We start from the raw sequence: 55543 nt of genomic DNA, 5'->3' as shown, positions 1-55543 counted from the left end.
GGTGTAGTCGTCGCGGGACTGCGCATAGGGCTCTGCGAGTTTCGGCATGGCCATCAGCACCGGATCGTTGCGCGAGCCCGAGTAGTCGTCGCGCTCGAAAGCGGTGGTCGACGGGACGACGATGTCGGCGTGTTTGGCCATCGCGGTCCAGTACGGGTCGTGCACGACGATCGTGTCGACGCGGCCGAGCGCGCGCCGCAACCGCGCAATGTTCTGGTGGTGGTGAAACGGGTTGCCGCCTGCCCAGTACACCAATTTGATATCGGGGTAGGTCAGCCGCCTGCCGTTGTAGTCGAACGGTTCGCCGGGGTGCAGCAGCATGTCGCTGATGGCCGCAACGGGGATGAACGTCTGCACCGGGTTGGGACCCTGCGGCAGTTTGGGCAGCCCAAAGCGCAGCGGCGGCAGACCCGGTTCGTTCATGGAGCCGTAGCCGTGCCCGAAACCGCCTCCGGGAAGGCCGATTTGGCCAAGCATCGCGGCGAGCGTGAGTCCCATCCACGGCGCCTGCTCACCGTGCCGGATCCGCTGTAGCGACCAGCTGACGGTGACGATGGTGCGCGCCGCAGCCATCCGTCGCGCAAGCGCTGTCAGCTCCTCGGCGGGCAATCCGCAGATCTGTGCGGCCCAGTGCGGGGATTTCGGCACGCCGTCGTCGAGACCGAGCAGATAGCGCTCGAAGCGGTCATAGCCGGTGCAGTAGGTGCTCAGGAAGTCCCGATCGGCCAGCGATTCGGTTGCCAACACGTAGGCCAGCGCCAGCATGATCGCGACATCGGTGCCGGGCACCGGCGCGTGCCATTCGCAGTCGCCGTCGACGTCGTCGCGCAACGGCGAGAACGAGACGATGCGTCCGCCACGGTCGCGGAACCGGCGTAGCGCGTCGCGGGCCGGGTGCCTGGTGGTGCCGCCGTGGTTGGTTCCGGTGTTCTTCATGGCAAGTCCGCCGAAGCAGACCAGCAGATCCGTGTGCTCGACGATGACGTCCCACGCGGTGGATCGCTTGAACAGGTCGTTGTGCGTGCCCACCACCCGCGGCATGATGACGCCGGTGGCGCCGAGGCTGTAGGAATGTCGCGAAAAGGTATATCCGCCAAGGAGTTTGAGGAACCGATGGACTTGGCTCTGGGCGTGGTGAAACCGGCCGGCGCTGGCCCAGCCGTACGAGCCGCCGAAAATGGCCTCGTTTCCGTGTGCGTCGATGACCCGCTTCAGCTCACCGGACAGCAGTTCGGTGAGCTCGTCCCATGAGACGGAGACGAACTCGTCGGCGCCGCGACGTGAGCTCGGCCCGGGCCCGTCGCGCAACCAGCCGCGCCGGACCGCCGGGGTTGCGATGCGGGCACGATGCCGGATCGCGCCGGGCAGGTTTCCCAGCAGTGGAGACGGGTCGGCGTCGCAGGCCAGTGCTGTCACCGAAGCGATGTCGCCGGACTCGATCTCCGCCGAGAATCCGCCCCAATGCGTCAGGCTCGTCGGGGCATGCGGCACGCCAGCGAGTCTAAGTCCTGCTCACGACAGTCTCTGGTCGACGACACCGCCCACCGCCCAACCATCCGGTTGGATGGGGTACGTTTGGCGGTAACAGCCCGTACCAACTCATGGAGGTCCGCCATGGGCAGCGTCGTCAAATACGACCGCACCCTGTTCGAGCCCGAGCACGATCTGTTCCGCGAGTCCTATCGCGCCTTCCTCGAGCGGCACGTGGCGCCGTACCACGAGCAGTGGGAGCGAGAGAAGATCGTCGACCGCGGCGTCTGGCTGGAAGCCGGTAAGCAGGGCTTTCTCGGCATGGCGGTGCCCGAGGAGTACGGCGGCGGTGGCAATCCGGACTTCCGCTACAACGTGGTCATCAACGAGGAGACCGTCGCTGGGCGGTACAGCGGCATCGGCTTCGGCCTTCACAACGATGTCGTCATGCCCTACCTGCTGCGATTGGCGAACGAAGAGCAGAAGCAGCGGTGGCTGCCGCAGTTCTGCACCGGGGAGACCATCACCGCGATCGCGATGACCGAACCGGGCACCGGCAGCGACCTGCAGGGCATCAAGACGCGCGCCGTCAAAGAGGGCGACCATTACATCCTCAACGGTGCGAAGACATTCATCACCAACGGGATCAACGCCGACCTGGTGATCGTGGTGGCCCAGACCGATCCGGACAAGGGCGCGATGGGTTTCTCGCTGCTCGTCGTCGAGCGTGAAATGGAGGGTTTCGAGCGCGGCCGCAAACTCGACAAGATCGGCCTCGACGCTCAGGACACCGCAGAACTGTCCTTCACCGACGTGAAGGTGCCCGCGGAGAACCTGCTCGGCGAGGAGGGCCACGGCTTCATTTACCTGATGCAGAATCTGCCCCAGGAGCGGATCGGCATCGCAGTGATGGCGGCCGCGGCGATGGAGGCCGTTCTCGAGGAGACCCTGCAATACACCAAGGAGCGCAAGGCATTTGGCCGCCCGATCGGTAGCCAGCAGAACAGCCGGTTCCTGTTGGCCGAGCTCGCCACCGAGGCCACCGTGGTGCGCATGATGGTCGACGAGTTCCTCAAGCTACATCTCGAGGAGAAGCTGACCGCCGAGCAGGCGGCGATGGCGAAGTGGTACTCCACCGAAAAGCAGGTGCATCTGATCGACCGATGCCTGCAACTACACGGCGGCTATGGCTACATGCGCGAATATCCGGTCGCCAGGGCGTATCTCGACGCCCGCGTGCAGACCATCTACGGCGGCACCACAGAGATCATGAAGGAGATCATCGGCCGCAGCATGGGCGTCTAGCCAACGCGCAACGGCACGCCGAACACCGGGTTGCGCCGTATCGCACGTCGAGCTTGGTTATCGTCGTCTGGCATGGTCACGAACGCCATCATCAACGTGACCTGTCTGATGACGAAACGGGGCATGGTGGGCAGGGGCCTGATCGCGCGAACGACCATCGGCCTGCTGAGTGCTGCGGCGCTGCTCTGGTTCGCACCCGTCGCGGTGGCCACCCCCCAGGACGATGCCGATGCCGCGATCACGGCGGCGTGGCAGGCCACCGGCGGCGATACCGGCCCGCTCGGCCCGAAGGACGGCGGCGTCTATCCGGCCGGTGACGGCTTCGGCCAGAACTTTCCCGGCGGCAAGATCTTCTTCACACCGGCCACCGGCGCCCACGCCATGATGGGCGCGATCCTCGACAAATACATGTCGCTGGGCGGGCCCGCGGACGGCGACCTCGGCTTCCCGACGATCGACGAAGGCGCGGGGAAGGCTCCTGACAGCCGCAACACCACGTTCAGCGCGCCGGACAACCCGGTCATCTTCTGGACGTCGGACACCGGCGCGCGGGTCGTTCGCGGGCCGATCAACGCTGCCTGGGACAAGCTGGGCGGGTCGGCGGGACAGCTGGGCGTGCCAACCGACGACGAGACGTATCGCGGCAACGTCGTCACCCAGAAGTTCACCAACGGTGAGGTGTCCTACGACAGAAAGTCCAAAACCTTCACGACGGTTCCGCCTGAGCTCGCCGCACAGCTAGCCGACCTGCAGATTCCGGAGGACCCGACGTCGGCGATCAACGCGGCACGGCGCGCCGCGGGGGGACCGCTTGGTCCGCTGGGCGCAGCGCAAGGCGAGCCGTACAAGATCGGCACCGACGGACTCGGCCAGAATTTCGCCGGCGGCAAGATCTTCTACAGCCCGGCTACGGGAGCCAATGTCGTCACCGGACAGGTTCTGGCGAAGTACGAAACTGTCGGAGGGCCGCAGGGCGACTTGGGCCTGCCGGCCACCAGTGAGGTCGACGGCGGTCTGCCCAACAGCCGGATGACCACCTTCTCCGGTAAGGACCAGCCGGTCATCTTCTGGACGCCCGACTACGGTGCCGTCATCGTGCGCGGCGCGATGAACGCGGCCTGGGACAAGCTGGGCGGCGCAACGGGCGCGCTTGGCGCCCCCATGGCCGACCAGACCGAGAACGGGAATGTGGTCACACAGCGGTTCAGCGGTGGCGTCGTTTCCTGGGATCGCTCCAAGAATTCCTTCAGCACCGAGCCCGCGAGCCTGGCTTCGCAGCTCGCCGGGTTGCAGGTGCCGGGACAGGAAGCACCCAAGGCGCCGCCCGCCAACCCGCAGAGCTCAAATAGCAACGGCACGAAGTGGTTTGCGTGGAGCTGGTGGTGGCTGCTTGCGATCATTCCGGTGGCGGTGTTGGTGGGACTGGTAGCGGTCGCGGCGATGCGCAACCGTCGGGGCCGCGCCGACGACGACTTCTTCGATGACGAGGACGAGGACGAATTCGGGTCGTCGTATCCAGACGATCATTCCGCGGAACTGTTCAGCAGTCGCTATGCGAACCAGGGGCTGGGTTCGCCGCCGTCGATGTCCGGCGGCGAGGAGCACCACCCCTCGCCGATGAGCGTATGGGGCGCGCCGCCCGAACCTCCCGACGACGCCGAAGAGGCTGACGAGGACGACGACGAAGCCGACACCACGCGCGAACGGTTCACCGCACCGGGAGCCGTGAAAGACGTTGCGCCACAAGACAGTGACGAAGACCCCGATAAGGTCGACACCACGCCGACCCGGCTGCCGACCGGCGGGGAACGCGACCCCTTGACCGACACCGGACGTCACGCGCGGATCGAGATCGACGAACCGTCGCCCAACGGCACCGCGCTGCATCTGCCGCTTGACGATCCCGACGAGGCGCCAGAGGGCTACCCGATCAAGGCGGACACCAAGACGGGGTTGTACTGGGCGCCGGGCACCACCCTCTACGATGACGCGCGCGCCGAAATCTGGTTCGCCAGCGAGGAACTCGCCCGCACCAACGGTTTCGTCAGGGCGAATTAGATCTTGCGGATCACCGTGACGACCTTGCCGAGCACGGCCGCGTCATTGCCGGGGATGGGATCGAACGCCGGGTTGTGCGGCATCAGCCACACCTGACCGCGGGTGCGCTTGAAAGTCTTGACCGTGGCCTCGCCGTCGATCATGGCCGCGACGATGTCGCCGTTGTCGGCCACGTTCTGCTGACGCACCACCACCCAGTCACCGTCGCAGATGGCCGCGTCGACCATCGAATCGCCGACCACCTTCAGCAGGAACAGCGACCCCTCGCCGACCAATTCGCGCGGAAGTGGGAAGACATCTTCGACCGCCTCTTCGGCCAGGATCGGTCCGCCCGCGGCAATGCGGCCGAGCACCGGGACGAATGTGGGTTCCGGGAGGGCGTCTGAGCCCGCGACGTCGGTAGCGACGATCGGCGTGACCCCTTCGTCGGAACCGCGGACATCGACCGCACGTGGGCGGTTCGGATCGCGTCGCAGGTAGCCCTTGCGCTCCAGCGTGCGCAGTTGATGGGCCACCGACGAGGTCGACGTCAGCCCGACCGCATCGCCGATCTCCCTGATGCTGGGCGGGTAGCCACGACTGGTCACCGAGGCGCGGATGACTTCGAGGATGGTGCGCTGACGCTCGGTCAGGCCTCTGTCGATGCCTCGGCGTCCGGGGCTATCGGCGCCGGCAGTGCCTTCACTCGGGTGGCTGTCATCGCTCATGGCGCCGAATGTAGTCCGCGCCGATCCAATAATCAAACATGTGTTCGAGGCGTGTCGCCTGTGGGACGGCCGGCGGATCGCATGGCCGGAATTTGTCGGTGGGCTGTCCTATCGTTTGGCAACAGTTCGATCACATGTTCTACAAATCGAACACATGAGCGATAGCATTCGAACACAAGAGCGAACAAAGCCGGAACGGAAGGCAAGCAGATGGCGATCCTCGACACGCGAGAAATCCACTCGGATTCGGTCCTCAGGCCGGTGGTCAGGCCGCGGTCCCGCCAGGCGGAGACCAGGCGGCCGCGGGCGAGCAGGCCCGACGCGGCGCCGATGCGGTACCGCGGTACCGGCGTGCTGATGTCGCGGGCATCGCATCGCCGGCGGCCGATCACCCCGGCGACCACGGTGTTGCTTGCCCTTGTCGCGGCAGGCATCACGGTGTGGCTGGGCCTGGTCGCGCAGCTCGGCGGGGTGACCGGAGGCGACGCGCCCGTGCCGGCCAAGTTGGCCGTGGTGCAGGTGCAGACCGGGGAGACGCTGCAGCAAGTGGCACACCGCGTTGCGCCCGACTCGCCGGTCAGCCAGGTCGTCGAGCGCATCCAGGAGCTCAACCAGCTCGATTCGGTGGCGCTGCAGGCCGGTCAGACACTCATCGCACCCATCGGCAGTTGATCCGACGTGAGCGGTGAAAGATATTGCCGCACAGCGCTTTCGGTAGCCACATCGACGACAGGCGCCCGAATAGGCCCGACGCTGGGCCAGGGTGGTGGCACGCAGGTACGCTCGAAGAGGTTCGAGGTAGTTGTTTGTCGTCGTGGCGAAGGAGCGGTGATGCATTGTCCGTTCTGCCGTCACCCCGATTCCCGGGTCGTGGATTCCCGCGAAACCGACGAGGGGCAGGCGATCCGGCGGCGCAGATCATGCCCGGAGTGCGGCAAGCGTTTCACCACTGTGGAGACGGCCGTGTTGGCGGTGGTCAAGCGCAGCGGGGTCACTGAACCGTTCAGTCGCGAGAAGGTAGTCCGGGGTGTGCGGCGCGCCTGCCAGGGCCGACAGGTCGACGACGACGCGTTGAACATGCTCGCCCAGCAAGTGGAGGACGCAGTGCGGGCGACGGGTTCGCCGGAGGTGCCCAGCCACGAAGTCGGGCTGGCTATCCTCGGTCCGCTGCGGGAACTCGACGAGGTCGCCTATCTGCGGTTCGCCTCGGTGTATCGATCATTCGAGTCAGCCGAGGATTTCGAGCGCGAGATCGAGGCGCTGCGCGCCGCCCGCGAGGTCCCCGCGAAGAGCTGATTCGCCCGATTCAGTCGATCTGTTTGGTTCCGTCGTTTACGACGCGACCGGCGACGCGTACCCACCCCTCAGGGCTCCACCTCGTGAGGATCACCGAGCCCTTGCCCTGCACGATGGTCAGGTCGCGGCTGAGGTAGTCAGTGATCCGCACCGCCGCGGCACCCGTCGCCTCGTCCTCGGGCACGCCGAGATTCGCGGCGAACATCCGCGATCGGATCACACCGCGCTCGCGGTCGGTCCATGCCCACAAGTAGTTCTGGATGTCGTCGGGGTAATCGTCCGGGTCGGCGTCGAAGAGTTCGTCGGTCGAATCCAGGTCGTAGATGGCGAACTCCGGCGCCCACTCCGAGCGCGCACTCACGGCGGTGACGTCGTCCTCATAGGTCACCTGCACCAGCCCCGCGGGCACCTGCAGGGTTTTCACTGGGGTGCCGCGGTCGCGCAGCCACCACGATGCGCCAACCGTCGGATGACCGGCGAACGGCAACTCGGTGGCAGGCGTATAGATGCGGGCCTGCGCGGTGGGGGTGCCGGGATTCGGCACGTCGATGAATATCGTTTCGCTGTAACCCAATTGGGCGGCTATCCGCTGACGTTCCGCCGGGGCGGCTTGACTGGCGTCGACGACGCCGAGGGGGTTGCCGAAGTTGCCGTCCTCGTCGGTGAAAACGCGCAACACTGTCACGTCGATGGCCATGTGGCCGATGCTACGTGGTCGCCGAATCAGGTGGCGCTGCGCTCGTCGGCGCCCATCGCGTCGAGCACTGCGACCCTGGTGTCGACCGATCCGGAGATCGCACCCTCACTGACGCCCGACCGCAACAAGCTGCGCAGGTACTCCTGGTCGTACACCGCAGGATCGTTCGAATCGATGAACTTCTCGACCACCTCGACGAAACGGTCGGGGTCGTCGTGGAACGGGAAATGCCCGGAACCTTCGAAGATCTCCAACTGCGAGCCCGGCATCGCCGCGTGCGCCATCCGGGCATGGCCCACCGGGATCACCGAGTCGCGGTCGCCCCAAATCAATTGCACCGGAACCGATTGCGTCAAATAACATCGGTCCAGCATGGTGACCACCTGGCCACGCCAGTCCACGACTGCACGCAGCGTACGGGCGAACGCCGACGAGGCGGTCGGCTCGGGCAGGTCGGCAAGGATGCGCAGCACGTCGGGCAGATCGCGTCCGAGACCGGTCGACCCCAACACGGCGCCTGCAACGCGGCCAACCACCTGCATCGCGGGCAGCACCATCGGCAACCGCAGCAGCGCGAGCGCCTCACTGCCCATCGGCAACGAGGCGATCCGCAGCGCGACGTTGACGTCCTTGGTCACCCCGCCTGCGCCGACAAGAATCAGCCGGTCCACCAATTGCGGGAACTGATAAGCGAATTGCATGGCGACGCCGCCACCGAGCGAATGCCCGACCACCGTGACGTTGTCGATGTCGAGGACCGACAGCAGGTCGCGCATCCCGTTGGCGTAGGCGGCCACGGAGTAGTCGGCGCGGGGTTTGTCGGACTTGCCGTGGCCCAGCAGATCGGGCGCAATGACCGTGAACCGTTGCGCCAGCTTGGACTGCACGGTGCTCCACGTGGTGGAGTTGTCGCCGATGCCGTGAATCAACAGGATCGCTGGGCCGGAGCCGGCCACCCGGAACGCGCGCCGGTATCCGTGGATGGTGCGGAACTGCAGCGAGGGTGTCAGTTCCCGCACGGGGCGCAGATTGGGCTTTCGCTCCGTCAAGTTAGCCAACTTCGTCGTCGGGCCGGCGTGGCGGCTAGTTGTCGTCCTTGGGTTTCTCGTCGGCCTGTTGTGCGAGGAACCGCTCGAACTCGGCGCCGAGTTCGTCTCCGCTGGGCAGATCTTCGTCGCGCGCCAGCAGTGACCGATTCTCCTGAGCGGCGACGAACGCATCGTACTGGCGCTCCAGGGCCTCCACCACTTGAGCAACTTCGCTGCTGGCCTCGACCTGCTCGTTTATCTTGTCGTGCACTTCGGCGGCGGCCTGCGTCAGCTCGGCCAGCGGGAATTGCAGCGAACCGCTCCTGGCGACCTCGGAAAGCAGCGCCTCGGCTGCCGACGGGTAATCGGTCTGCGCCAGGTAGTGCGGCACGTGCACGGTAAAGCCGACCACTTCGTGACCGTGCTGGGCCATCCGGAACTCCAGCAGGTTGGAAACGCTGCCGGGCACCTGCACCTCGCCCACCCACGGCGTGTGCTCGTTGATCAGTTCCTTGTCGTTGGAGTGTGCGGTCATCGTGATGGGCCGGGTATGCGGCACCGCCATCGGGATGGTGCCGAGGCCGATCACCCGACGCACACCGAGGCGCTCGGCCAGCAACCGCACGGCCGTGATGAACCGCTCCCAGCGCAGGTCGGGCTCCATGCCCGCGAGCAGCAGAAACGGCGTGCCCACGCTGTCGTGCAGCGCGTACAGGTTGAGCTCGGGCTCCTCGTAGGCGGTGAAGTGGTCGGTCTTGAAGGTCATCAACGGCCGCCGCGACCGGTAGTCCAGCAGTTCGTCGATCGCGAACGACGCGACCAGCTCGGTGTCCAGGCTGTTCTTCAGGTGCTGGGCAGCCAGCCGGATCGCGTGTCCGGCGTCTGAAAACCCCTCGAGGGCGTGGATCAGCACCGGGCCGCTGCCGTCGGCCGAGGACAGCTGCGGCGCGGGAAACTCCAGCTCATACATCCCGGTGTGCTCGGGCTGGTAGTGCTGCTCTGGTCGATCGGCGTTCTCAGTCATTCGTCGCCTCCTGGCACCTGTCTGTCTAAGTGTGGCGCATTTCGCGGTGGATGCGATTGCTGCCTACCCATTTGTTCGAACAAGACACCGCGGACATCTCATTCCAGCCCTGTGCCGCGGGTCTCGCCGAGCCTCGAAGAATATTTGCCGCAACCGCGAAACCCCGCGGTGGGGCAAGATCGGTGCTCATGCGCTTCTCTGCGACCGGGCGGGCCGCCCTGGTGGCCGGCCTGCTGGCCGCGTTGCCACTGTCCGCGCAGGCGTGTGCGAAGCACGAGCCGGTCAAGCCGGCAGCGACCGCCGCCGCGAAAGCGCCGCAGTCTGCCAACGCGTCGCCGACCGCGAAGCCGATGCCGCCCGATCCGCGGGTTGGCGCGGTGTTCCTTGGGGGAGGCGATCTGCACACCTGCACGGGCGGGGTGCTGGACTCTGCCACCGGTAATCTCATCCTCACCGCGGCACACTGCGTGGCAGAGGGCGTCGACGCGACATTCGTTGCCGGCTTGCACGACGCCGCCGCACCTGAGGACTTCTGGCACATCGACGCCGTCTATCTCGACCCCCGGTGGGTGCAGAACCAGGACCCGATGGCCGATTTCGCGATCGCGCGGGTGAGCCGGGTCGCGGGCGGATCCGTGCAAGAGTCAGCAGGCGGAGGCCTGAAACTCGGGCAGGCGCCCAAACCCGGAACGGTTATCACCGTCGCCGGCTACGCGATGGGCGTCGGGGGCGGCCCGATCGGCTGTCGCACCCCAACGGCGCCCACCACCAACGGATTTCCCTCGTTCGACTGCGCGGAGTTGGTCAACGGACTTTCCGGCGCACCGTGGATCGACGGTTCGACAGTCGCGGGCGTGATCGGTGGGCTGAACGGTGGGGGATGCGCAGACGAAAGCATCTCGTACTCACCGCCTTTCGATGATGCGGTCAAGCGGTTGCTGTCGCGTGCCGAGGCGGGCGGACCGGGTGACGCCGCGCCGACGGTGTTCGACGACGAGTGCGACTAGACGGCTAGGTGCGGAACTGGTTGAGTGCGCGCAGCTTGTTCATCACGTCGAGAGCAGCGACCTTGTAGGCCTCCGAGAACGTCGGATAGTTGAAGACCGCGTCGACAAGGTATTCGACCGTGCCACCGCAGCCCATCACGGCCTGACCGATGTGCACCATCTCGGTCGCGCTGGTGCCAAAGATGTGCACGCCCAACAACTTCAGGTCGTCGGTCGACACCAGGAGTTTGAGCATGCCGTAGGAATCACCGGCGATCTGTCCCCGCGCCAGCTCGCGGTATCGCGACACCCCGACCTCGTAGGGGATCGAGTTCTTCGTCAGTTCGACTTCGGTGGCACCGACGTAGGACACCTCAGGAATCGAGTAGATGCCGATCGGCTGCAGATCCGTCATGCCCTTCGCGGGTTCACCGAACGCGTGATAGGCGGCCAGCCGGCCCTGGTCCATGGAGGTGGCGGCCAGCGCGGGGAAGCCGATCACATCGCCGACGGCGTAGATGTGGTCGACCTTCGTCTGGAAGTTACTGTCGACGACAATCCTTCCGCGACTGTCGGTTTCGAGGCCGGCGCTGGCCAGATCCAGGTGCTCGGTCTGGCCTTGGCGGCCCGCCGAGTACATGACTGTTTCCGCGGGGATCTGCTTGCCGCTCGCCAGGGTGGTGACGGTGCCGGCCGAACCCACGTCGACGGCGGTGACCTCCTCGCCGAACCGGAACGTCACGGCCAGGTCGCGCAGGTGGAATTTGAGCGCCTCGACGATCTCGGGATCGCAGAAGTCGAGCATGTTGTCCCGCTTCTCCACCACGGTGACCTTGGTGCCCAGCGCGGCGAACATCGACGCGTACTCGATCCCGATCACGCCGGCGCCGACCACGACCATGGTGGACGGCAGCGACTTGAGGTCGAGTATCCCGTCGGAGTCGAGCACCCGCTCCTCGTCGAACTCGACACCCGTGGGGCGGGCAGGCTTGGTGCCGGTCGCAATCACGACGTACTCGCCGACCACGGTGGTCCGCTCGCCCCGCGTCGGCTCCTCGACGAGCACGGTGTGTGCATCGAGGAACCGGCCATGGCCCTGCACGAGGTCGATGCGGTTGCGCATCAACTGCGAGCGGACGACGTCCTGCTCCTTGCCGATGACGTGGCTGGTCCGCGCCAACAGGTCGCCGGGGGTGATCTTCTCCTTGACGCGGTAGCTGGCCCCGTACAGTTCGCGCTGGCTCATGCCGGTCAGGTAGACGACGGCCTCGCGCAGCGTCTTGGACGGGATGGTTCCGGTGTTCACGCAAACACCGCCGAGCATCCGACCGCGCTCAACGACCGCCACCGACTTGCCGAGCTTTGCCGCTGCGATCGCGGCTTTCTGGCCGCCCGGACCCGAACCGATGACGACGAGGTCGTACTCAACCATTGAACCCATGGCAAAAGGTCTACGCCGCTTGAGGTCGATTCGCACGCCGACGGGCGTCAACGGCGCGTGAATATTTGCCTCTAGCATCGGCGCCTTCGGTTGTCCCCAGCCGCGAACTCATCCACAGGTGCCCGCGGATGAGGCGCCGCATCACGAAATCCGGCGGTGCGCGTTGCGACCTTGTGGGCATGACGACATCGCAATCATCCGACTTTCACCTCAACCGGCCCGGCGTGCTGATCGCGGCCTTACCCGCCGTACTCGGCTTCGTGCCTGAGAAATCCCTCGTGCTCGTGACCGTCGCCGGCGGCGAGATGGGATGCGTTATGCGCGTTGACCTTTCAGAGGAATTGCCGCACTCTCTCGCGCACATCGCCGACGTCGCGGCCGCAGCCAAACCTGATTCGGCGATCGCGGTGGTGATCGATGAGGACGGCTTCGGCTGCCGGATGTGCAGCGACGAGTACCGCGAGCTGGCCGAGGATCTGACGGCAGCGCTGGCCAACCGCGGCATCGAGCTACTCGCCGCGCACGTGGTCGACCGCGTCGCCGCAGGCGGGCGGTGGCACTGCGCGGACGGGTGCGGCAACGCGGGCACCGTCGACGACCCGTCGGCCTCGCCGCTCGCTATGGCCGCGGTCCTCGACGGCCGCAGGCTGTATGCCCGGCGTGCTGAGCTGCAGGAAGTCATCGAGGTGGTCGATCCCGGCCGAGCCGCGGCGCTCGCGCAGGTCATCGGAAACGACGCAGCGGATGTTGCCGGACGCCCAGACGAGGCGGCACGGGCCGACGTCGAGGCGGCCATCGCGGCTGCCTCACGTGTCGCCACCGGCGTCGACCTCGATGACGACGAAGTATCCCGGCTGGCGTTGGCGCTGACCGATCTTCGGGTTCGCGACACGCTCTACGGGCTGGCGATCGGTGTGAACGCCGGACAAGCCGAGGGGCTGTGGGCGCTGTTGTCGCGCACTCTGCCGGAGCCGTGGCGGGTCGAGGCTCTGGTGCTGCTGGCGTTCTCGGCCTACGCGCGCGGCGACGGCCCGCTGGCGGGCGTGTCGCTGGAAGCCGCGCTGCGCGTCGACCCGACACATCGCATGGCCGGCATGCTCGACACGGCGCTGCAGTCGGGCCTTCGACCCGAGAAGATTCGCGATCTGGCGCTCACGGGTTACCGGCTGGCCGATCGGCTCGGTGTGCAGTTACCTCAGGTGCGCACGTTCGGACGGCGCGCCGGATGACGTTGTGGGTCAGACCTTTTCGACCTTCACGGCGTGTGCCATGTGGTGGGGAAGCTCGACCTGCTCGTGGCCGGGGATCACGATCATGACCCCGCCGTGGTCGTTGACCTCAACGGTCACCCTGGCATTCGGCACGACGCCGGCGTCCTTGAGCCTCGAGATCAGTTCGGTGTCGCCCTGGACGTGTTCGGTGAGCTGTCGCACTACTACGGCCACCGGCATCCCGGAGGGCAGTTCGGTGAGCCGCACCAGGTTCACGGCATCGTTGCCCAAGTCGTCGACACCGAGTTCGGAAAGACCGGGAATGGGGTTGCCGAACGGAGAGGTGGTGGGGTTGTTGAGCACCTGAACGAGCCTGCGCTCGACGTCTTCGCTCATCACGTGCTCCCAGCGGCAGGCCTCGGCGTGCACTTCCTCCCACGGCAGTCCGATCACGTCGACCAACAGCCGCTCGGCGAGCCGGTGCTTGCGCATGACGGAGATGGCCAGCGAGCGGCCCTTGTCGGTGAGCTCTAGATGACGGTCACCGGCGACATGCAGCAGCCCGTCTCGCTCCATCCGCGACACGGTCTGGCTGACGGTCGGGCCACTCTGCTCGAGGCGCTCCGCGATGCGCGCACGCAGGGGTACTACGCCCTCTTCTTCGAGGTCGTAGATGGTACGCAAGTACATCTCGGTGGTATCGACAAGATCGTTCATTAGGCAACCCTCCGTCACGCCAGAGTCTACCGGTCAAGCTGGGAAAACTGAGTCGCACACGGCAACGACCCCGCCGGCGGGGGGTCCGGCGGGGTCGTTTGGTCAGTAGCTAGCTGGCGTAGGACCGCAGCCGATCGGCGCGCTCGCCATTGCGCAGCTTGGCCATCACCTCGCGCTCGATCTGGCGCACCCGCTCCCGGGACAACCCGAACAGCTTGCCGATCTGGTCGAGGGTGCGTGGCTGGCCGTCGTCGAGGCCGAACCGCAGCCGAATGACCTGCTGCTCGCGCTCGTCCAGCGTCGCCAGCACGTGGCGGATATCCGTGTGCAGCAGCTCGGAGATCACCGCGTTCTCGGCAGACATCGCCTCGGCGTCCTCGATGAAGTCGCCAAGCGGGGCTTCCTCGTCGCTGCCGACGGGCATGTCCAGGCTCACCGGATCGCGGCTGTGCTCGAGCAGATCGGCGATCTTCTCGGCGGGAATGCCCGATTCGGCAGCCAGTTCCTCGTCGGTGGCCTCACGGCCGAGGTTCTGGTGCATCTCGCGCTTGATCCGCGCGAGCTTGTTCACCTGCTCGACGAGGTGCACGGGCAACCGGATGGTGCGGCTTTGGTCGGCCATGCCGCGGGTGATCGCCTGGCGAATCCACCACGTGGCGTACGTCGAGAACTTGAATCCCTTGGCGTAGTCGAACTTCTCCATCGCGCGAATCAGGCCGAGGTTGCCTTCCTGAATCAGGTCCAGCAACGGCATCCCGCGACCGGTGTAGCGCTTCGCCAGCGACACCACCAGTCGCAGATTCGCCTCCAGCAGATGGCGGCGAGCGGCCTCACCGTCGCGGACGACGGCAGCAAGATCACGTTTGCGGTTCTCGCCCAAGCGCTTCCGCGTCTCGAGCAGATGTGCCGCGTAAAGGCCCGCCTCAATGCGCTTTGCGAGTTCGACCTCATCGGCGGCATTGAGCAAGGCCGTTTTGCCAATGCCGTTCAAGTACACGCGCACCAGGTCAGCGGCCGGACTTTGGGCGTCCAGGTCGGAGTCGATGCGTGCGGTGGTGGCATTTGCCATGACGGCCTCCTGATCGGGTCGAACTGTCATGAGCTACAACGCCCACGTGCCGCTAAGAGTTCCCACCCGTCGCCCGGTTCACACCTTCTGATCAGCGGTTATTCGGGCCCGACCTGAAATTCTCCTGAGAATAGAGCCAGAACTTTCTCAGCTGGGAACATCGCGCGGCGAATCGCCCTCGTCCGCTTGCGGCGCGGGCCGGGTGCCGCGCTCGAGGGCGGGCCGCTCGGCCGTCGGAAACAGCGGTATCCGGCGCGCTGTGTCGTAGCGCCGCGGTTCCTCGGCCCGCCGCGGTGGGCGATCGTTGGCGATCAGCACCGCCATCCAGGGCAGCGGGACCGAGACCAGAAGGATCGCCAGTGAGATGAGACCGTTCTGCCAGATGCCGTACGCGACGGCGGCGAAGATCAGTGCGGGAACGCGCCAGAACATCAGCGTCAGGTACTTGCGTACCCGCGCGCGGTGCTGGACTTCGTAGGAAGGCGCGGCGGCGGTGATCAGAACGGGCCGACCGTCGTCGTCGAAACTCAGCTCTGGGCCTTGTTTCATAGCTCCACTGTTCCACACTCGTGATCCGCTGTACGAGTCGGATTTCTTACAGGCAAAATGGGAACATGCGAACCCAGACGATCGAGCGCACCGACACCGACGAACGCGTCGACGACGGGACTGACAGCGATACCCCGAAGTACTTCCACTATGTGAAGAAAGACAAGATCGCCGAAAGCGCCGTCATGGGTACGCACGTCGTCGCGCTCTGTGGCGAGGTGTTTCCGGTGACCCGTGCCGCCAAGCCGGGCTCGCCCGTGTGCCCGGAGTGCAAGCGGATCTACGAGAAGCTCAAGAAGTAGCTTCCGGGTCGGCCGTCGTCGCCGTCGCCGGCTGGGTGGGCATCGGGCCGGATCCGTTGAATGACTCGGCCTTCTCCTCGAGCCACCAGCGGAACCGCTTGGCGTGGGTGACCGGGGCAGGCCATTCCTCTTGGATCGCGGCGTTCAACTCGGCGCCGATCATGATCGCGAACCCGAGGAAGAACGCGAACAACAAGAACGCGATGGGCGTCGCGAGCGCGCCGTAGGTGTAGCCGGTGCTGGTGATCCACGTCAGATAGAGACGAAGTCCGAACGTGGCGATCAGGAACACGGCGGTCGCGAGCACCGAGCCGATCAAAAGCCGGTGCGACGGAAGTGGTTTGGGCAGCGACACTCGGTAGAGGACGTTCATCGCCACGGTCAGGCTCACGATCAGCACCGGGTAATAGCCGTAGGCCAGCACGTTGTCCCAGCTGTCCGGGAGGTACTCGGCGATCTTGCGCGGTCCAAGCGCGAGCAGCGGCGCCGTCACGATCGCCCCGACGAGCATCACCACATACAGGCCCAGCGCGTAGAAACGCTGACGCACCGGGTGGCGCAGCGGAGTCTGGTCGTGCGCCTCGGTGATCGAGTCGACGAAGGCCGAGATCGCCGAGGAACCGGCCCACAGCGAGATCACGAAGCCCACCGACACCACCTCGCCGCGGGCACCTCTGACGATGTCTCGGACCGTCGGCGCGATGATCTCGTTGACGACGTTGGGCGAGAAAAACCGCCCGGCCGTGCTGATGAACTGCTCCTGGATCGTCGGCAGGGTGTCTGGACCGAACAACGGCGCGATGTAGGCCAGGCTGCCCAGCATCCCCAACAGCAGGGGCGGCAGCGACAGCGCGCACCAGAATGCCGCTTGCGCGGACTCCGAAAAGATCGAATCGTCCCAGCTTTTTGCCAATGTGCGCCGCGCGATGTGCCAGACGTGGTGACGCGACGGCGGCACCGGGAGAGGCTCGGACTGGTCAGTCATGACCAGACCAGCATTGCCTATTCGGTGTTACGGCTCCAGCGGACTGACTTCGATGACCGCGGCGAGTTCGACCAACTTGGTCTCGTGCTCGTTGGCGTGATGCTGGCAAAACAGCAACTCCGCTCCCGAAGGCAGCTTCGCGCGTACACGTGCGGCCGCCCCGCAGCGATCGCAGCGGTCAGCCCTGGTTAGTTCGGGACTGGTGAGCGTTGCGTTCATGGCGACCTCCGTAATGATTCGCGTACATCCACTGTCTCAGACGTTTTCGGTTCCGGCCTTGTTCCCCGGCCGTTTACGGGTGTGTCGTGTCTCACGCTTGCGCCGATTTGCAGCGGGTGCAGGCTGGCGGTATGCGTCAACGCCCGACTGTCCTGGTCCATCTGTGCAGCAACGACGAATGGCGCTCGGCCCTGGCCGCGGGCGAACACCGGCCCGATTCGCTGCAAGCGAACGGCTTCGTTCACCTGTCGATGCCTGAGCAGGTTCATTTGCCGGCCAACCGGCTCTACGCCGGGCGAACCGATCTTGTGCTGCTGCGAATCGATCCCGCACAACTGACCGCTCCTGTCCGATGGGAACCCGGTGTTCCCTCCGATCCCGATGCCATGTTGTTCCCGCATTTGTATGGGGCATTGCCCGTAAATGCTGTGATAAACGTCACGCCCTACCTGCCCGACGAGCGGGGCCGGTTCGCCGAGCTGCCCTAGGCGATGTAGGCGTCGACCTCGATCTCGACGAGCAGCTCGGGCGCGATGAGCGCGGACACTTCCACCATGGTGGAAACCGGCCGGATTTCGCCGAACACCTCGGCGTGCACCGCGCCGACTTCCTGCCACAACGAGATGTCGGTGACGTACATGCGGGTACGCACGACATCGGCCAACGAACCGCCCGCCTCATGCAGCGCAATTTCTATGCGGCGCAACGCATCCCGTGCTTGAGCCGCGACGTCGTCGCCCGCGCCCGTTGTCCCTGCCACCGCGATCAGCGGGCCGGTCCGGACCGCGCGCGAGTAGCCGACCAGAGACTCATACTCCGAGCCTGAAGACACCATGCGGCGCTGCGTCATCAGTTCAAACTAGCGGCAGGTACCTGCCGTGCAAGAGGTTTACAGTTCGGCCGTTGACTGACAACTTAGACTGCCCTCCGTGGGCATTCTGTTGGGTTTCGCACCGTGGATCGTCTATTGGGTCCTTGTCGGCAATGTTCCGTTCGCGACGGCGGTCTTGGTCGCGCTCGCGGTGGCGGTGCTGTCCTTCGTGATCGGACGGGTCAGGGGAGCGCCCGGCCGCACGCTCGAAATCGGCGCGATTGCAACGTTTTTGATTCTGGCAGCGCTGACGTTCACGCTGAATCAGTCCTTCATGGAGCGCTGGATACAGCCGCTCAGCAACGCCGGAATCTTTCTCGTCGCGTTGATCAGCGCGCTTGTCGGCAGGCCATTCGTGCGCGAGATCGCCGAAGCGGACCAACCCAAGGAGGTGGTGGAAAGCGACCTCTTCAAGAAGATCACCTCGCTTTTGACGTGGATCTGGATCGCGGCGTTCGCAGGCATGACGGTGTCCTCGGTCATCCCGCCCATCGTTCAGGGCGACGCCACCATCCTCGACACCAAGACCCCGCTGTCGTTCGTCTGCTACTGGGTTGTCCCGTTCTCGTTGCTCGGCGCTGCGGCCCTGGCATCGCGGATCCTGCCAGAGAGGATGGCCCCGCCACCCGAGGACATCGTGCGCAAGACCACCTTTGTCGCGTTCGCCGAGGCCGAGATCGACCAGTTGATCTATCTGGCGACCGAACACGCCACCCGCGAAGTCGGCCCCGGCAAGGAGCCGTACGACATCAGGATCGGCAGCAAGGGCGTCCCGTTGGTCGGCGACGAGACCAGGGAGTCGTGGCCGTCGACGTACAAGGTGCGCGACAAGAAACGCTGAGCAGATTCCCAGACACGCCGCAACGGAATAATTTTCGCGACCGCGAGGTCGGACAGGCCATGACCAGACCGATCCGCATCTCCGTTCAGATCCCACCGGGAGGCACTCCGAACTACGCCGCGTGGCGCGACACTGTGTTGCGCGCCGAGGACGCCGGCGTCGACGTCCTGCTCGGCTATGACCACTTCGTCGTGCCGGCGATCACGGGCATCGTCGACGGTCGGCCAGTCGTCGACGAGGACCATCCGCCGCTGCCGAATTTCGAGAGTTGGACGGCACTTGCCTCGTGGGCCGAAATCACGAGCAGAGCCGAGATCGGGCTGTTGGTCGCGGGTGCCGGGTTTCGCAATCCCGATCTGGTGGCCGACATGGCCCGCACCGTCGACCACATCAGCGGTGGACGCTTGATCCTCGGACTCGGCGCAGGCTGGTATGAGCCCGACTACACCGAGTACGGCTACGAGTTCGGCACTGTCGCATCACGCCACGCGGTGTTCGTCGACGCCTTGGAGCGCATCGAGAACCGGTTGCCCAAGCTCCTGCCACCGCCGGTGCGCAAGATCCCGATCCTCATCGGCGGGGGAGGCGAGCGCAAGACGCTGCCCACCGTCGCGCGATTCGCCGACATCTGGCACGTGCACGCCGACGTGGAGACCTTTCTCCGCAAGAACGACATCGTCGTCGACCACGCCCAACGGATCGGCCGTGACGAGCGGGAAATCGAGCGAGCGGTGGCGTGGACGAACCCCGATGACGCTCAGCGCTTCGCCGACGCCGGGGTGACGATGTTTCAAGTGTCGGCACTGGCCAGCGACGGCTATGACCTCACAGAGCTGAAAGAGGCTCTGGCGTGGCGTGATTCGCGGAGCTGATCAGACCGGGACAGCCTCGATGATCGACACCGGCGTCGCGGTGCGGACGACCCTGTTCAGCCGGAAACCGGCCCGGCTCAACAGGTTCGCCCACTCGGTGTGAGTGCGTTCCTTGCCGCCGACGGCCACCAGCATCTCGAGGTCGATCAGCAGACCGATGTCCGATGAAGACCGTTCGGGCAGAACACTTTCCAGCAGCACCAGCTTGCCGCCGGGGGATATCGCCGACCGGATGTTGTTGAGGATCCTCAGCGCGTCGTCGTCGTCCCAGTCGTGCAGGATCGCCTTCATCAGGTACGCGTCACCGGCTTCGGGGACTGAGTCGAAGAAGGAGCCGCCGAGGACCTCGCAGCGGGCGGCCACACCGGCTTTCGTCAATTCCGGGCCCGCGCCGTCGACCACGGCAGGCAGGTCGTAGAGGACCCCGCGCGCGGCCTCCGCCTTCGCCAGGATCATCGAGAGCAGCCTGCCGTGCCCGCCCCCGACGTCGATGATCCTGCGGAAGCCGGTGAAGTCGTAGGCGGCCAGCACCGCGTAGATGGCGAATTCGCTGCCTGCCGTCATCGCGTTGTTGAACGCATCGGCCAGGTCGGCGTCGGTCTCGACGTACTCGAAAAACGGCATGCCGCGCAGCATGTCCACCGACGGCTTCCCGGTCTGCACCGAGTACAGCAGGTTGCCCCAGTCCTCCCAGCGCAGCGGATGACCGAGGAACAACGCGAAGTCACGCACCGACCCCGGGGTGCCGGTCCGCAACGCCTTGCCGATCGACGTGAGTTTGAATGTGTTGTTCCGGCGCTGGCGCAGCACGCCACGCGACGCCAGCGCACGCATCAACCGGTAGACCGCGCTCGGGTCCGCGCCGACGCGGCGGGCTACCTCGTTAGCCGAAAGGGGCCCCTTGGCCAGCTCGTCGGGGATGCCGAGTTTGACCGCGACGTAGAGCGACTGTGCGGTCCAGGCACCGGTCAGCAACTCGAGAATGTTGACGCCGCCGGGTGCGAGGGCACGGCTGACGCGTTGCGCGCCGGCGCGCACGGTGTTGATCACTCGGACAAGCGCAGGCGGCGGAATCAGCGGGGGCTTTTCAGGCACGGCGAGACCTTACCTGTTCAGCAACCGCACAGCTTCGACCGGTCAGCGGTGTGTTCGAGTTACTGCGCTTCGATGCGATCCATCATGTCGACGGCCGTCTTGATCCGCTCGATTCCCTTGTCCCGGTAGGACACCACGACGTTGGCTTGGTCCTGGGTCATCTGCGCATTGACCGTCACACACTCGCGGTCGAAGTCACGGAAGTGGCTGACCGCTTCCTTCAGCACGGCCGTCACGTCGTCGTCGGGTGTCGGCAATTGCCGCTCCAGACTGTCCACCCCGCCGGCGAATGCGCGACACGCGTCAAGCGCGCCGGTGTAATCGGAGCTTTTCACCGCGCCCTCGAACCACGTCATCGCGTCGTTCATTCTGTCGATCGACGGCTGCGCGTGAGTTCGCCACGCCTTCAGCGTGTCGGCGTGACTGGGCGCGTGCGCAGACGAGCAGCCGGTCAGGCCGACGATCAGAAGACCGGCGGCCGCGACGACCGTCATGCCGCCGGGCAGTGAAACGCGAATGACCTAGTCCAGGTAGTCGCGCAGCACCTGAGAACGGCTGGGGTGGCGCAACTTTGACATCGTCTTGGACTCGATCTGGCGGATGCGCTCGCGGGTGACCCCGTAGACCTGGCCGATCTCGTCGAGCGTGCGGGGCTGTCCGTCGGTGAGGCCGAACCGCAGCCGCACCACGCCTGCCTCGCGCTCGGACAGCGTCTCCAACACCGACTGCAGCTGATCCTGCAGCAGGGTGAAGCTCACCGCGTCGACCGCGACGACCGCCTCGGAGTCCTCGATGAAATCGCCGAGCTGCGAGTCGCCCTCGTCGCCGATGGTCTGGTCCAGCGAGATGGGCTCACGCGCGTACTGCTGAATCTCCAGCACCTTTTCCGGCGTGATGTCCATTTCCTTGGCCAGCTCTTCCGGCGTCGGCTCACGGCCGAGGTCCTGGAGCAGTTCACGCTGAATGCGGCCGAGCTTGTTGATCACCTCGACCATGTGCACCGGGATACGGATGGTGCGGGCCTGGTCGGCCATCGCGCGGGTGATCGCCTGCCGGATCCACCAGGTGGCGTACGTCGAGAACTTGTAACCCTTTGTGTAGTCGAACTTTTCGACAGCACGGATCAGGCCGAGGTTGCCTTCCTGGATGAGGTCGAGGAACGCCATGCCGCGGCCGGTGTAGCGCTTGGCCAGCGACACCACCAGACGCAGGTTGGCCTCGAGCAGGTGGTTCTTGGCGCGGTCGCCGTCGCGGCAGATCCACATCATGTCGCGGCGCTGTGCGGCGGGCAGCTTCTCGCCCTTTTCGGTCAGCTCGGACATCAACTGCGTGGCGTAGAGGCCGGCCTCGATCCGCTTGGCGAGCTCCACCTCTTCCTCGGCGTTGAGCAGCGCGACCTTGCCGATCTGCTTGAGGTAGGCGCGCACCGAGTCGGCCGACGCGGTGAGTTCGGCATCCTTGCGGGCCTGCCGCAGCGCCTCGGATTCCTCTTCGTCCCAAACGAAATCGCCTGAGGCCTTGTCCTTTTCGCTCGGCTCGGCGATCTCCTCCTCGTCGTCCTCGCCGACCGCCTTCTCAGCCGGTTTGACCTTGGGCTGCTTGGCTTCGCCTTCGACCGCTTCGGCCTCGCCCTCTTCGGCTACCTCGTCGGGGGTTTCGTCGTCGACCTCGAGGTCTTCCAGGTCGATATCGGCGTCGTCCTCCAGGACGTCAGGCTCGGCTTCGAGATCGTCGTCACCCTCGACTTCCTCAGTGAGGTCTTCGTCGATAGTGCCCTCCGGCGACGTCGCCTTCTTGGCGCGAGTGCGGGGAGCAGGACCGTCCGCTTTGGCCTTGGCGGGCTGCTTGGCCGCCGCGGCCTTGACGGCCTTGGCCGCGGGAGCCTTCGCCGCCTTGGCGGGGGCCTTGGTGGCCCGCTTCGCCGGGGCGGAGCCATTGGCTGACTTCACCGCCGCGGAAGCCTTCTTGGCGGGGGTCTTGGTAGCGGTGCGCTTCACCGGCTCATCGGTCGCCGGGCGTGCCTTTGTCGCTGCCACGTACACCCTTTCGGTCTTGCAAAATCCGACGGGCACGGTCGTGCACCATCGAAAAGCGTCGGCTATGTCGAATATTGGCGGTTGATCTCGCCGCTATCCGGGATGCGGCCGCCGTCGACCATTGTAACGACAGTGTGAGGTACAGCCGTGTTGAGCGGCAAATTTGGCGCGTCGGTGCGCTGGCTACTTGGCAGTAGCGGTGACGTCGACGTCGGCGGCCATCGCCGCACCGACGATGCCTGCGGTGTTCTGCAGCGCCGCGGCCACCACCGGCGTGCGGTTTTTCAACAGCGGAACCCACTTGTCGGCCTTGCGGGAAATTCCGCCGCCGGCGATGAACAGGTCGGGCCAGATTGCGTTCTCAATGGCAATGAGGACGCTGGTCACCTCTTTTGTCCAGCGCTCGTAGCTCCAGCCCTTTTTCTCCTTGATCGAGGACGCCGCGCGGTGCTCGGCTTCTTTACCGCCCACCTCGAGATGGCCGAACTCGGTATTGGGCAGCAGTACGCCGTTGTGGATCACCGCCGAGCCGATGCCGGTGCCGAATGTCAGCAGCACGATGACCCCGGAGTTGTCCCGGCCTGCGCCGAACTTCTCTTCGGCCAGGCCTGCCGCATCGGCGTCGTTGAGCACCGTCACCTGCTGGCCGTCGAGCGCGGTGGCGAACGCCTCGCGGACGTTGACGCCGAGCCAGCGCTTGTCGACGTTGGCCGCGGTGCGCACGATCCCGTCGGTGATCACGCCGGGATAGGTGACGCCGAGCTTTTCGGTCCACCCGAACTCCCTGACGACTGCGGCGACCGTCTTGGCGACCGACTCCGGGGTGGCCGGTTGCGGGGTCTCCAGCTTGAAGCGCTCGCCGATCAGCTGCCCGGTGTCCAGGTCGACGATGCCGCCCTTGACGCCGCTGCCGCCGACGTCGATGCCGAAGCCGCGGCGTTGCGCGCCGCCGTTGGTGCTGGGGTCCGCGGCGGGTGAATCGGTGGCGGTCATGAGGGCTCCTCCAGACGCGGGCAGGTGCGACGCGACCCACACACTAGTAGCTCGGGAAACCTCGCGTGTCCCGTTGCGCGCGGGGCCCAGTCGCCCAACCGATTAACGGGAATGTGTTGCGATGGAACCGTGACGCAAAACGACACCGATCCCGTCCTGTTGCGCGAGATCGCCGAGCAGCTGGCGACGGAGGCGGCCGAGTTCGTCCTCCGGCGGCGCGTCGAGGTTTTCGGCAGTCCCCGGCCGGGCGGCGGCGCCACGGTACGGGCCAAGAGCACGCCAACCGACCCCGTCACCGTCGTCGACACCGAAACCGAGCGGCTGCTGCGCGACCGGCTGGCCGAACTGCGGCCGGGGGAGGCCATCCTCGGCGAGGAGGAAGGCGGCCCGACCGGTCGCGACGGCCTGACCTGGGTGCTCGACCCCATCGACGGCACGGTCAACTTCGTCTACGGGATCGAGAACTACGCGGTGTCCGTGGCTGTGCAGCGCGGCGGTGTGTCGCTGGCCGGAGCCGTCGCCAACGTGCCTGCCGGGCTGCTGTACTCCGCGGCGTTGGGACACGGTGCACACGTGCGGCGCGACGGGGTAGCGACATCACTGCGCTCGAGCGCGGCCGTGGAGCTGTCAATGTCGTTGGTAGGCACCGGGTTTTCCTACTCCCGCGAGGAGCGTGCGCGGCAGGCGGAGATTCTCACCGGGTTACTGCCTGCCGTGCGCGATGTGCGACGGATCGGCTCGGCTGCACTCGATCTGTGCATGGTGGCCGCGGGGGCGCTCGACGCGTACTACGAGGACGGCGTGCACGTCTGGGACTGGGCCGCAGGCGCGCTGATCGCGGCGGAGGCCGGCGCGACGCTGCGATTGCCTGCGGCCGATCGCACGGCAGGACGGATCATGGCCGCTGCCCCGGGCATCGCCGAGGCACTGGCCGACACCTTGCGTCGTTCGGGCGCCTTGTAACGCGAATTCCCGCCGATTCCAGCGCAATTCGACGTCAACAGGTGGCGGTGTGGATCTTCTTCAGCAGTGTCGGATCGGCGGGCTGGGTGGCGTCGGGCCGCAGGCTCGCCAGCACTGCGTCGATGTCGTCGCTGTGGGTCAACTCCGAAAACTCGGTGCCGATCGCCAGGTCGACGGTGTCGTCACCGCGCTGGTCCTGGAACAGCTCCGTGCAGGGCGCCACGAGCCACACCGCCGCTGCGGCGGCGCGCCCGGACGGACCGAAGCGGATCTGGCCGATGCACTGCAGCCGAGTGTTGGTGTACACGGGGTCATTGCCGGCCGCTGGTTCGGCGAATCCCAGGTCACGCAGCTCGCCGGCCACCTCGGCAGCTTGGCCACCCTGGCCGCTGGCGTTGAGCACGCGAATCTTGGAGTCGGAGAGCTTGGCGGGCGTCACGTCGGTCATGTCCGCGCGGGTCACCTGTTCGCCCAGCTTCGGCGCCGGGGCGGACGGGTCAGCCGGGGGCGGAGGCGGGTTGCAGATGGTCGCCTCATGGACATCGGGCGGTCTGCTCAGCGCCATCACCCACACCAGCAGCGTCACCACCGCGAGTGCGACGAACAGCAAGATGCCAGGCAGGTAATTACGCCGGCGAAAGGGCCGACCGCGCTTGTCGAACGCGGTACCGTCTGTGATTTGCGCGACCACGCCTGCACTCTAAGGCCAAAGACAAGCGGCCCTTCGTGCGGCGGGATCTACACTGTGACGTAAATCACACTGTAACGGGTGTCAGAACGGGCACGAATCGTTTGGGGAATGCGTTCGACGCTGGTACAAAGCTCTGCTGCAAGGTTTGACGGAGGGGACGAGGAAGATGGCTACCGATTACGACGCCCCGAGGCGCACTGAAACCGACGACGTTTCCGAGGATTCGCTGGAGGAACTGAAGGCGCGGCGTAACGAGGCCCAGTCTGCGGTCGTAGATGTCGACGAGTCCGAGTCCGCTGAGTCTTTTGAGCTGCCCGGCGCCGATCTATCCGGCGAGGAACTGTCTGTGCGGGTGATCCCGAAGCAGGCCGACGAGTTCACGTGCTCGAGCTGCTTTCTGGTGCATCACCGCAGCCGACTGGCCAGCGAGAAGAACGGCGTGATGATCTGCACCGATTGCGCGGCCTGAGCGGCTCAGGCGCGCAGCGCGGCGAGCACCCGGTCGGGATGGCGGCAGCTCACCAGCCAGTACGGCGTCGGATCATCGGGATCGTCGAGGATCAGCAGAACCATGGGACCTACCCATGCCCGGTGTACGACGAAGGCGGCCGGGTCGAGCTGGCGCCCGAGCGCTGCCGACTTCGCGGTTTTCGGCACTTCGGCCGAGCGTTCGATCGCGGTGACCGGCAGATGTGCCGCGCCGACCCACAACTCGGTGCCGCCCGTCCCGCCGACAACGCTCACCTCGGTCTTGCCGAACCACAGCAGCACGACGGCGGCGACCGGCAACAGCACCGCAAACGGCACCCAGGCCGGCAGCGCGGGCACGCCCATGTGGACTTCGAACGCGATCAGGCCGGCAAGCCCAAGTCCCGGCAGCCACCACCACCAAGGCACAGCCAACCGTTCGCGGTAGCGAACGGCTTGCGACGTGGCGCGCGTGTCGGACACGCGGCCAAGAGTAATCTCTGACGTCGTGTCCACTTCTCTGGCGGTCGTGCGCCTGGATCGTGAATTGCCGATGCCCAGCCGTGCTCATGACGGCGACGCGGGCGTCGACCTGTTCAGCGCGCTCGACGTCGAGCTGGCGCCCGGTCAGCGGGCGCTGGTACCGACCGGCATCGCCGTCGCCATCCCGCGCGGCATGGTCGGGCTCGTGCATCCGCGTTCGGGTTTGGCTGCGCGCGTGGGCCTTTCGATCGTCAACAGTCCCGGCACGATCGACGCCGGTTACCGTGGTGAGATCAAGGTGTCATTGATCAACCTGGACCCGGAGACGCCGATCGTCGTGAACCGGGGAGACAGGATCGCCCAACTGCTTGTGCAACGGGTCGAGCTGCCAGAGTTGGTCGAGGTGACGTCTTTCGACGAGGCCGGCTTGGCCGACACAACCCGTGGCGACGGTGGCCACGGTTCCTCCGGCGGACATGCGAGTTTGTGAGATGGCATTCGGAAAGCACAGCGATCCCGACGACGACCTGACGGGCGACCCGGTCGACGAAGAACTCGACGGCCCGTTCGACGTCGACGACTTCGACGACCCGTCGACAGCGGCACTTGGCAGGCTGGATCTGGGTTCGGTCCTGATCCCGATGCCCGAGGCCGGTCAGGTACAGGTTGAGCTCACCGAGGTGGGTGTGCCCAGCGCCGTGTGGGTGGTGACGCCCAACGGCCGGTTCACCATCGCGGCCTACGCCGCGCCCAAGACGGCGGGGCTGTGGCGGGAAGTCGCCACCGAGCTGGCGGACTCGCTGCGCAAGGACGTGCCCGAGGTCCGCATCGAGGACGGCCCGTGGGGTCGCGAGGTGATCGGCGTATCGAAGCCCGAACCGGACCAACCGGCAGGCGTCGTGCGGTTCATCGGTGTCGACGGCTACCGCTGGATGATCCGGTGCGTGGTCAACGGCCCGCAGGACAAGATTGCGGCGCTGACCGACGAGGCGCGAAATGCCTTGGCGGACACCGTCGTTCGGCGCGGAGACACCCCGTTGCCGGTTCGCACTCCGCTGCAGGTGCAGCTGCCGGAACCGATGGCAGCGCAACTGCGCGCGGCCGCCGAACAGGCCGCGCAGCAGCAGATGCAACAGGCCCAGCAGGCTGCGCAGCAGCCCCCGCAGCCCGCGGCGCGCCGCAGCGAGCTCGGGACGGCCATGCAGCAGCTGCGCACGATCACCGGCGGCTAGCGATTTCGGCGCGGTAATCCACGCTCAGCGACGGTAAACGCGCCTGAATCGCAAGGACTCAAGCGTCGAGCAGTGCGGCCAGGCACGCGGCGCCGAGCACCGCCGGATTCGCGCCCATTTCGTCCAACGTGACGGTGCGCAGTGCCGCGCGAGGTGCGGCCGCGACCCATTCGATGCCGACCTCGACCGGATGTATCGGGTCGTCGGTGGCCGATGCCACACCCATCGGCGCGGTCAACCCCTCCAGCTCGCCGCACGTCGGCGCGACGAACCGGGCAGCCTCCTCCATCGCATCTGGCAGCGCGGGCCATTGCCCGACCCAGGACCGGGTCAGCTCGTCGGCCAGCCACGCCGGGCTGCCCGCCCGCATCTGCGCAGTGGCCGACGCCAGCCCGTCGCGCCGCAGCATCGCCGCCGAGTGTCGCGCGGCCAGCGCCGCAGGCGCGGTATCCGGGTCGCCCGTCCAGGCGGGCAGGGCCGCCAACACGGCGACCGCGTGACCCGGATGAGCAAGCGCCCACGCCGCGGCCACCGCCGCGCCGATCGATACCCCGCCGACAGCGATCGGGCCGCCCCGCGAGGCGTTGTCGAGCTCGTCGCGGTAGCCGTCGATGAGCCGTTCCGGCCGCGGCGAAGGCGCCATGACGACGGCGCCGACATCGTGCAGAGCGTCGGAAAACGCCCGGTAGACGTAGTCGTCGTCAGATCCTGTGCCGGGCAGCAGAACCGTCGTGACGCCCCGCAGATTGACCGCCATCAGATGATCGTGCCCTGTTCATCGAGTCGTCGGCGTGGCGACCCGGCCCCGCGTGGCATATCGGAACCAAGAGGTCTACCGTGGCGTTGGATTGGGTAGATCCATGGTGGATCTGCAAAAGTCAGGAGAGGCCATGGCTACGGCCGAAGGGTATCTGCGCCGGCTCACCCGCCGGCTGACGGAGGACCCGGAGCAACTCGACGTAGAAGAGCTCAGCGACGAGGCCGCCAGCACCGGCGCCCAAAAGGCGATCGACTGTCACCGCGGCCAAGAAGTCACGATGGTCGGCACACTGCGCAGCGTTGAATGCAACGGCAAGGGCTGCTCCGGCGGTGTCAAGGCCGAACTGTTCGACGGCACCGACTCGGTGATGCTCGTCTGGCTCGGTCAGCGCCGCATTCCCGGTATCGAGTCCGGCCGCACATTGCGGGTGCACGGCCGGATCGGCAAGCTCGACAACGGTGGCAAGGCGATGTACAACCCGCACTACGAGATTCAGAAGTGACCGACCCCGGACCTGAACCGGGGAAGCAGCACAAAGCGAACGCCGTCCTCGAACAGATGGGCGGCATCAGCGGCCTGATCTACTCGTCGCTGCCCGTCGTCGTATTCGTTCCCGTATCAACCGCATTCGGGCTACTGCCCGCCATCTGCGCGGCCCTGGGAGTGGCGGCGCTGATCCTGATCTGGCGGCTCATCCGACGCGAGTCCGCTCAGCCGGCGATCTCCGGCTTCATCGGCGTCGGCATCAGCGCCGCGATCGCCTACATGGTGGGCGAGTCGAAGGGCTACTTTCTGCTCGGCATCTGGATGTCGTTGTTCTGGGCGATCGTTTTCGGGGTCTCGATCCTGATTCGGCGCCCGGCCGTCGGCTACATCTGGGGCTGGGTCAACTCGCACGACCGCGACTGGCGCGGGCTGCGCAAAGCGGTGGTGGCCTTCGACCTCGCGACGGTTGTGTGGGTGCTGGTGTTCGCCTCGCGATTCGTCGTGCAGCAGCACCTGTATGACGCCAACCAGACGGGCTGGTTGGGCATCGCGCGCGTCGCGATGGGCTGGCCGCTGACCGCGGTGGCCGCGCTCGTGACGTATCTGGCCATCAGGACCGCCCAGCGGGCGCTGCACGCGCATCATGCCGAAACCGCGAAGACCGCCGAGGAACACGGGGACGTCGCCCAACCCGATGCCCACTGACACGGGTGCCGACCGGCCGCTGATCGCGGTCGCGGTGCTGGCCTCGTTCGTCGCGTTTCTCGACGGTTCGGTGGTCAACCTCGCCCTGCCCGCGATCGGCAGGGAGTTCGGTGGCGGCCTTGCGTTGCAGCAGTGGGTCCTCGACGGCTATCTGCTCACCCTCGGGGCGCTGATCCTGGTCGCAGGCGCGATATCCGACCAGTTCGGCCGACTGGCCGTATTGCGAATGGGCGTCGCGGTATTCGGCGTCGCCTCGGTGATGTGTGCAATCGCGCCAAGCGGCTGGATCCTCGTCGCCGCGCGATGCGTGCAGGGCGTCGGCGCCGCGTTTCTGGTGCCCAGTTCGCTCGCGATGATCAACGCGCGGTTCTCGGGCGCCGCGCAGGCCCGCGCCATCGGCACATGGACCGCGTGGACGGGCACCGCGTTCGTGGTCGGCCCGCTGCTCGGAGGGCTGCTGGTCGACGCGGTCGGCTGGCGGTGGATCTTCGGCGTCAACATCGTGCCGCTGGTGGCCACGCTCTACCTGGCGGCGAAACTGCCGACCGACAAGGGCGACCGGTCCGCGCGCATCGACGTGGTCGGCGCGACGCTCAACGCGGTCGGGCTGACCGGCGCGGTGTACGCGCTCATCGAAGGACAACGGCTTGGGTTCTCGAATCCGCCTGTGCTCGCTGGTCTGGTGATCGGGTTGGTATGCCTTGCCGCATTCCCGTGGTGGGAGAGCCGTACCCCGCATCCGATGATGCCGCTGCATATCTTCGCCGCCCGCAACTTCGCGGTGGGCAACCTGGCCACGGTGTTCCTCTATGCAGCGGTGTCGCTCGGGATCTTGATCGTTGCGCTGTTCCTGCAAGAGGCCGCGGGGTTGTCGGCAACCGAGGCGGGGTTGGCGACGCTGCCGGTGCCGGTGCTGTCGTTCTTGTTGGCCCGCCGGTTCGGCACGCTGGCGGGCGTGCACGGGCCGCGGCTGTTCATGGCGGTCGGCCCGCTGATCGCTGCGGGCGGATTCCTCTGGATGGCGACAGCGCACGAACCGTTCAACTTCGTCACGCAGATGCTGCCAGGCGTGGTGGTGTTCGGGCTGGGCCTGACGATCACGGTGTCGCCGCTGACCGCAGCGATCCTGGCCGCCGTCGATCCCGCGCAAAGTGGGATCGGCTCTGCGATCAACAACGCCGTGTCCCGAATCGCAGGCCTGATCGCGGTTGCGTTAACGGGCGTAATTATTGGTGGCACAGTCGATTTCGACGGTTTTCGGCAGGGCGCGCTGGTGACGGCCGCGCTGTTCGTGATTGCCGGGCTGATTTCTGCGCTCGGTATCCGCAACGCGCAATGCGACCTCAGCCGCGTCACCCCTGCCGCCGCGGCCCGCTGCCACGACCGCCCGACCCCGCCGCCGGCCTACTCGTCGCGCTGAGGCTCAGCGCGACTGCGGATGCAGCAGCAGTTCCTGCAGCGCGTCCTCGACCTCTGTGGTGGCCACGAACAACAGTTCGTCGCCCCCCTCGAGTGGTTCGTCGGCCTCGGGCACGATCACTCGTGGTCCGCGCAGGATCGTCACGAGCGCGGCGTCGCGCGGCAGCTCCAGCCGTTTGACGGGCTTGCCGCCCCACGGCGTGTCGTCGGGCAGCGTGATCTCGACGAGGTTGGCGTGGCCCTTGCGGAACTCGATCAGCCGCACCAGGTCACCGACGGCTACGGCCTCCTCGACGAGTGACGCCAGCATGCGTGGCGTGGAGACCGCGACGTCCACGCCCCAGCTGTCGTCGAACAACCACTCGTTGCGGGGGTCGTTGACGCGGGCCACCACCCGCGGCACCGCGAACTCGGTCTTGGCGAGCAGGCTGACCACCACGTTGACCTTGTCGTCGCCGGTTGCGGCGATCACGACGTCGAACTCCTCGAGCTTGACCGACTCCAGGAGGCTCAGCTCGCACGCGTCGCCAAGGCGCCAGTGCGCGGCCGGGATCGCGTCGACGTCGATGTGGTCGGGGTTGCGCTCCAACAGGGTGACCTCGTGGGTCTCGACGAGCTCACGGGCAATCGACCGGCCGACCGCGCCGGCCCCGGCAATAGCGACCTTCACGACCCCTCCACGTCCTCGCTGGGCGGCAGCGCCGCAATCGCCAAGGCTTCGGCGATGTGCCCGGCGATCGCGGCCATGTACACCTGGTCGCCCGCCTGGATGACGGTCTTGGGGTCGGGCAGCAGGCCCGCACCGAACCGGATCATGAACGCCACGCGCGCGCCGGTGGCCGTCTCGAGGGCGGTGACGCGGTGACCGACCCAGTCCTCGTGCAGCGCCAGCTCTGTCACGCCGACGTTGCCCGTCGGATCGCGCCACTTGGTGGTCTCGGTTTCCCGGGTCAGCAGGTTGAGCAGCCGGTCGGTCGTCCACGGCACGGTGGCCACGGTCGGGATCCCGAGGCGTTCGTAGACCGCGGCGCGCTTGGCGTCGTAGATGCGGGCCACGACACGCTCGACGCCGAAGTTCTCGCGCGCCACCCGCGCCGAGATGATGTTGGAGTTGTCGCCCGACGAGACCGCGGCGAAGGCACCCGCCTCTTCGATGCCCGCCCGCAGCAGGACGTCGCGGTCGAATCCCATGCCGAGCACGCGCTCGCCGGGGAACTCGGGGGAGAGGCGATGAAATGCTGTGCTGTCGCGATCGATGACCGCCACATCGTGGCCGATCCGGGCCAGGCTGTCCGACAGTGAAGCGCCCACCCGGCCGCATCCCATGACCACTACACGCACCTGACGGTCCTTTCCGGCATGTCTGTGGCGAACCCGCGCACACGGAACGCTACCGCTTTCCGACGGGCAACGGCCGTCGGGCTTACTCTTGGCACTCGTGTCCAAGCTTTCGACCGCTGCGCGCCGGTTGGTTCTCGGAAGGCCGTTTCGCAGCGACAAGCTCGCCCACACGCTTCTACCCAAGCGCGTCGCGCTGCCGGTGTTCGCGTCCGACGCGCTGTCGTCGGTGGCTTACGCGCCCGAGGAAATCTTTCTGGTGCTCTCGGTTGCCGGCCTGACCGCCTACTCGATGGCACCGTGGATCGGGCTGGCCGTTGCCGCGGTCATGCTCGTCGTGATCGCCAGTTACCGGCAGAACGTGCACGCGTACCCGTCCGGCGGCGGTGACTACGAAGTCGTCACCACCAATCTCGGCCCGACCGCGGGCTTGACGGTGGCCAGCGCGCTGCTGGTGGACTATGTGCTCACGGTTGCGGTGTCGATGGCTTCTGCGATGGCCAACATCGGCTCGGCTGTGCCGTTCATCAACCATCACAAGGTGTTGTTCGCGGTCATCGCGATCCTGGTGCTGGCATCGCTGAACCTGCGTGGCATCCGGGAGTCCGGCACCGCGTTCGCGGTGCCCACCTACGCGTTCATGATCGGCATGTACATCATGTTGGCCTGGGGGCTGTTCCAGATCTACGTGCTCGGCAACCCGCTGCGGGCCGAATCCGCCTCGTTCTCGGTGCAATCCGAACACGGCGACGTGCTCGGGTTCGCGATGGTGTTTCTGGTGGCGCGCGCATTCTCGTCCGGTTGCGCGGCGCTGACCGGCGTCGAGGCGATCAGCAACGGGGTGCCTGCATTCCAGAAACCCAAGTCCCGCAACGCCGCGACGACTCTGCTGCTGCTTGGCGTCATCGCGGTGTCCCTGTTCATGGGCATCATCCTGTTGGCCAAAGCGACTGGTGCCAAGGTTGCCGAGACCACGGAACAGCTCGTCGGCGCACCCCCCGGGTATCACCAGAAGACGCTGATCGCGCAGTTGGCCGACGCCGTGTTCCACGACTTCCCGGTCGGGCTGTACCTGATCGCCGGTGTGACCGCGCTGATCCTGATCCTCGCCGCCAACACGGCTTTCAACGGATTCCCGGTGTTGGGATCGATTCTGGCGCAGGACAGTTACCTGCCGCGGCAGCTGCACACCCGGGGCGACCGGCTGGCATTCTCGAACGGCATCCTGTTTCTCGCGTTCGCGGCGATCGCATTCGTGGTCGCGTTCCGCGCCGAGGTGACCGCGCTGATCCAGCTCTACATCGTCGGCGTGTTCGTGTCGTTCACGCTCAGCCAGATCGGCATGGTCCGGCACTGGACGCGGCTGCTGCGCACCGAAACCGACTCCGCCGTACGCGCCCACATGATGCGGTCCCGGGTGATCAACACAATCGGTTTCCTGTGCACCGGCACGGTGTTGGTCATCGTGGTGGTGACGAAGTTCGTCGCGGGCGCGTGGATTGCGATCCTGGCGATGGGCGCGCTGTTCATCATCATGAAATCCATTCACCGGCACTACAACACCGTCGCCCACGAGCTCGAGCAGCAAGCCGAGGAACAGGGCGATGACATGGTGTTGCCCAGCCGCAACCACGCCGTCGTGCTGGTGTCCAAACTGCACATGCCCACAAAGCGGGCGCTGGCCTACGCCCGCGCGACCCGGCCCGATGTCCTCGAGGCGATCACTGTCAGCGTCGACGACGGCGAGACGCGCGAGCTGGTGCATCGGTGGGAGGACAGCGATATCAGCGTGCCGCTCAAGGTGATTGCTTCGCCGTATCGGGAAATCACCCGCCCCGTGCTCGATTATGTCAAGCGGATCAGCAGGGAGTCGCCGCGCACCGTCGTCACGGTGTTCATCCCCGAGTATGTGGTGGGGCATTGGTGGGAACAGGTGTTGCACAACCAGAGTGCGCTTCGATTGAAAGGCAGGCTGCTGTTCGAGCCGAACGTCATGGTGACTTCGGTTCCGTGGCAACTGAGTTCGTCTGAGCGGATCAAGACGCTGCAGCCGCATGCGGCTCCTGGCGATGCGCGCAGGGGCTTTTTGGATTGAGCGAACAGGTCGAAGAGGCACCGTCCTGGCCGGAGGAACTGACGCTGACCGCAGGGCCGCCCGCCAATGGCGGTAGTTGCGTGGCGCGCCACGAGGGTCGGGTCGTGTTCGTGCGCTACGCGCTGCCGGGTGAAACGGTGAAGGTCCGGGTGGTCGGCGACCACGGATCCTATTGGCACGCCGACGTTGTCGAGGTGATCGAGCCGTCACCCGATCGTGTCGACTCGCTGTGCCCGATCGCGGGTGTGGACGGCGCGGGTTGCTGTGATCTGGCGTTCGCGCAACCCGAGGCGACGCGCAGGCTGAAGGGTGCGGTCGTCGCCAACCAGCTGGCCCGGCTGGGCGGCTACCAGTGGCTCGATGAGGACTCCGCCGTCGCCGAGCCGGTCGGTGACGGCGAAGCGACGGGATGGCGGACGCGGGTGCGGCTGGACACCACGGCGGAGGGAACGGCGGGCTTCCATCGCTACCACAGCTCGGAGCTGGTCACCGAGCTCGACTGCGCGCAGCTTCCGGCAGGCATGCTCGACGGCCTGAACGACTGGAGGTGGCCGCCTGGCGCGCAACTGCACGTCGTTGTCGACGATGACGGTGAGCGCCACATTGTGCAGTCGGGGCCGCGGACCGGGCGCAAGACCACGACGCTGGTGGCCGAGGGCCGGTACGAGGCCGTGCAGCGCGTGGGTGAGCGGGTCTGGCGGGTGCCGGTGACGGCGTTCTGGCAGTCGCACCGTGACGCCGCAGCCGTCTACAGCGAGCTGGTGGCGGGCTGGGCGCAGCTCGACCCCGGCATGACGGCGTGGGATTTGTATGGCGGCGCAGGGGTTTTCGCGGCTGTGTTGGCGCAGGGAGTCGGGGAGCGGGGCAAGGTCGTCACGGTGGACACCTCGCGGGGTGCATCGCGGTCGGCGCGGGCCGCGCTGGCCGACCTCGGTTGGGTGTCCGTGGTGACGGACTCTGTGCGCCGTGCGTTGTCGACGCAGACCGAGCGCGCCGACGTCGCGGTGCTCGACCCGCCGCGGTCCGGGGCCGGCCGCGAGGTGATCGACATGCTGGCTGCTGCCGAGGTGCCGCGGGTGATTCACATCGGTTGTGAGGCCGCGTCCTTTGCCCGCGATATCGGGCTCTATCTGGGCGCCGGGTACTCCGTGGAGGACCTGCGGGTGTTCGATTCGTTCCCGCTGACGCATCACGTCGAATGCGTCGCGGTTCTCACGCGCTGATGTTGGGTACCCGCCCGCCATGGTTGACAACGGGCAAAACGCAAAGCAAGACCAACTCGACGCTTCGCGCGTCAGCCGGGAGACCGGCTACCTGACCACCCAGCAGGGTGTCCGGGTCGACCACACCGACGACTCGCTGACGGTCGGCGAACGAGGACCCACGCTGCTCGAGGACTTTCACGCTCGCGAGAAGATGACCCATTTCGACCACGAGCGCATTCCTGAACGCGTCGTGCACGCCCGCGGCGCGGGCGCCTACGGGTACTTCGAGCCCTACGACGATTCGCTGGCCGAATACACGGCGGCGAAGTTCCTGACCACCCCCGGCACCCAGACGCCCGTGTTCGTGAGGTTCTCGACGGTCGCAGGATCGCGCGGGTCAGCCGACACGGTTCGCGATGTGCGTGGCTTTGCGACGAAGTTTTACACCGAGCAAGGCAATTACGACCTCGTCGGAAACAACTTCCCGGTGTTCTTCATTCAGGATGGCATCAAGTTCCCCGACTTCGTGCACGCGGTCAAACCGGAGCCGCACAACGAGATTCCGCAGGCGCAGTCGGCACACGACACACTGTGGGACTTCGTCTCGCTGCAGCCCGAGACGCTGCACACGATCATGTGGCTGATGTCAGACCGCGCGCTGCCGCGCAGCTACCGAATGATGGAGGGTTTCGGCGTACATACCTTCCGGCTCGTCAACGCCAAGGGCGAAGGCACGTTCGTGAAGTTCCATTGGAAGCCGAAACTCGGCGTGCATTCGCTGGTTTGGGACGAATGCCAGAAGGTCGCGGGTAAAGACCCCGACTTCAACCGACGGGATCTGTGGGAGGCGATCGAGGCGGGTGACTTCCCGGAGTGGGAACTCGGCGTGCAACTGATCCCGGAGAGCGACGAGTTCAACTTCGACTTCGATCTGCTGGACGCCACGAAACTCGTTCCAGAAGAACAGGTTCCGGTTCGGCCGGTGGGCAAGATGGTGCTCAACCGCAATCCAACCAACTTCTTCGCCGAGACCGAGCAGGTCGCATTCCACACTGCCAATGTGGTGCCCGGTATCGACTTCACCAATGACCCGCTGCTGCAGTTCCGCAATTTCTCCTACCTGGACACGCAGCTGATCCGGCTCGGCGGTCCGAACTTCGCGCAACTGCCGGTCAACCGGCCGCTGGCCGACGTCCGCACCAACCAGCAGGACGGCTACGGTCAGCACGCAGTGCCGCAGGGCAGAACCAGTTACTTCCCCAATACCCTGGGCGGCGGCTGCCCGGCACTGGCCGACGAGGGTGTGTTCCGGCACTACACCGAGAAAGTCGACGGCCACAAGATCCGCCAGCGTGCCAAGAGCTTTGCCGATCATTACAGCCAAGCCCGGATGTTCTGGAAGAGCATGTCGCCGGTCGAGGCCACACACATCGTCGAGGCGTACGCGTTCGAATTGGGCAAGGTCGAAACACGCGAGATCCGTGCCAGGGTCGTCGATCAGCTCAATCTCGTCGACCACGAGCTGGCGACCAGGGTCGCCGGAAAGCTCGGGCTGCCCGAACCCGCCGAGGAGCCGGTCGAGGACAAGATGCCTGCCTCACCGGCGCTGTCACAGCTGAACACCGCGACCGACAGCATCGCCACCCGCAAGATCGCGGTGCTGGCCGCCGACGGTGTCGACGTGAAAGGCGTGGAGCGATTCAAGAACGCGATGTCGGAATACGGTGCGATCGTCGAGGTGCTGGCCCCGGTTGCGGGCGGCACGTTGTCCGGCGGGTCGGGCGGCGAAATCGCCGTCGATCGGGCGATCACCACGATGGCGTCCGTGCTCTACGACGCGGTGGTGGTGCCGTGCGGGCCCGACTCAGTGGAAACGCTGTCGAAGGACGGCTACGCAATGCATTTCATCACCGAGGCGTACAAACACCTCAAGGCCGTCGGGGCCTTCGGTTCCGGCGTCGACCTGGTGCGAAAACTCGGCCTGCCCGAACAACTCGCCGACGACACCGACGTCGTCGTGTCGAACGGATTGGTGTCGACTGCCGCAGCCGCCGACGACCTCACCGATGAGTTCGCCGAGGCCTTCGCCTCGGCGCTGGCTAAACACCGAGCATGGGAACGCGAGACGGATCCAGTGCCTGCCTAACGGCGACGAACTGTGGTAGCGGTTGGGTATGGCGCGGGTAGACGTGGCCGTCGAGACAGTCATCCATCGACGGCGTCCGGAAGTGGCCGCCTACGCCGCTGACCCCGACAACGCGCCGGCGTGGTACGTCAACATCAAAGGTGTCCAGTGGAAGACACCGCGTCCGTTGGAGCTGGGTTCGCAGTTCGAATTCACCGCCGCATTCCTCGGCCGCACGCTGACGTACACCTACGAGGTGGTGGAGTTCGAGCCTGACAGGCGCTTCGTCATGCGGACCGCCGAAGGGCCGTTTCCGATGGAGACGACGTACGAGTGGTCCGACGTCACAACCGATTCCACGCGGATGACGCTACGCAATCGCGGTGAGCCGTCCGGCTTCTCGGCGATCGTGGCTCCGATGATGGCAAGCGCGATGAAGCGCGCGAACACCAAAGACCTCAAGCTGCTCAAAGAAATTCTCGAGTCGGACAGAGCATAGCGTGCAGACGTTCCTGCCCTACGCCGACTTCGGCGCAACCGCGCGCGTGCTCGACAAGCGACGGCTAGGCAAGCAGCGGGTCGAGACCATTCAGGTGTTGCGTGCGCTCACCGTCGCAGGCTATGGATGGCGCCATCACCCCGCCGCGAAGATGTGGGCGGGGTACGAAGAGGCGCTGGTCCGTTACGGGCTCGATATCTGCGCGGTGTGGTGCGACCTCGGTAACGCCGACACGTGCAGCGGCACCCTTGTCGCCGATCTGACGCAAGGCACCGGCCTTTCGTCGCCGCGGGTGCAGCAGGATCTGGCAGCCGCCGGTGAACTGCCGCCGTGGTTGGGCGATCCGGCCTTCCACCGCAGTCACCAGTCGGCCCTGGTACGCAAGGACCCCGCGCACTATCGGCCGATCTTCAATGACGTACCCGACGATCTGCCATACGTGTGGCCGGTTTCTGACCGGCCACGCCGCATGGATCCGTAGGTCAGTGTGTTGCGACCTGTTCGGCCGTGTGCGGTCCGAACTCGTTGGCGACGACGGTGACGGCGTTGGCGGGAAAGCCGCCGCGGCGGGCATGCTCGCGGATTGCGTCATCGTCTTCGGCTTCGTGAATGCAATAGATCTTGTCGCCTGCGACGTAGCTGGTGATCCACCGATACGGCACCCCAAGGGACGCGACGACGTCGTTGGACTTCGCGGCGATCTCGGCCAGCTGGGCTTCGCTCAGCTCGGACGCTCCGGGGATCTCCCGCTCGATGACATAGCGCTTCATGACTTCTCCTGACTGTTGATCGGCTCGCGGTGGGCACCGCGGTCGGGGTCTACGTTCTGCCGATCCGGTCACATCGGCATGGGGAGAAGTTCCCTATCTTTGCCAGTCCGACTATTTCGCCTGCTCAGCGACCCCGGGGTTCACTATCATCGGCAGCTGTGAAGCTCACAGAGCGTGATCATGAGCTCGCCGAACTCCAGGCCCGCGGCGACGAAGCGCGCACCGGTCGCGGCCGTATGGTGATGCTCTGCGGTGAGTCGGGGGCGGGCAAGACGTCGCTTGTGGAGACATTCGTCGAGCGGTGGGTTCGCGACGAACGTGTGCTGTGGGGCGTCTGCGATCCGCTGCCAACACCGCGGCCACTCGGTCCGATTCACGACCTCGCGCACCGCCTGGCACCCGCCACCAGGGCCGCGCTCGAGCAGGGCGACCAGCCCTATGACATCTTCGCCGCGGTGAACGACGACTTGCGAACTGCGCCATCGGTTTTCGTGCTCGACGATCTGCACTGGGCCGACCAGGGAACGATCGACCTGCTGCGGTTTGTGCTCAGACGGATCTCGCAGACGCGGTCGCTGGTGATCGGGATGCTGCGCGACGACGAGATCGGGGCGAGCCATCCCATGCGCGCGCTGCTCGGCGACGTCGCCCGCTCCGCACGAGCCGACTCGCTGGCCATGCCTGCGCTCAGTGTGCACGCCGTCCAGGGCCTCGTCGGTGAGCGGCCTGTCGATCCGGTGTGGCTGCATCAGATCACCGGCGGCAATGCGTTCTTTGTCTGCGAGATGCTGGACCATCACGGCGACGACCTGCCGACGACGGTGCGCGACGCGGTGCTGGAGCGCACGGCTGGCCTCGACTCGGCAGCGTGGGATCTGCTCAATCTGCTGACGTGCTCGCCGGGCTCGATTCCCGACTACCTGCTGGCGGATCTGGGCGTCACGCTGCCCGCTTCGCGCGCACTAGCCGACGCGGGGCTGATCCGGCGCAGTTCCCGCGGCGTGGCTTTCCGCCACGACCTGTGCCGCCTGGCGATCCGCAGCGTCATCCCGCCGGGTGCCGAACCGCGTCTGCATCGACGGCTGCTCGACGCATACGAGGCGACAGCACATGCTGATTCGGCGGTGTTGACGCATCATGCACTGGGCGCCAGGGACGTCGAGCGGATCCGACGATGTGCCAGCGATGCGGGCATCGCCGCCGCGCGTTCGGGCGCGCACACCCAGGCATGTGAGTTCTTCACCACCGCGCTCGAGCACGGTGGCCCACTGGACAAGGCGAAAGAAGCCGAGCTGCTCGAACTGCTCGCCTGGGAGTACTACCTCATCGACCGGTTGGCCGACGCAATCACCGCCTGCCAGCGGGCAATGCAGATTCGACAAGAGTTGGGGGAGTCGGCCGCGGTCAGTGCAAACCATCACTCGCTGGCCGTCTACCAGTGGTACAACGCGCACCGCGATCTCTCAGAAAGCCATGCGGCCCAAGCCATGACGGTGCTCGACGAGAAAACCGAGGATACCGACCAACTGGTGCAACTCGGCCATGCGTTCGCGATGCAGGCCTATCTGGCGGTGCAAGCGTCCGATCTCGACCGCGCGAACACGTTGATCGCCCGTGCCCGCGAGATCGCCGAGAGGACCGGCAATTCCGACTTGATGATCCGGGTTCGGTTGATCGAAAACTACGGCGTTGTGCTCAAGGGCGACGGCTCCGGTCGCGACGAGATTCTCGCGATTCTCGAATCGGGCCCCACGCACATCGACGAGTTGTATTCCGGCGGATGGAGCAACATCACCTACTTCGATGTCGAGCAGCGCAGGCTGGACGTCGCGGCCGAACTGCTCGATGTCAGCATTCCGCTGATGCACGAACACGATCTGCCGATCTGCCGGGTGTGGCAGATGGGTTCGCGTGCGCGACTGCAATTGATGGTCGGTGAATGGGATGACGCGGTCGCCGAGGCGGACCGCCTCCTGGACGGGCCGAGCGCTCCGCTGGCGCGCACCTGGCCGCATCTCATCCGCGCGCTGGTGCAATTGCGTAAAGGCGGAACGGTCAGCGCTTCACTCGACGAGGCGTGGCGGCTTGCATGCCGGTTCGGTGAACCGTTTCGGATGTTGCCCGTTGCGGCGGCGGTCGTCGAATTCACCTGGCTGACAGGCGAACCCGACGATCGGATGGCCGAATGCCGTGAGATGCTGACCGAAGGACCCGTCACCGGCCTCGAGTGGTCGCGTGGAGAGTTGGCGGTGTGGCTTCGGCGAGTGGGTGAAAACATCGACGTCGTCGGGGTGGCCGAGCCATACCGGGTGTTGCTCGACGGGGCGTACGAGGCCGCAGCCGAGGACTTCCACCGTCGTTCGATGCCGTACGACGCTGCGCTCGCGCTGGTGGATTCCGGTGATCCCGCACTGGCCGCGCGGGCATTGGACATTCTGGACCGGCTCGGCGCCGACGCGGTGGCAGGCAAGGTTCGCCGCGAGCTGCGGGCGCAGGGAATGCCTGCGGTGCCGGCCCGTCGCCGCGCGGCGACGCTGGCGAACCCTGCCGGATTGACTACCCGCCAGACCGAGGTGCTCCGGTTGCTCGACGAGGGGATGACGAACGCGGAACTGGCTGAGCGGCTGTATTTGTCGGTCAAGACCGTCGATCACCACGTCTCGGCCATACTGACCAAGCTCGACGTCGCCAAGCGTCGCGACGCCGTTCGCAGGGCCCGTGAATTGGGCCTGCTGACCTAGCGGGTGCCCCAGTTGTATTGCTGCTTGAGCGTTTTCAGATAGACCAGGGTTTCGGCAAGATAGACACCCGGTAGCGAGCGGATGCGAGTGTTGAGGATGTCGAGCAGTTGCGAATCGTCTTCACATATCACCTCGACCACGATGTCGAACCTGCCTGCGGTCAGCACGACGTAGTCGATCTCTTCGATCTGGGTGAGCTTTTCGGCGACGAGCAGGCTGTCGCCGGAACAGCTGATCCCGATCATCGCCTCGCGGCCGAAGCCGAGTTCGGTGGGGTCGGTGACGGCGACGATCTGCATGACGCCGGTGCTGACCAGCCGTTGCACGCGCTGGCGCACCGCCCCCTCGGAGATGCCGACCTCGTCGGCGATGGCCGAGTAGGGCCGCCGGCCGTCACGCTGCAGCGCGTAGATGATCGCCTTCGAGGTCTGATCCAGCGGTGGCTTCTGCGCCGTAACGCCAATGTCAGCCATTGCTCGATTGTGCACCGTAGCCACCGCTGTATGCGGTTATTCGAATTTGCCCGTGTCGCTAGGCACTGTCGAAATGCCGCTGCAGGCGCCGGTGCCGGTGGCCGAACAGGGCGCGCAGACCCGCGGCGACGATCGGCGTGGCGGGGCGCAAGGGTGCCCGAAGCTCGAAGGTGATGCGGTCGCGCACAACGGCTTTCGTGTCGCCGTCGGGTGTAACCGTGCGTTGATGCCGCCATCTGCGCATGCTCATCATTGTCGATTGCTCGTCGAAACCGTGCCCGCGCTCCAGTTCTGCGATGGTCAGCAGGTCATAGTCGAACGGCAGCACACCGAACAGCCGTAACCAGCATCGTCCGATCGGGACGCCGACCGGCACGTTGTCGACGGTCAGGGCTTCGGCGCCGCGCGGCATCGACATGGTCATCCACGGCCGCAGTTCGTCATTGATGCCTTCCGGCGTGACCATGCGGGCCCACACCTGCTCGGCGGGAGCATCGACAACGCACCGTCGTTCGATGATCATGGCGCCTGACCGTATCTCGCGAAATCGCGACGCGGGGCGCTACCTTTTGCTGCTACCTTGGCCCGAGGTGTGCCGGGAAGGCTGGTCGGCAGTCCAACGAGGCTGACTGGAGGGCACACGATGAGCAACCGCCCGGCAAAGACTCGCTTGCTGACGCGCGGGTCGTGGTCGGAGGCCAAACGGTTCGCCGAGATTCTGCGCGAGGAAACCGTCGGCGGTGTGCTGCTGTTGATCGCCGCGGGAGTGGCTGTGGGATGGGCGAATTCACCGTGGTCGCACCTTTACGACACGATGTCTGATTTCGCGGTCGGCCCGGAATCGCTGCACTTGCGCCTGTCGGTGTCGGCGTGGGCCGCCGACGGCCTGTTGGCGATCTTCTTTTTCGTCGTCGGCCTCGAGCTCAAGCGCGAGTTCGTCGCCGGTGATCTGCGCGACCCGCGCCGGGCCGCGCTGCCGATCCTGGCTGCGGTCGGCGGCATGCTGGTGCCCGCGTCGATCTTCGTCGCGATCAACGTCGCAGGCGGCCACCAGGAGAACCTGGTGGGCTGGGCCGTGCCGACGGCCACCGACATCGCGTTCGCATTGGCGGTGCTGGCGGTTCTCTCTACCCATCTGCCGAGCGCGCTGCGGACATTCCTACTCACCCTGGCGGTGGTCGACGACCTGCTCGCGATCATCGTCATCGCCTTCTTCTACACCGACCACCTGTCGGCGGCCCCGCTGGCGCTGGCCCTGATCCCGGGCGGACTGTTCGCGTTGGCCGTTCAGCGCGGGTACGGGCGCTGGTGGCTGCTGGTGCCCCTGGCCCTCGCGACGTGGGCGCTGGTACACGCCAGCGGCGTGCACGCCACCGTCGCGGGAGTGGTGCTGGGCTTCACTGTGCCGGTCATCGGCAAGCATGCATCGGCCGAGACCTTCGAGCACCTCATGCGGCCGCTGTCCGCGGGGCTCGCGGTGCCCGTGTTCGCCTTCTTCGCGGCCGGGGTGACGGTCGGCGGTCTGTCTGGTTTCACCGCTGCGGTTGTGCATCCCGTCACACTCGGTGTCATCGCCGGCTTGGTCGTCGGCAAACCTCTCGGCGTGTCAGGCACGGCGTTCTTGTTGGCCAAATTCACCGGCGCGCGCCTCGACGACGACCTCGCGTGGCGCGACGTGCTCGGCGTGTCGCTGCTGGCCGGCATCGGGTTCACCGTTTCGTTATTGATCGGTGAACTGGCGTTCGGACAGGGCACGGCGACAGGCGACGACGTCAAGATCGGTGTGCTGGTCGGGTCCGTTATCGCAGGTGTATTGGCTTCGCTTGTGTTGTTGAGCCGCAACGCCGCCTACCGGCGAATCCATGTGTTCGAAACTACGGACGCGGACCACGATGGTGTGCCCGACATCTACGAGTCTCGACAGGACTGAGGTCCAGGCGCGTGGCTACACTGGCCTAATGCTTGAACAGATCCGCGGTCCCGCCGATCTGCAGCACCTTTCTCAGTCGCAGCTCAGCGATCTGGCACAGGAAATCCGCGAATTCCTGATCCACAAGGTCGCTGCGACTGGCGGCCATCTCGGCCCCAACCTCGGTGTGGTGGAGCTCACGCTCGCCCTGCATCGGGTGTTCGACTCGCCGCACGATCCGATCATCTTCGACACCGGCCACCAGTCGTATGTGCACAAGATGATCACCGGCCGCAGCCATGACTTCGACACGCTTCGCAAGAAGGGCGGGCTCTCGGGCTATCCGTCGCGCAGCGAGAGCGAGCACGACTGGGTGGAGTCCAGCCACGCGAGCGCGGCGCTTTCGTACGCCGACGGCCTGGCCAAGGCGTTCGAGCTGTCCGGGCATCGCAACCGACACGTGGTCGCAGTCGTCGGTGACGGCGCGCTGACCGGCGGCATGTGCTGGGAGGCGCTGAACAACATCGCCGCGGCGCGCAGGCCGGTTGTGATCGTCGTCAACGACAACGGCCGCAGCTACGCACCGACCATCGGCGGGTTCGCCGAACACATGGCCGGACTGCGGCTCCAGCCCGGCTACGAGAAGGTCCTCGACGAAGGCAAGCGGGCCCTTCGTGGCGTGCCGCTGGTCGGCGAGCTCTGCTACCAGTGCCTGCACAGCGTGAAGGCGGGCATCAAGGACGCGCTGTCGCCGCAGGTGATGTTCACCGATCTCGGCCTGAAATACGTCGGCCCGATCGATGGTCACGATGAGCATGCGGTGGAGACCGCGTTGCGTCAGGCGCGCGGCTTCAATGCGCCGGTGATCGTGCATGTCGTGACCCGCAAGGGCATGGGCTACCCGCCCGCCGAGAACGACGAGGCCGACCAGATGCACTCGTGCGGTGTGATCGACCCCGAGACCGGCCTCGCGACGTCGGTGCCCGGGCCGGGTTGGACGTCGGCGTTCTCCGACGCACTGATCGGCTATGCCGCACGGCGACGCGACGTCGTGGCGATCACCGCGGCGATGCCCGGCCCGACGGGTCTGAGCAGCTTCCGGCAGCGTTTCCCCGACCGGTTCTTCGACGTCGGCATCGCCGAGCAGCACGCGATGACCTCGGCGGCCGGGCTCGCGATGGGCGGCATGCATCCGGTGGTGGCCATCTACTCGACGTTCCTGAACCGGGCGTTCGACCAGGTCATGATGGACGTCGCGCTGCACAAGCTGCCGGTGACCATGGTGCTGGACCGGTCCGGTGTCACCGGCCCCGACGGCGCAAGCCACAACGGAATGTGGGACCTGTCGATGCTGGGCATCGTGCCGGGCATGCGGGTAGCCGCACCGCGTGACGGCACCCGGCTGCGGGAGGAACTCGGCGAGGCGCTCGACGTCAACGACGGCCCGACCGCCATTCGGTTCCCCAAAGGCGATGTGGGCGAAGACATTCCGGCGCTCAAGCGGCGCGATGGCGTCGACGTGCTCGCGGCACCCGCGGACGGTTTCTCAGACGACGTGCTGCTGGTGGCCATCGGCCCGTTCGCGTCGATGGCGCTGGCGGTCGCCGAACTGCTGCGCAATCAGGGCATCGGCGTGACGGTCGTCGACCCCCGCTGGGTGCTGCCTGTGCCCGAGGCCATCGGCGACCTGGCCCGAGCACACAAGCTGGTGGTGACGGTCGAGGACAACGGCGTCGCGGGCGGCGTCGGCTCGGCAGTATCGGCGGCGCTGCGGCACGCCGAGATCGACGTGCCGTGCCGCGACGTCGGGTTGCCGCAGGAGTTCTTCGCGCAGGCCTCGCGCGGTGAGGTGCTGGCCGAGGTAGGCCTGACCGACCGCAACATCGCCCGCCAGATCACCGGCTGGGTGGCCGCGCTCGGCGCGACGGCGACAGAGCCGGCGGTCAGCGAACGCCTCGACTAGTCGTCGGCTCGCAGATCACCGACTTCGCCGATATGGATGCCGAACTGGAGCGCTGGAAATCCGGCGGCCAGTATTTCGACTACCTCGGGTTCGACGTCTTCTACCGCATGCAGGGCAGCGGACCGTATCTGCTTCTGATTCACGGCTATCCGTTCAACTCGTGGGATTGGTCGCTGATCTGGGACAGGCTGACCGAGCGGTTCACCGTCGTGGCGCCCGACATGCTCGGCATGGGATTCTCGGATAAGCCGTCGGCCTACCAGTACTCGGTTCACGACCACGCCGACATGCATGAGGCGTTGCTGGCGCATCTCGGTGTCGACTCGGCGCACATCCTGGCCCACGACATCGGCGACTCGGTGGGCCAAGAGCTGCTGGCGCGACACGAGTTCGGCCAACATGGCTACGGGGCGCTGCGGATCGAGTCGATCACCTGGCTCAACGGCGGCCTGTTCAACGAGACCTACACGCCGCGGCTGATGCAGAAGGTGTTATCGCGAACACCGTTGGGGGACTTGCTGAGTCCGCTGCAGGGTAGTCTGCTGTCAAAGCGCATCATCGAACCGACGATCAACGAGATGTTCGGACCCGACACCAAGCCATCGCGACGAATGCTCGACCTGTTTCACCAAATCCTCGAATACAACGACGGCAAGCGGGTGACGCACAAAGTCGGCCGGTTCGTCACCGACCGGTACGCACATCGCAATCGATGGGTGCGCGCGATGCGCGAGACCGCCGTCCCGATGCGGTTGATCGACGGCCCCATCGACCCGAACTCGGGCAGGCACATGGCGCAGCGCTACCTCGAAGTCATCCCCAACCCCGACGTGGTGATGCTCGACGACAACATCGGGCACTGGCCGCAGATCGAGGCGCCCGACGCGGTGCTGGAGCGCTTCCTGGCCCACATCGACCGGCTCAGCTAGTCCGCAACGCTCTTCTGCGTCTGCTCGCCGTCAGAACTGAGTGCCTCGGCCAACACGGGCACCGCGAGCTCACGCTGCCACGGCCGCGCACCTGCATCGCGCAGAAAGTCGTCGACGGCGGCGGCCGTATCGGAGACGGGCTGCCAGTCCCAGCACAACCGCCGCACCAATTCGGGCGAGACCAGGTTTTCCGACGGTACCGAAACCCGTTGCGACACTGCGGTCAACGCGGCACGCGCCGCCTCCAGCCGTACCGCCGCCTCCGGCTTGCGCCGAGACCACCGCGAGGCCGGCGGCGGCCCATTCGACGGCTCCTGCGCGTCCGGTGGGTCCACGGTTCGGGCGCGGGCGAGCGCATCGAGCCACACCTGCGCACTGCGCCGCTGCCGGTTGCCGCCGAACACCGGTAACTCGGTCAGCTTCTCGATGGTGTCCGGGTTGACGGTCGCGGCGTTGATGATCGCGGAGTCCGGCAGGATCCGCCCCGGCGCGATGTCGCGGCGGCGGGCGATGTGATCACGCGTCTGCCACAACTCGCGCACCGCCGCCAACGCCCGCGGGTTGCGCACCTTGTGAATGCCCGACGTGCGCCGCCAGCGATCCCGTCGCGTCGGGTTGGCCTCGAATGTCCGCACGAACTCGAATTCCTGTGCCGCCCAGTCGGTTTTACCCTGCTCGGCCAGCACGTCGGCGATCGCGTCGCGCAACTCGAGTAACACCTCGACGTCCAGCGCGGCGTAGTTCAGCCAGTCGTCCGGCAGTGGGCGCTTGGACCAATCGGCGGCGCCGTGGCCCTTCATCAATTGGAGGCCGAGCAACCGCTGCACCATCGCCGCCAGGTTCACCCGGTCATAGCCGGCCAGCCTGCCTGCCAACTCGGTGTCATACAGCTTCGGCGGGGTGATGCCGACCTCGGCCAGACACGGTAGATCCTGATCGGCGGCGTGCAGCACCCACTCGTCGGTGGCCAGCACCTCGGCGACCGGCGCCAGCGTCTCGATCGGGTCGTGGCCGTGGTTCACCGGGTCGATCAGCACCGTGCCGGCACCGGCGCGGCGGATCTGCAGCAGATAAGCGCGATTGGAATATCTGAAACCCGACGCCCGCTCGGCATCGACGGCGAATGGCCCGTGGCCCGAAGCCAAAAAGTCTGCAGCCCTTGCGATTTCGCTCCGGCTGACCGACAGCGGCGGAACCCCGTCGCGGGGCGCCAACAGCGGGGTGGCTTCCGGCTCGACCGTGTCGGCGGTCGCGGAGTCATCCGCCAAGGAATCCGCCATCGTCAGGCGCGCGTGCGGGAGCTCAGGTCGGTGACCCCCGCGGGAGGTAGCCCCGCCGCATGCTCGAGCACCTCGCAGAATGCCTGCACATGCGGGCCGAGTTCCAGCGTCGTCGCCGTCCACGAAGCCCGCAGCTCAAGTTGATGCGCGCGCGGCGGCCCGGAGATGTCGCCATATCGCACCGACGTGGTGGCGGTGACCGTGCCGCCCAGCGCCGTGACATGCTCGGCGCGCGACTGCAGCGCCTCGACAAGCCAGCTCCACGCGACGTCCGGAAGCAACTGATCGAGGGCCTCGCTCGGGTCGAGGTCGGCCTGGATGTAGGCGACCAGCCGCATCGTGCCGTCCCACGCTTCGGCGCCTTCGGGGTCGTGCAGCAGGATCAGCCGGCCGAAAGCGTCGCCTTCTGACCGCTCGGGAACGATGGCCGTCTCGGGGTGCCGGACCTCTGCGCCCAGCGCATAGCTGTATGGCGCCAGCCGCTGCGGCGGCCGGATCGGGCCGAGCTCGATTTCCGGCCGTACGGTGGTGGCATTCATCGCCGCCACCGCTTCGCGGAACTGAGCCGGTTCGGCGGTGGTCATGCCGTTTGACGCTAGACCATATTGGCTGGTCTGTGCGCAGGCGCGCCGATTTTGTGCGGGAGGCGACCACGCAGGCCCAGGTTGCTGTGACCGTAGTCAAGACACCTCAGCGCGCATGGCAGCATTGGGGAACGATGAGTACCCGCCGCGAGCTGCCCGAGTCGCCCTACCTGGCCGCAGCCACCGGCCGCAAACCCAGCCGCGTGCCGGTGTGGTTCATGCGGCAGGCCGGCCGGTCGCTGCCCGAATACCGGGAGCTGCGGGCCAAGAACACGATGATGCAGGCCTGCTTCGACGCAGAGCTGATCACCGAGATCACGCTGCAGCCGATCCGCAGGCACGGGGTGGACGCCGCAATCCTGTTCTCCGACATCGTGGTGCCGCTGCGGGCGTCGGGCATCGAACTCGACATCGTGCCCGACGTGGGACCGGTGATTCAGCATCCCGTGCGCAGCATCGCGGACGTGAAGGCGATCAAACCGCTTGAACCGCAACAGGTTGCCCCTGTCGCGCAAGCGATCTCGCAACTGGTGGCCGAACTCGGCGACGTCGCCCTGATCGGCTTCGCGGGCGCCCCGTTCACGCTGGCCTCGTACCTCGTCGAGGGCGGCCCCAGCAAGCATCACGAACGCACCAAAGCCATGATGCTCGGTGAATCCGAGACGTGGCACGCGTTGATGACCGCGCTGACCGACGTGACCATCGCATTCCTGCAGGTCCAGGTGGCAGCGGGGGTGGACGCAATTCAGGTGTTCGACTCCTGGGCGGGCACGCTGTCGCTGGCCGACTACCGCAGCTACGTGCTGCCGCACAGCAGCAGGGTGTTCGCCACCCTCGCCGAGGCCGGGTTGCCGATGACACATTTCGGGGTGGGTACCGCCGAGCTGCTCGGCGCGATGTCGCAGGCGGGCGCGACTGTGGTGGGCGTGGACTGGCGGACGTCGCTGACCGACGCCGCCGCGCGCGTGCAGCCAGGAACCGCCTTGCAGGGCAATCTCGATCCCGTCGTGTTGTTGGCAGGCTTCGACGTGGCACAGCGCGCGGCGCGCGCGGTCGTCGAGGACGGTAGGCGCGCGGTCGACGCGGGCGCGGCCGGCCATATCTTCAACCTCGGCCATGGCGTGCTGCCGAGCACCGATCCGTCCGTCATCACCGACATAGTGGCACTGGTGCATTCGCTGTGAATGTGTCGTATGCCGTTGTGGGCGGCGGTATTTCGGGACTGGTGGCCGCATACCGGCTGCGGGTCGCGGCTGGACCGGACGCGACCATCACGGTGTTCGACCCGGCCGATCGGCTGGGTGGAGTGCTGCGCACGGAACGGATCGGCGGCCAGACGCTGGACGTCGGCGCCGAAGCCTTCATCGCGCGACGGCCGGAGGTGCCCGCGTTGCTGGCCGAACTGGGCCTGGCAGGCCGACAGATCGGCACCACCGGCGCGCGGCCGCTGATCTACAGCCAGCGCAGGCTGCACGAGTTGCCTATCGGCACCCTGCAGGGCATCCCCGCGGATCCGGAGACGCTCACCGGGCTGGTCGATGACGCCGCGATCACCTGGATGCGCGACGAGCACACCCGTCCGTTCTCCTGGCGGCCCGGCGCCGACCCCTCAGTGGCCGCACTGGTCGGTGACCGGTTCGGCGAGCAGGTTGTCACCCGCTCGGTCGATCCGCTGCTGGCGGGCGTATACGCCGGGTCCGCGGCGACGATCGGTGTGCGATCGGCCGTCCCGACGCTGGCCGCCGTGTTGGACCGCGGAGCGCGCAACCTCACCGAGGCGGTGCGCGACGCACTCCCGCCGCCGCTGGCCGGGTCGGTGTTCGGCGCGGTCGAGGGCGGCTACGCGGTGCTAGTCGAGGAGCTCGTGCGGCGCGCCGGTATCCAATGGGCGCAGGTCGCCGTCCACCGGGTCAACGCGGCGACGCGGGGCTGGGAGGTGGTCGACGACGAGGGGCAGAGCTGGCACGCCGACGCCGCGGTGCTTGCCGTGCCTGCGCCGGCCCTGCCGAAGCTGATCGACGCCGTCGCCCCGCGGACCGCCGCGGCGGCCCGACGCATCGAGGTCGCATCGTCGGCATTGGTGGCGCTGGCGCTGCCGGGTGGCATCCCGCTGCCCGATCAGTCAGGGGTATTGGTGGCCGACGGAGAACCCCTGCGCGCCAAGGCGATTACGTTGTCGAGTCGCAAGTGGGGCCAGCGTGGCAACGTCGAGTTGGTGCGCCTGTCCTACGGCAGGTTCGGCGACGACCTGGCCCGCAACGCCGGCGACGAAGATCTGCTCGAGTGGGCTTCGAAAGATCTGGGGACGGTGTTCGGTGTCAGCGTCGAACCGGTCGACTGCCATGTGCAGAGGTGGATTGACGCGATGCCGCAATACGGCCCAGGTCACCCCGCCCTGGTCGCCGAACTGCGGGCCGGGCTGCCGCCGACGCTTGCCGTCGCGGGCGGCTATCTCGACGGCATCGGGGTGCCCGCCTGCGTGGCCGCGGCGACGAGGGCGGCCGCCTCGCTGATCACCTCCCGCGTGGCACGATAGAGACATGGCCAAGCTCGACTACGACGCCCTCAATTCGATGACCAGATACATGATGATCTCGGTCTTCGCCGTGGAACCGGAGGCGTTGGGGGACGATCGCGCGGCGGTGATCGATGAGACCGCGACCTTCCTCAAGCAGCAGGAGGACAAGGGCGTAGTCGTCCGCGGTATCTACGACGTCGCGGGCCTCCGCGCCGACGCCGACTTCATGATCTGGACCCACGCCGAACGTGTGGAGGACCTGCAGTCCACCTACTCGGCCTTCCGTCGCACCGCGCTCGGGCTGGCCAGCGATCCGGTGTGGAGTGTTGTCGCGCTGCACCGGCCCGCCGAGTTCAACAAGAGCCACGTGCCTGCGTTCATCGCCGGCGAGCCGCCGGGTGACTACCTCTGCGTATACCCCTTCGTCCGGTCCTTGGACTGGTATCTGCTGCCAGACGACGAGCGCCGCAAGATGCTCGTCGAGCACGGCATGGCCGGCCGCGAGTACCCCGATGTGCGGGCCAATACCGTGCCCGCGTTCGCGCTCGGCGACTACGAATGGATCCTGGCGTTCGAGGGGCCCGATCTGGCCCGCATCGTCGAGTTGATGTGGAAACTGCGCTACACCGACGCGCGTCGCCATGTGCGCGAGGAGACCCCGTTCTTCACCGGCCCACGCGTCGGAGTGGAAGAGTTGGTCAACAAGCTTCCGTAACTGCGCCGGCGAAAGGACCCCAGTTGTCTGAGGCAAAGACCGGACAGGATCTGCTGTTCGACGCGTTGAGGACCAAGGGCACGGCTTTCACCCACGACGAACGTCGTAAGTACGGTTTGCTCGGGCTACTGCCGACCGCCGAGAAGACCGTCGACCAGCAAGTCGACCATTGCTGGAACGAGTTCTCCACTCGCCGTGAGGGTCTGGACCGGCACATCTATCTGCGCGCGCTGCAGGATCGTAACGAGGTGCTGTTCTACCGTGTGCTGCGCGACCACATCGCCGAGACGATGCCGGTTGTGTACACCCCGACAGTCGGCGAGGCTTGCCAGCGCTTCAGCGAGATCTACCGACGGCCGCGCGGGCTGTTCGTGTCGTATCCGGACCGGGCCGAGTTGCGCGAGGTGTTGCGTAACCGTCCGCATCATGACGTCGACGTGATCGTCGTGACCGACGGGCAGCGAATACTGGGCCTCGGCGATCAAGGCATCGGTGGGATGGGCATCCCGATCGGGAAGCTCTCGCTTTACACCCTGATCGGCGGCATCGACCCGGCTCGCACCCTGCCGATCGTGCTCGACGTCGGCACCGACAACGTCGAATTGCTTGAAGACCCACAGTATTTGGGTTGGCGGCACCGGCGGATCGGCGACGACGAGTACTACGCATTCATCGACGAGTTCGTCGCTGCGGTGCACGAGGAGCTGCCCGATGTGCTGCTGCAGTGGGAGGACTTCGCCACCGCACATGCGCTGCCGATTCTCGAGCGCTATCGCGACAAATTGCTCACCTTCAACGACGACATTCAGGGCACTGCCGCCGTCGCTCTCGGCGCACTGCATGGCGCCGCGAAGGTGGCCGGGCGCCCGCTGTCACAACAGCAGGTGGTGATGCTCGGCGCGGGTTCTGCGGGCATTGGGGTGCTCGACATGGTGCGGCGCGAGATGGTGGCGCAGGGGTTGTCGGAAGCGGATGCGGCCGAACGTATCTGGGTCGTCGACGTCGTCGGTCTGCTCACCGATGACCGCACCGACCTGTCGGCAGAACAGCAGAAGTTTGCCAAGCCGGTGGACCGCGTCGCGAGCTGGGGCTTGTCGGGGCCCGCCCAGCTCGCCGATGTGGTGCACCACGTCGACGTCGGCGTCCTGCTCGGATTGTCCACTGCCGCTGGGGCGTTCACAGAGGATATTGTTCGCGAGCTGGCGGGCAAGACTGAACGGCCCATCATCTTCCCGCTGTCCAACCCGACCAGTCGCGCCGAGGCGCATCCCGCCGAATTGGACGCATGGACCGACAGTCGTGCCCTGATCGCGACGGGCTCACCGTTCGCCCCGCTGCACCGAGACGGCGTCGAGTACCCGATAGCGCAGTGCAACAACGTGTACATCTTCCCGGCCATGGGGCTGGCCGTCACGGCGGCGCAGGCCAACCGGGTCACCGATGAAATGATGCGCGTCGCGGCCGCCACTCTCGGCGACGCCTCGCCGGCACTGATCGATCCCACCCAGCCGCTGCTGCCTGCGTGGACGGACGTGCCCGACATCGCAGTGCGCATCGCGCACGCGGTAGGTCTGCAAGCGATCGCCGACGGCGTCGCCCCAAAGCGCAGCGCCGAGGAACTCGCCGATCGAATCACCCAGGTGCGCTGGACACCTGAGTATCGCATCTGAATTTACTTGGCATTTCGCGTGAGCGGGAATAACTGCGCCGCTTAGCCGATTGGCAACGCTCCGTCAGCATGATTGCAGATTGGCGGCGTTCACTAAGACTATGAGCCAGAAGCTGATTCACAACATGCGGCTCTGTGCCGCAGTAATGGGTAGTGGCGCCATGATCGCCCTTGGCGGCGTGGCGGTGTCTTACATGCAGGGCGAGCAGTTCACAGCAGCGGGAAGCTCCAGCGCGCCCGCCACGACGACTGAGCCAACGGTGCCTGCGATCGAGAAAGCGGTGCCGAGCATCACGGGGCCCGCGCCGCTGTACGCGGGGGAGGCGCCGAACTCGAATCCGCAGGCGGCGATCCCTTAGGGCTAGGACTCCGCAGGCACCAGTCGCAGCGAGATCGAGTTGATGCAGTAGCGCTGGTCGGTCGGGGTGGGGTAGCCCTCGCCCTCGAAGACGTGGCCGAGGTGGCTGTGGCAGTTGGCGCACAGCACCTCGACACGATGCATGCCCAGCGAGTCGTCAGAACGCAGGATCACCGCATCCGAATTGGCCGGGTCGAAGAAAGACGGCCAACCGCAGTGAGATTCGAATTTCTCGCTGCTGCGGAACAATTCGGCGCCGCACGCCCGGCACTCGTACACGCCCTCGGTCTTGGTGTCGGTGTACTCGCCGGTGAACGGCCGCTCGGTGCCCGCCTGGCGAAGCACGTGGAATTCCTCAGGGGTGAGCTTCTTACGCCACTCGTCGTCGGTGAGCTGCAGCTTGGGGGCCGGTGTGGTCATGGTTCCACGCTAGCTCGCTCCTCGGCGTAAGCAAACGCGGCGGCCTCGTCCGTGAGGTCGAACTCGCGCTCCGATGCCATCTGTCCGTCGCGAAACTCAGTCACACTAAGCCGTGTCCATACGTACTGCTCGCTGTCGTGACCGACGGCCTCGCGATCCGTGCGGCTGACGCAACATGTCGGCGATACCCAACAGACGGCCCGATGCCATGTCCGTGCCCGGGCGACCGTCGTGTTGAAATCCTCGATGAAGGCGCGGGCCGCCGCGGCCGACGTGTCCGCAAATGCGGAGCTCGACCGCATCTCGAAGCGCATCTCGGGGGCGGTGAGCTCGCCGAACAACCGGTCAAGGTCACGGCGGTTCAGGGCGCTGAGCCACTCAGTCTGAACGGCGCCAGCTTCGGCGAACGCCGACCCTTCTCCGGCGTAGTACCTCCGATCGAGTTCGCGGTAGGCACTATCGAAGTCGTCCTCGTCGAACCGTCCCTCGTAGGTGAACCGCCCGCTCTCGTCGACCTCATGAACGATCAGGTACGTCGTCTCGTATCCCGCGTCGTTCGACCAGCGGCTCCAGCCAAGGTGAAGACGCTCTCCCCGGACCGCGAGCGTTCGCCCTTCGAACTCGTTGTACTGAGCCAAGATGCCTTCAACGGCAGATCGCACGGTGCGGAGTGGATTGCCGCCCAACCGCCGTCGATCGTCGTAGACGAAGTGCTCGTGGTAGCACGCGGCCATACCGTCGGCGTCGTGGGCTTGCGCGGCGTCGCCCAAGGCGTCCCACGTCAGGCTGGCCCGGTTCACGACTGGCAACCGGCTGGTGGTCGCCCGCACGCGTTCCTCGGCGTAGGCGAACGCCGCCGCCTCATCCTCGAGTTCGAAACGGCACAGCGAGACCAGCCGCCCGTCGCGGATCTCCGTTACGTGAAGCCTTGCCCACGTGTACTTTTCGCCACCTTGTCCGATGGCCTCCCGCT

59 protein-coding genes (2 of these 59 only partly in view) are annotated in these 55543 nt (G+C 66.4%); 31 read left to right on the top strand and 28 right to left on the bottom strand.

From position 1 onward, the window contains the following. Nucleotides 1-1491: the 5' portion of a molybdopterin guanine dinucleotide-containing S/N-oxide reductase gene (locus GGC64_RS02765; protein WP_192720914.1), read on the bottom strand. 798 nt of this gene lie to the left of the window's left edge; 1491 of the gene's 2289 nt are visible here — the first part of the coding sequence; the start codon lies at nucleotides 1489-1491; its stop codon lies beyond the left edge, outside the window. 123 nt (nucleotides 1492-1614) lie between these two features. Between GGC64_RS02765 and GGC64_RS02760 the strand changes: the two genes are divergently transcribed. Both GGC64_RS02760 and GGC64_RS02755 read left to right on the top strand, forming a co-directional pair. Further along, a complete protein-coding gene (locus GGC64_RS02760) occupies nucleotides 1615-2775 on the top strand; it encodes an acyl-CoA dehydrogenase family protein (RefSeq protein WP_192720913.1) in 1161 nt (386 codons plus the stop codon). Between the two features lie 108 nt (nucleotides 2776-2883). After that, nucleotides 2884-4833, top strand: coding sequence for an LGFP repeat-containing protein (locus GGC64_RS02755; RefSeq protein WP_192722372.1), 1950 nt, complete (start codon nucleotides 2884-2886; stop codon nucleotides 4831-4833). Here the strand turns inward: GGC64_RS02755 and lexA are convergent. Next, a complete protein-coding gene (lexA, locus tag GGC64_RS02750; RefSeq protein ID WP_192720912.1) occupies nucleotides 4830-5540 on the bottom strand; it encodes a transcriptional repressor LexA in 711 nt (236 codons plus the stop codon). The genes GGC64_RS02755 and lexA overlap by 4 nt on opposite strands. Before the next feature lie 210 nt (nucleotides 5541-5750). On the opposite strand from lexA, the gene GGC64_RS02745 reads away from it, so the two are divergent. Continuing rightward, nucleotides 5751-6212, top strand: coding sequence for a LysM peptidoglycan-binding domain-containing protein (locus GGC64_RS02745; RefSeq protein ID WP_192720911.1), 462 nt, complete (start codon nucleotides 5751-5753; stop codon nucleotides 6210-6212). Nucleotides 6213-6371: 159 nt separating this feature from the next. Further along, entirely contained in the window at nucleotides 6372-6836 is a 465-nt protein-coding gene (nrdR, locus tag GGC64_RS02740; protein WP_192720910.1) for a transcriptional regulator NrdR, read from the top strand. 10 nt (nucleotides 6837-6846) lie between these two features. Here the strand turns inward: nrdR and GGC64_RS02735 are convergent, their stop codons facing one another. From GGC64_RS02735 to GGC64_RS02725, 3 genes are read right to left on the bottom strand one after another with little or no spacing between them, the layout of a single operon-like run. Beyond that, on the bottom strand, nucleotides 6847-7533 hold the full coding sequence (locus GGC64_RS02735; RefSeq protein ID WP_192720909.1) for a PhzF family phenazine biosynthesis protein: 687 nt from the start codon (nucleotides 7531-7533) through the stop codon (nucleotides 6847-6849). Between the two features lie 26 nt (nucleotides 7534-7559). Further along, nucleotides 7560-8582 carry an alpha/beta fold hydrolase gene (locus GGC64_RS02730; protein WP_192720908.1) on the bottom strand — a complete coding sequence of 341 codons (1023 nt, stop codon included), beginning with the start codon at nucleotides 8580-8582 and terminating at the stop codon, nucleotides 7560-7562. A 34-nt stretch (nucleotides 8583-8616) separates the two neighbouring features. Next, nucleotides 8617-9585 carry a proteasome assembly chaperone family protein gene (locus GGC64_RS02725; RefSeq protein WP_192720907.1) on the bottom strand — a complete coding sequence of 323 codons (969 nt, stop codon included), beginning with the start codon at nucleotides 9583-9585 and terminating at the stop codon, nucleotides 8617-8619. Nucleotides 9586-9773: 188 nt separating this feature from the next. Between GGC64_RS02725 and GGC64_RS02720 the strand changes: the two genes are divergently transcribed. Then, nucleotides 9774-10592, top strand: a complete 819-nt coding sequence (locus tag GGC64_RS02720) for a serine protease (protein WP_192720906.1) — start codon at nucleotides 9774-9776, stop codon at nucleotides 10590-10592. A 4-nt stretch (nucleotides 10593-10596) separates the two neighbouring features. On the opposite strand, the gene sthA is transcribed toward GGC64_RS02720, so the two are convergent. After that, a complete protein-coding gene (sthA, locus tag GGC64_RS02715) occupies nucleotides 10597-12003 on the bottom strand; it encodes a Si-specific NAD(P)(+) transhydrogenase (protein ID WP_192722371.1) in 1407 nt (468 codons plus the stop codon). A gap of 188 nt (nucleotides 12004-12191) precedes the next feature. Between sthA and GGC64_RS02710 the strand changes: the two genes are divergently transcribed. Then, nucleotides 12192-13241: a DUF4192 domain-containing protein gene (locus tag GGC64_RS02710; RefSeq protein ID WP_192720905.1), complete on the top strand. Its 1050-nt coding sequence runs from the start codon at nucleotides 12192-12194 to the stop codon at nucleotides 13239-13241. 9 nt (nucleotides 13242-13250) lie between these two features. Here the strand turns inward: GGC64_RS02710 and GGC64_RS02705 are convergent, their stop codons facing one another. From GGC64_RS02705 to GGC64_RS02695, 3 genes are all read right to left on the bottom strand, one after another. After that, entirely contained in the window at nucleotides 13251-13940 is a 690-nt protein-coding gene (locus tag GGC64_RS02705) for a metal-dependent transcriptional regulator (RefSeq protein ID WP_192720904.1), read from the bottom strand. Between the two features lie 109 nt (nucleotides 13941-14049). Continuing rightward, on the bottom strand, nucleotides 14050-15009 hold the full coding sequence (gene sigB, locus GGC64_RS02700) for a sigma-70 family RNA polymerase sigma factor SigB (protein WP_192720903.1): 960 nt from the start codon (nucleotides 15007-15009) through the stop codon (nucleotides 14050-14052). A 147-nt stretch (nucleotides 15010-15156) separates the two neighbouring features. Further along, nucleotides 15157-15576, bottom strand: a complete 420-nt coding sequence (locus tag GGC64_RS02695) for a DUF3099 domain-containing protein (protein ID WP_370581951.1) — start codon at nucleotides 15574-15576, stop codon at nucleotides 15157-15159. 47 nt (nucleotides 15577-15623) lie between these two features. Between GGC64_RS02695 and GGC64_RS02690 the strand changes: the two genes are divergently transcribed. After that, a complete protein-coding gene (locus GGC64_RS02690; protein WP_041313890.1) occupies nucleotides 15624-15860 on the top strand; it encodes a DUF3039 domain-containing protein in 237 nt (78 codons plus the stop codon). Here GGC64_RS02690 and GGC64_RS02685 read toward each other — a convergent pair. Together GGC64_RS02685 and GGC64_RS02680 are read right to left on the bottom strand one after the other, a co-directional pair. Continuing rightward, nucleotides 15850-16845 (bottom strand): YihY/virulence factor BrkB family protein, encoded by a 996-nt coding sequence (locus GGC64_RS02685; protein ID WP_192720901.1) that lies wholly within the window; start codon nucleotides 16843-16845, stop codon nucleotides 15850-15852. The two genes, GGC64_RS02690 and GGC64_RS02685, sit on opposite strands and share 11 nt — an antisense overlap. Nucleotides 16846-16872: 27 nt before the next feature. Beyond that, a complete protein-coding gene (locus GGC64_RS02680; RefSeq protein WP_192720900.1) occupies nucleotides 16873-17064 on the bottom strand; it encodes a hypothetical protein in 192 nt (63 codons plus the stop codon). A gap of 131 nt (nucleotides 17065-17195) precedes the next feature. Between GGC64_RS02680 and GGC64_RS02675 the strand changes: the two genes are divergently transcribed. Next, complete coding sequence (locus GGC64_RS02675; protein WP_192720899.1) at nucleotides 17196-17552, top strand: DUF952 domain-containing protein; 357 nt, start codon at nucleotides 17196-17198, stop codon at nucleotides 17550-17552. Here the strand turns inward: GGC64_RS02675 and GGC64_RS02670 are convergent. Beyond that, complete coding sequence (locus tag GGC64_RS02670; protein WP_192720898.1) at nucleotides 17549-17914, bottom strand: RidA family protein; 366 nt, start codon at nucleotides 17912-17914, stop codon at nucleotides 17549-17551. The genes GGC64_RS02675 and GGC64_RS02670 overlap by 4 nt on opposite strands. A gap of 79 nt (nucleotides 17915-17993) precedes the next feature. Between GGC64_RS02670 and GGC64_RS02665 the strand changes: the two genes are divergently transcribed. After that, the gene (locus tag GGC64_RS02665) at nucleotides 17994-18776 is read left to right on the top strand and encodes a hypothetical protein (protein ID WP_192720897.1); all 783 of its coding nucleotides are present in this window, start codon (nucleotides 17994-17996) and stop codon (nucleotides 18774-18776) included. A gap of 59 nt (nucleotides 18777-18835) precedes the next feature. Then, complete coding sequence (locus tag GGC64_RS02660) at nucleotides 18836-19648, top strand: LLM class F420-dependent oxidoreductase (RefSeq protein ID WP_192720896.1); 813 nt, start codon at nucleotides 18836-18838, stop codon at nucleotides 19646-19648. Here GGC64_RS02660 and GGC64_RS02655 read toward each other — a convergent pair whose 3' ends face one another. From GGC64_RS02655 to ppgK, 4 genes are all read right to left on the bottom strand, one after another. Then, nucleotides 19649-20743, bottom strand: coding sequence for a methyltransferase (locus tag GGC64_RS02655; protein ID WP_192720895.1), 1095 nt, complete (start codon nucleotides 20741-20743; stop codon nucleotides 19649-19651). A 59-nt stretch (nucleotides 20744-20802) separates the two neighbouring features. After that, entirely contained in the window at nucleotides 20803-21237 is a 435-nt protein-coding gene (locus GGC64_RS02650) for a hypothetical protein (RefSeq protein WP_192720894.1), read from the bottom strand. 27 nt (nucleotides 21238-21264) lie between these two features. Further along, complete coding sequence (locus GGC64_RS02645; RefSeq protein ID WP_192720893.1) at nucleotides 21265-22779, bottom strand: RNA polymerase sigma factor; 1515 nt, start codon at nucleotides 22777-22779, stop codon at nucleotides 21265-21267. Nucleotides 22780-22962: 183 nt separating this feature from the next. Continuing rightward, on the bottom strand, nucleotides 22963-23772 hold the full coding sequence (ppgK, locus tag GGC64_RS02640) for a polyphosphate--glucose phosphotransferase (protein WP_192720892.1): 810 nt from the start codon (nucleotides 23770-23772) through the stop codon (nucleotides 22963-22965). A gap of 129 nt (nucleotides 23773-23901) precedes the next feature. Here ppgK and GGC64_RS02635 point away from each other — a divergent pair, with 129 nt between their 5' ends. Beyond that, nucleotides 23902-24735, top strand: coding sequence for an inositol monophosphatase family protein (locus GGC64_RS02635; protein WP_192720891.1), 834 nt, complete (start codon nucleotides 23902-23904; stop codon nucleotides 24733-24735). A 34-nt stretch (nucleotides 24736-24769) separates the two neighbouring features. On the opposite strand, the gene cei is transcribed toward GGC64_RS02635, so the two are convergent. Then, nucleotides 24770-25426, bottom strand: a complete 657-nt coding sequence (cei, locus tag GGC64_RS02630; protein WP_192720890.1) for an envelope integrity protein Cei — start codon at nucleotides 25424-25426, stop codon at nucleotides 24770-24772. Between the two features lie 166 nt (nucleotides 25427-25592). Here cei and GGC64_RS02625 point away from each other — a divergent pair, with 166 nt between their 5' ends. Next, on the top strand, nucleotides 25593-25895 hold the full coding sequence (locus GGC64_RS02625) for a DUF4193 domain-containing protein (RefSeq protein ID WP_024445904.1): 303 nt from the start codon (nucleotides 25593-25595) through the stop codon (nucleotides 25893-25895). 5 nt (nucleotides 25896-25900) lie between these two features. On the opposite strand, the gene GGC64_RS02620 is transcribed toward GGC64_RS02625, so the two are convergent. Continuing rightward, a complete protein-coding gene (locus GGC64_RS02620) occupies nucleotides 25901-26377 on the bottom strand; it encodes a DUF3093 domain-containing protein (RefSeq protein ID WP_192720889.1) in 477 nt (158 codons plus the stop codon). A gap of 25 nt (nucleotides 26378-26402) precedes the next feature. Here GGC64_RS02620 and dut point away from each other — a divergent pair, with 25 nt between their 5' ends. After that, nucleotides 26403-26867 carry a dUTP diphosphatase gene (gene dut / locus GGC64_RS02615; protein ID WP_192720888.1) on the top strand — a complete coding sequence of 155 codons (465 nt, stop codon included), beginning with the start codon at nucleotides 26403-26405 and terminating at the stop codon, nucleotides 26865-26867. A 1-nt stretch (nucleotide 26868) separates the two neighbouring features. After that, nucleotides 26869-27609 (top strand): DUF3710 domain-containing protein, encoded by a 741-nt coding sequence (locus GGC64_RS02610; RefSeq protein WP_192720887.1) that lies wholly within the window; start codon nucleotides 26869-26871, stop codon nucleotides 27607-27609. Between the two features lie 58 nt (nucleotides 27610-27667). Here GGC64_RS02610 and GGC64_RS02605 read toward each other — a convergent pair whose 3' ends face one another. Beyond that, complete coding sequence (locus tag GGC64_RS02605; RefSeq protein ID WP_192720886.1) at nucleotides 27668-28366, bottom strand: alpha/beta fold hydrolase; 699 nt, start codon at nucleotides 28364-28366, stop codon at nucleotides 27668-27670. Nucleotides 28367-28499: 133 nt separating this feature from the next. Between GGC64_RS02605 and GGC64_RS02600 the strand changes: the two genes are divergently transcribed. From GGC64_RS02600 to GGC64_RS02590, 3 genes are read left to right on the top strand one after another with little or no spacing between them, the layout of a single operon-like run. Continuing rightward, nucleotides 28500-28871 (top strand): OB-fold nucleic acid binding domain-containing protein, encoded by a 372-nt coding sequence (locus tag GGC64_RS02600; RefSeq protein WP_192720885.1) that lies wholly within the window; start codon nucleotides 28500-28502, stop codon nucleotides 28869-28871. Continuing rightward, nucleotides 28868-29560, top strand: a complete 693-nt coding sequence (locus GGC64_RS02595; RefSeq protein WP_370581949.1) for a DUF3159 domain-containing protein — start codon at nucleotides 28868-28870, stop codon at nucleotides 29558-29560. The genes GGC64_RS02600 and GGC64_RS02595 overlap by 4 nt, the downstream gene beginning before the upstream one ends. Beyond that, nucleotides 29550-30980, top strand: a complete 1431-nt coding sequence (locus GGC64_RS02590; RefSeq protein WP_192720884.1) for an MFS transporter — start codon at nucleotides 29550-29552, stop codon at nucleotides 30978-30980. Before GGC64_RS02595 ends, GGC64_RS02590 begins: the two co-directional genes overlap by 11 nt. A gap of 3 nt (nucleotides 30981-30983) precedes the next feature. Here GGC64_RS02590 and GGC64_RS02585 read toward each other — a convergent pair whose 3' ends face one another. Both GGC64_RS02585 and GGC64_RS02580 read right to left on the bottom strand, forming a co-directional pair. Beyond that, entirely contained in the window at nucleotides 30984-31649 is a 666-nt protein-coding gene (locus GGC64_RS02585) for a TrkA family potassium uptake protein (protein ID WP_192720883.1), read from the bottom strand. Beyond that, on the bottom strand, nucleotides 31646-32320 hold the full coding sequence (locus tag GGC64_RS02580; RefSeq protein ID WP_192720882.1) for a TrkA family potassium uptake protein: 675 nt from the start codon (nucleotides 32318-32320) through the stop codon (nucleotides 31646-31648). The genes GGC64_RS02585 and GGC64_RS02580 overlap by 4 nt, the downstream gene beginning before the upstream one ends. A gap of 97 nt (nucleotides 32321-32417) precedes the next feature. Here GGC64_RS02580 and GGC64_RS02575 point away from each other — a divergent pair, with 97 nt between their 5' ends. From GGC64_RS02575 to GGC64_RS02555, 5 genes are read left to right on the top strand one after another with little or no spacing between them, the layout of a single operon-like run. After that, nucleotides 32418-34412, top strand: a complete 1995-nt coding sequence (locus GGC64_RS02575; protein ID WP_192720881.1) for an APC family permease — start codon at nucleotides 32418-32420, stop codon at nucleotides 34410-34412. Then, nucleotides 34409-35635, top strand: coding sequence for a class I SAM-dependent RNA methyltransferase (locus tag GGC64_RS02570; RefSeq protein WP_192720880.1), 1227 nt, complete (start codon nucleotides 34409-34411; stop codon nucleotides 35633-35635). Before GGC64_RS02575 ends, GGC64_RS02570 begins: the two co-directional genes overlap by 4 nt. Nucleotides 35636-35654: 19 nt before the next feature. Next, entirely contained in the window at nucleotides 35655-37763 is a 2109-nt protein-coding gene (locus tag GGC64_RS02565) for a catalase (protein ID WP_192720879.1), read from the top strand. Nucleotides 37764-37791: 28 nt separating this feature from the next. Then, nucleotides 37792-38241, top strand: a complete 450-nt coding sequence (locus GGC64_RS02560; RefSeq protein WP_192720878.1) for an SRPBCC family protein — start codon at nucleotides 37792-37794, stop codon at nucleotides 38239-38241. A 1-nt stretch (nucleotide 38242) separates the two neighbouring features. Continuing rightward, nucleotides 38243-38722: an MSMEG_6728 family protein gene (locus GGC64_RS02555; protein WP_192720877.1), complete on the top strand. Its 480-nt coding sequence runs from the start codon at nucleotides 38243-38245 to the stop codon at nucleotides 38720-38722. 1 nt (nucleotide 38723) lies between these two features. On the opposite strand, the gene GGC64_RS02550 is transcribed toward GGC64_RS02555, so the two are convergent. Beyond that, on the bottom strand, nucleotides 38724-39011 hold the full coding sequence (locus GGC64_RS02550) for a DUF4242 domain-containing protein (RefSeq protein ID WP_192720876.1): 288 nt from the start codon (nucleotides 39009-39011) through the stop codon (nucleotides 38724-38726). A gap of 158 nt (nucleotides 39012-39169) precedes the next feature. On the opposite strand from GGC64_RS02550, the gene GGC64_RS02545 reads away from it, so the two are divergent. Beyond that, nucleotides 39170-41752 (top strand): helix-turn-helix transcriptional regulator, encoded by a 2583-nt coding sequence (locus tag GGC64_RS02545; protein ID WP_192720875.1) that lies wholly within the window; start codon nucleotides 39170-39172, stop codon nucleotides 41750-41752. Here the strand turns inward: GGC64_RS02545 and GGC64_RS02540 are convergent. Next, nucleotides 41749-42225, bottom strand: coding sequence for an Lrp/AsnC family transcriptional regulator (locus tag GGC64_RS02540; RefSeq protein ID WP_192720874.1), 477 nt, complete (start codon nucleotides 42223-42225; stop codon nucleotides 41749-41751). The genes GGC64_RS02545 and GGC64_RS02540 overlap by 4 nt on opposite strands. Nucleotides 42226-42283: 58 nt before the next feature. Further along, nucleotides 42284-42748 carry a hypothetical protein gene (locus tag GGC64_RS02535; RefSeq protein ID WP_192720873.1) on the bottom strand — a complete coding sequence of 155 codons (465 nt, stop codon included), beginning with the start codon at nucleotides 42746-42748 and terminating at the stop codon, nucleotides 42284-42286. Between the two features lie 120 nt (nucleotides 42749-42868). Here GGC64_RS02535 and nhaA point away from each other — a divergent pair, with 120 nt between their 5' ends. The 3 genes from nhaA to GGC64_RS02520 are packed head-to-tail and all read left to right on the top strand — an operon-like array spanning nucleotide 42869 to nucleotide 47026. Then, nucleotides 42869-44155, top strand: coding sequence for a Na+/H+ antiporter NhaA (gene nhaA, locus GGC64_RS02530; protein ID WP_192720872.1), 1287 nt, complete (start codon nucleotides 42869-42871; stop codon nucleotides 44153-44155). A 28-nt stretch (nucleotides 44156-44183) separates the two neighbouring features. Then, nucleotides 44184-46097, top strand: a complete 1914-nt coding sequence (gene dxs, locus GGC64_RS02525; RefSeq protein ID WP_192720871.1) for a 1-deoxy-D-xylulose-5-phosphate synthase — start codon at nucleotides 44184-44186, stop codon at nucleotides 46095-46097. Nucleotides 46098-46129: 32 nt separating this feature from the next. Further along, nucleotides 46130-47026: an alpha/beta fold hydrolase gene (locus GGC64_RS02520; protein ID WP_192720870.1), complete on the top strand. Its 897-nt coding sequence runs from the start codon at nucleotides 46130-46132 to the stop codon at nucleotides 47024-47026. On the opposite strand, the gene GGC64_RS02515 is transcribed toward GGC64_RS02520, so the two are convergent. Further along, on the bottom strand, nucleotides 47023-48306 hold the full coding sequence (locus GGC64_RS02515) for a ribonuclease D (protein ID WP_192720869.1): 1284 nt from the start codon (nucleotides 48304-48306) through the stop codon (nucleotides 47023-47025). The genes GGC64_RS02520 and GGC64_RS02515 overlap by 4 nt on opposite strands. Before the next feature lie 2 nt (nucleotides 48307-48308). After that, on the bottom strand, nucleotides 48309-48890 hold the full coding sequence (locus tag GGC64_RS02510; RefSeq protein WP_192720868.1) for a DUF3000 domain-containing protein: 582 nt from the start codon (nucleotides 48888-48890) through the stop codon (nucleotides 48309-48311). 134 nt (nucleotides 48891-49024) lie between these two features. On the opposite strand from GGC64_RS02510, the gene hemE reads away from it, so the two are divergent. The 5 genes from hemE (at nucleotide 49025) to GGC64_RS02485 (ending at nucleotide 54151) form a co-directional block, all read left to right on the top strand. Further along, complete coding sequence (gene hemE / locus GGC64_RS02505; RefSeq protein WP_192720867.1) at nucleotides 49025-50074, top strand: uroporphyrinogen decarboxylase; 1050 nt, start codon at nucleotides 49025-49027, stop codon at nucleotides 50072-50074. Next, a complete protein-coding gene (locus tag GGC64_RS02500; RefSeq protein WP_192720866.1) occupies nucleotides 50071-51426 on the top strand; it encodes a protoporphyrinogen oxidase in 1356 nt (451 codons plus the stop codon). Before hemE ends, GGC64_RS02500 begins: the two co-directional genes overlap by 4 nt. A gap of 4 nt (nucleotides 51427-51430) precedes the next feature. Next, nucleotides 51431-52123: a hydrogen peroxide-dependent heme synthase gene (hemQ, locus tag GGC64_RS02495; RefSeq protein WP_192720865.1), complete on the top strand. Its 693-nt coding sequence runs from the start codon at nucleotides 51431-51433 to the stop codon at nucleotides 52121-52123. Between the two features lie 23 nt (nucleotides 52124-52146). After that, the gene (locus GGC64_RS02490) at nucleotides 52147-53793 is read left to right on the top strand and encodes an NAD-dependent malic enzyme (protein ID WP_192720864.1); all 1647 of its coding nucleotides are present in this window, start codon (nucleotides 52147-52149) and stop codon (nucleotides 53791-53793) included. Nucleotides 53794-53893: 100 nt separating this feature from the next. Beyond that, the gene (locus tag GGC64_RS02485; RefSeq protein ID WP_192720863.1) at nucleotides 53894-54151 is read left to right on the top strand and encodes a hypothetical protein; all 258 of its coding nucleotides are present in this window, start codon (nucleotides 53894-53896) and stop codon (nucleotides 54149-54151) included. 2 nt (nucleotides 54152-54153) lie between these two features. Here GGC64_RS02485 and msrB read toward each other — a convergent pair whose 3' ends face one another. Both msrB and GGC64_RS02475 read right to left on the bottom strand, forming a co-directional pair. Further along, nucleotides 54154-54570 (bottom strand): peptide-methionine (R)-S-oxide reductase MsrB, encoded by a 417-nt coding sequence (gene msrB, locus GGC64_RS02480; RefSeq protein ID WP_192720862.1) that lies wholly within the window; start codon nucleotides 54568-54570, stop codon nucleotides 54154-54156. Beyond that, on the bottom strand, nucleotides 54567-55543 hold the end of the coding sequence (locus GGC64_RS02475; protein WP_192720861.1) for an AAA family ATPase. Its footprint extends 7180 nt past the window's final position; 977 of the gene's 8157 nt are visible here — the last part of the coding sequence; the start codon falls outside the window, past its right edge; its stop codon occupies nucleotides 54567-54569. The genes msrB and GGC64_RS02475 overlap by 4 nt, the downstream gene beginning before the upstream one ends.

The organism is Mycobacterium sp. OAS707 (assembly GCF_014873705.1).
GTDB lineage: Bacteria > Actinomycetota > Actinomycetes > Mycobacteriales > Mycobacteriaceae > Mycobacterium.
The sequence above is the reverse complement of the archived record's forward strand: the minus strand, read 5'-3'. Positions and strand labels throughout refer to the sequence as shown.

Coding starts and splice junctions, on each gene's coding strand:
- GGC64_RS02520 (WP_192720870.1), top strand. CDS start 46,130: ATGGATGCCGAACTGGAGCGCTGGAAATCCGGCGGCCAGTATTTCGAC.
- GGC64_RS02600 (WP_192720885.1), top strand. CDS start 28,500: ATGGCTACGGCCGAAGGGTATCTGCGCCGGCTCACCCGCCGGCTGACG.
- GGC64_RS02675 (WP_192720899.1), top strand. CDS start 17,196: ATGCGTCAACGCCCGACTGTCCTGGTCCATCTGTGCAGCAACGACGAA.
- GGC64_RS02485 (WP_192720863.1), top strand. CDS start 53,894: ATGAGCCAGAAGCTGATTCACAACATGCGGCTCTGTGCCGCAGTAATG.
- GGC64_RS02540 (WP_192720874.1), bottom strand. CDS start 42,225: ATGGCTGACATTGGCGTTACGGCGCAGAAGCCACCGCTGGATCAGACC.
- GGC64_RS02755 (WP_192722372.1), top strand. CDS start 2,884: ATGACGAAACGGGGCATGGTGGGCAGGGGCCTGATCGCGCGAACGACC.
- ppgK (WP_192720892.1), bottom strand. CDS start 23,772: ATGACCGCCACCGATTCACCCGCCGCGGACCCCAGCACCAACGGCGGC.
- hemQ (WP_192720865.1), top strand. CDS start 51,431: ATGGCCAAGCTCGACTACGACGCCCTCAATTCGATGACCAGATACATG.
- GGC64_RS02550 (WP_192720876.1), bottom strand. CDS start 39,011: ATGAAGCGCTATGTCATCGAGCGGGAGATCCCCGGAGCGTCCGAGCTG.
- GGC64_RS02560 (WP_192720878.1), top strand. CDS start 37,792: ATGGCGCGGGTAGACGTGGCCGTCGAGACAGTCATCCATCGACGGCGT.
- GGC64_RS02610 (WP_192720887.1), top strand. CDS start 26,869: ATGGCATTCGGAAAGCACAGCGATCCCGACGACGACCTGACGGGCGAC.
- GGC64_RS02680 (WP_192720900.1), bottom strand. CDS start 17,064: ATGAACGCAACGCTCACCAGTCCCGAACTAACCAGGGCTGACCGCTGC.
- nhaA (WP_192720872.1), top strand. CDS start 42,869: ATGAGCAACCGCCCGGCAAAGACTCGCTTGCTGACGCGCGGGTCGTGG.
- GGC64_RS02710 (WP_192720905.1), top strand. CDS start 12,192: ATGACGACATCGCAATCATCCGACTTTCACCTCAACCGGCCCGGCGTG.
- GGC64_RS02605 (WP_192720886.1), bottom strand. CDS start 28,366: ATGGCGGTCAATCTGCGGGGCGTCACGACGGTTCTGCTGCCCGGCACA.
- GGC64_RS02735 (WP_192720909.1), bottom strand. CDS start 7,533: ATGGCCATCGACGTGACAGTGTTGCGCGTTTTCACCGACGAGGACGGC.
- GGC64_RS02685 (WP_192720901.1), bottom strand. CDS start 16,845: ATGACTGACCAGTCCGAGCCTCTCCCGGTGCCGCCGTCGCGTCACCAC.
- sigB (WP_192720903.1), bottom strand. CDS start 15,009: ATGGCAAATGCCACCACCGCACGCATCGACTCCGACCTGGACGCCCAA.
- GGC64_RS02670 (WP_192720898.1), bottom strand. CDS start 17,914: ATGACGCAGCGCCGCATGGTGTCTTCAGGCTCGGAGTATGAGTCTCTG.
- GGC64_RS02725 (WP_192720907.1), bottom strand. CDS start 9,585: ATGACTGAGAACGCCGATCGACCAGAGCAGCACTACCAGCCCGAGCAC.
- GGC64_RS02625 (WP_024445904.1), top strand. CDS start 25,593: ATGGCTACCGATTACGACGCCCCGAGGCGCACTGAAACCGACGACGTT.
- msrB (WP_192720862.1), bottom strand. CDS start 54,570: ATGACCACACCGGCCCCCAAGCTGCAGCTCACCGACGACGAGTGGCGT.
- GGC64_RS02760 (WP_192720913.1), top strand. CDS start 1,615: ATGGGCAGCGTCGTCAAATACGACCGCACCCTGTTCGAGCCCGAGCAC.
- GGC64_RS02535 (WP_192720873.1), bottom strand. CDS start 42,748: ATGATCATCGAACGACGGTGCGTTGTCGATGCTCCCGCCGAGCAGGTG.
- GGC64_RS02705 (WP_192720904.1), bottom strand. CDS start 13,940: ATGAACGATCTTGTCGATACCACCGAGATGTACTTGCGTACCATCTAC.
- GGC64_RS02660 (WP_192720896.1), top strand. CDS start 18,836: ATGACCAGACCGATCCGCATCTCCGTTCAGATCCCACCGGGAGGCACT.
- GGC64_RS02690 (WP_041313890.1), top strand. CDS start 15,624: ATGCGAACCCAGACGATCGAGCGCACCGACACCGACGAACGCGTCGAC.
- GGC64_RS02650 (WP_192720894.1), bottom strand. CDS start 21,237: ATGACGGTCGTCGCGGCCGCCGGTCTTCTGATCGTCGGCCTGACCGGC.
- sthA (WP_192722371.1), bottom strand. CDS start 12,003: ATGGTTGAGTACGACCTCGTCGTCATCGGTTCGGGTCCGGGCGGCCAG.
- GGC64_RS02515 (WP_192720869.1), bottom strand. CDS start 48,306: ATGGCGGATTCCTTGGCGGATGACTCCGCGACCGCCGACACGGTCGAG.
- GGC64_RS02565 (WP_192720879.1), top strand. CDS start 35,655: ATGGTTGACAACGGGCAAAACGCAAAGCAAGACCAACTCGACGCTTCG.
- nrdR (WP_192720910.1), top strand. CDS start 6,372: ATGCATTGTCCGTTCTGCCGTCACCCCGATTCCCGGGTCGTGGATTCC.
- GGC64_RS02590 (WP_192720884.1), top strand. CDS start 29,550: ATGCCCACTGACACGGGTGCCGACCGGCCGCTGATCGCGGTCGCGGTG.
- lexA (WP_192720912.1), bottom strand. CDS start 5,540: ATGAGCGATGACAGCCACCCGAGTGAAGGCACTGCCGGCGCCGATAGC.
- GGC64_RS02720 (WP_192720906.1), top strand. CDS start 9,774: ATGCGCTTCTCTGCGACCGGGCGGGCCGCCCTGGTGGCCGGCCTGCTG.
- dxs (WP_192720871.1), top strand. CDS start 44,184: ATGCTTGAACAGATCCGCGGTCCCGCCGATCTGCAGCACCTTTCTCAG.
- GGC64_RS02745 (WP_192720911.1), top strand. CDS start 5,751: ATGGCGATCCTCGACACGCGAGAAATCCACTCGGATTCGGTCCTCAGG.
- hemE (WP_192720867.1), top strand. CDS start 49,025: ATGAGTACCCGCCGCGAGCTGCCCGAGTCGCCCTACCTGGCCGCAGCC.
- GGC64_RS02510 (WP_192720868.1), bottom strand. CDS start 48,890: ATGACCACCGCCGAACCGGCTCAGTTCCGCGAAGCGGTGGCGGCGATG.